46 protein-coding genes, 2 pseudogenes and 1 riboswitch (1 of these 49 running past the window's edge) are annotated in these 57,671 nt (G+C 47.2%); of the genes and pseudogenes, 31 read left to right on the top strand and 17 right to left on the bottom strand.

The window, feature by feature from the left end:
* Together KGF70_RS01020 and KGF70_RS01015 are read left to right on the top strand one after the other, a co-directional pair.
* On the top strand, positions 1–40 hold the final stretch of the coding sequence (locus KGF70_RS01020; RefSeq protein WP_122211696.1) for a methionine synthase. It extends 626 nt beyond the left edge of the window; only the last 40 of its 666 coding nucleotides appear in the window; its start codon lies beyond the left edge, outside the window; its stop codon occupies positions 38–40.
* Between the two features lie 278 nt (positions 41–318).
* On the top strand, positions 319–1,218 hold the full coding sequence (locus tag KGF70_RS01015) for an NAD(P)H-binding protein (protein WP_216768244.1): 900 nt from the start codon (positions 319–321) through the stop codon (positions 1,216–1,218).
* Between the two features lie 169 nt (positions 1,219–1,387).
* Here KGF70_RS01015 and KGF70_RS01010 read toward each other — a convergent pair whose 3' ends face one another.
* From KGF70_RS01010 to KGF70_RS01000, 3 genes are all read right to left on the bottom strand, one after another.
* Positions 1,388–2,671, bottom strand: coding sequence for an NCS2 family permease (locus KGF70_RS01010; protein ID WP_088770904.1), 1,284 nt, complete (start codon positions 2,669–2,671; stop codon positions 1,388–1,390).
* Between the two features lie 344 nt (positions 2,672–3,015).
* On the bottom strand, positions 3,016–4,359 hold the full coding sequence (locus KGF70_RS01005; protein ID WP_216768243.1) for a nucleobase:cation symporter-2 family protein: 1,344 nt from the start codon (positions 4,357–4,359) through the stop codon (positions 3,016–3,018).
* Between the two features lie 59 nt (positions 4,360–4,418).
* A riboswitch (purine riboswitch) is annotated at positions 4,419–4,517 on the bottom strand.
* A 107-nt stretch (positions 4,518–4,624) separates the two neighbouring features.
* Positions 4,625–6,208 carry a PucR family transcriptional regulator gene (locus KGF70_RS01000; protein ID WP_216768242.1) on the bottom strand — a complete coding sequence of 528 codons (1,584 nt, stop codon included), beginning with the start codon at positions 6,206–6,208 and terminating at the stop codon, positions 4,625–4,627.
* 1,178 nt (positions 6,209–7,386) lie between these two features.
* Here KGF70_RS01000 and pyrR point away from each other — a divergent pair.
* The 11 genes from pyrR (at position 7,387) to addA (ending at position 26,645) form a co-directional block, all read left to right on the top strand.
* Entirely contained in the window at positions 7,387–7,929 is a 543-nt protein-coding gene (gene pyrR / locus KGF70_RS00995) for a bifunctional pyr operon transcriptional regulator/uracil phosphoribosyltransferase PyrR (RefSeq protein WP_003639428.1), read from the top strand.
* Between the two features lie 145 nt (positions 7,930–8,074).
* Positions 8,075–9,010, top strand: a complete 936-nt coding sequence (locus tag KGF70_RS00990) for an aspartate carbamoyltransferase catalytic subunit (protein ID WP_105961429.1) — start codon at positions 8,075–8,077, stop codon at positions 9,008–9,010.
* A gap of 3 nt (positions 9,011–9,013) precedes the next feature.
* Entirely contained in the window at positions 9,014–10,306 is a 1,293-nt protein-coding gene (locus KGF70_RS00985; protein ID WP_216768236.1) for a dihydroorotase, read from the top strand.
* On the top strand, positions 10,303–11,397 hold the full coding sequence (locus KGF70_RS00980; RefSeq protein WP_050339665.1) for a carbamoyl phosphate synthase small subunit: 1,095 nt from the start codon (positions 10,303–10,305) through the stop codon (positions 11,395–11,397). Before KGF70_RS00985 ends, KGF70_RS00980 begins: the two co-directional genes overlap by 4 nt.
* Positions 11,390–14,566 carry a carbamoyl-phosphate synthase large subunit gene (gene carB, locus KGF70_RS00975; protein WP_216768234.1) on the top strand — a complete coding sequence of 1,059 codons (3,177 nt, stop codon included), beginning with the start codon at positions 11,390–11,392 and terminating at the stop codon, positions 14,564–14,566. Before KGF70_RS00980 ends, carB begins: the two co-directional genes overlap by 8 nt.
* A gap of 86 nt (positions 14,567–14,652) precedes the next feature.
* Positions 14,653–15,570 (top strand): dihydroorotate dehydrogenase, encoded by a 918-nt coding sequence (locus tag KGF70_RS00970; protein ID WP_050339663.1) that lies wholly within the window; start codon positions 14,653–14,655, stop codon positions 15,568–15,570.
* The gene (gene pyrF, locus KGF70_RS00965; RefSeq protein ID WP_050339662.1) at positions 15,567–16,280 is read left to right on the top strand and encodes an orotidine-5'-phosphate decarboxylase; all 714 of its coding nucleotides are present in this window, start codon (positions 15,567–15,569) and stop codon (positions 16,278–16,280) included. Before KGF70_RS00970 ends, pyrF begins: the two co-directional genes overlap by 4 nt.
* A 1-nt stretch (position 16,281) precedes the next feature.
* Entirely contained in the window at positions 16,282–16,920 is a 639-nt protein-coding gene (gene pyrE / locus KGF70_RS00960) for an orotate phosphoribosyltransferase (protein ID WP_216786384.1), read from the top strand.
* A 1,205-nt stretch (positions 16,921–18,125) separates the two neighbouring features.
* A complete protein-coding gene (locus KGF70_RS00955) occupies positions 18,126–19,082 on the top strand; it encodes a DMT family transporter (protein ID WP_216768226.1) in 957 nt (318 codons plus the stop codon).
* Positions 19,083–19,296: 214 nt separating this feature from the next.
* Entirely contained in the window at positions 19,297–22,896 is a 3,600-nt protein-coding gene (locus tag KGF70_RS00950; protein WP_216768225.1) for a PD-(D/E)XK nuclease family protein, read from the top strand.
* Positions 22,893–26,645, top strand: a complete 3,753-nt coding sequence (gene addA / locus KGF70_RS00945; RefSeq protein WP_216768224.1) for a helicase-exonuclease AddAB subunit AddA — start codon at positions 22,893–22,895, stop codon at positions 26,643–26,645. The genes KGF70_RS00950 and addA overlap by 4 nt, the downstream gene beginning before the upstream one ends.
* Positions 26,646–26,918: 273 nt before the next feature.
* Here the strand turns inward: addA and KGF70_RS00940 are convergent, their stop codons facing one another.
* Entirely contained in the window at positions 26,919–27,443 is a 525-nt protein-coding gene (locus KGF70_RS00940; RefSeq protein WP_216768223.1) for a GNAT family N-acetyltransferase, read from the bottom strand.
* 161 nt (positions 27,444–27,604) lie between these two features.
* On the opposite strand from KGF70_RS00940, the gene KGF70_RS00935 reads away from it, so the two are divergent.
* A complete protein-coding gene (locus KGF70_RS00935) occupies positions 27,605–28,252 on the top strand; it encodes an SDR family oxidoreductase (protein WP_050339647.1) in 648 nt (215 codons plus the stop codon).
* 91 nt (positions 28,253–28,343) lie between these two features.
* Here the strand turns inward: KGF70_RS00935 and KGF70_RS00930 are convergent, their stop codons facing one another.
* Complete coding sequence (locus tag KGF70_RS00930) at positions 28,344–29,237, bottom strand: LysR family transcriptional regulator (protein ID WP_216768222.1); 894 nt, start codon at positions 29,235–29,237, stop codon at positions 28,344–28,346.
* Between the two features lie 127 nt (positions 29,238–29,364).
* Here KGF70_RS00930 and KGF70_RS00925 point away from each other — a divergent pair, with 127 nt between their 5' ends.
* Positions 29,365–30,138, top strand: coding sequence for a sulfite exporter TauE/SafE family protein (locus tag KGF70_RS00925; RefSeq protein ID WP_216768221.1), 774 nt, complete (start codon positions 29,365–29,367; stop codon positions 30,136–30,138).
* Positions 30,139–30,434: 296 nt separating this feature from the next.
* Here KGF70_RS00925 and KGF70_RS17560 read toward each other — a convergent pair whose 3' ends face one another.
* The 3 genes from KGF70_RS17560 to KGF70_RS00915 form a co-directional block, all read right to left on the bottom strand.
* On the bottom strand, positions 30,435–30,566 hold the full coding sequence (locus KGF70_RS17560) for a hypothetical protein (protein ID WP_080390157.1): 132 nt from the start codon (positions 30,564–30,566) through the stop codon (positions 30,435–30,437).
* Between the two features lie 75 nt (positions 30,567–30,641).
* The gene (gene dapA, locus KGF70_RS00920) at positions 30,642–31,511 is read right to left on the bottom strand and encodes a 4-hydroxy-tetrahydrodipicolinate synthase (protein WP_216768220.1); all 870 of its coding nucleotides are present in this window, start codon (positions 31,509–31,511) and stop codon (positions 30,642–30,644) included.
* Between the two features lie 7 nt (positions 31,512–31,518).
* Positions 31,519–32,685, bottom strand: a complete 1,167-nt coding sequence (locus KGF70_RS00915) for an aminotransferase class I/II-fold pyridoxal phosphate-dependent enzyme (RefSeq protein WP_216768219.1) — start codon at positions 32,683–32,685, stop codon at positions 31,519–31,521.
* 99 nt (positions 32,686–32,784) lie between these two features.
* On the opposite strand from KGF70_RS00915, the gene KGF70_RS00910 reads away from it, so the two are divergent.
* On the top strand, positions 32,785–34,158 hold the full coding sequence (locus tag KGF70_RS00910; protein ID WP_216768218.1) for a PLP-dependent aminotransferase family protein: 1,374 nt from the start codon (positions 32,785–32,787) through the stop codon (positions 34,156–34,158).
* 267 nt (positions 34,159–34,425) lie between these two features.
* On the opposite strand, the gene zwf is transcribed toward KGF70_RS00910, so the two are convergent.
* Together zwf and KGF70_RS00900 are read right to left on the bottom strand one after the other, a co-directional pair.
* Positions 34,426–35,913, bottom strand: a complete 1,488-nt coding sequence (zwf, locus tag KGF70_RS00905; protein WP_216768217.1) for a glucose-6-phosphate dehydrogenase — start codon at positions 35,911–35,913, stop codon at positions 34,426–34,428.
* A gap of 123 nt (positions 35,914–36,036) precedes the next feature.
* Complete coding sequence (locus KGF70_RS00900) at positions 36,037–36,384, bottom strand: SdpI family protein (RefSeq protein WP_003639409.1); 348 nt, start codon at positions 36,382–36,384, stop codon at positions 36,037–36,039.
* 320 nt (positions 36,385–36,704) lie between these two features.
* Between KGF70_RS00900 and KGF70_RS00895 the strand changes: the two genes are divergently transcribed.
* A complete protein-coding gene (locus KGF70_RS00895; RefSeq protein WP_216768216.1) occupies positions 36,705–37,868 on the top strand; it encodes an MFS transporter in 1,164 nt (387 codons plus the stop codon).
* 126 nt (positions 37,869–37,994) lie between these two features.
* Positions 37,995–39,618 (top strand): annotated as a pseudogene (locus KGF70_RS00890) (cation:proton antiporter).
* A gap of 279 nt (positions 39,619–39,897) precedes the next feature.
* Here KGF70_RS00890 and nrdI read toward each other — a convergent pair.
* Both nrdI and KGF70_RS00880 read right to left on the bottom strand, forming a co-directional pair.
* Positions 39,898–40,383, bottom strand: a complete 486-nt coding sequence (gene nrdI, locus KGF70_RS00885) for a class Ib ribonucleoside-diphosphate reductase assembly flavoprotein NrdI (RefSeq protein WP_050339638.1) — start codon at positions 40,381–40,383, stop codon at positions 39,898–39,900.
* Between the two features lie 261 nt (positions 40,384–40,644).
* The gene (locus KGF70_RS00880; protein ID WP_101873069.1) at positions 40,645–42,015 is read right to left on the bottom strand and encodes a hemolysin family protein; all 1,371 of its coding nucleotides are present in this window, start codon (positions 42,013–42,015) and stop codon (positions 40,645–40,647) included.
* Positions 42,016–42,253: 238 nt separating this feature from the next.
* On the opposite strand from KGF70_RS00880, the gene KGF70_RS00875 reads away from it, so the two are divergent.
* From KGF70_RS00875 to KGF70_RS00855, 5 genes and pseudogenes are all read left to right on the top strand, one after another.
* The gene (locus KGF70_RS00875) at positions 42,254–42,595 is read left to right on the top strand and encodes a hypothetical protein (protein ID WP_050339634.1); all 342 of its coding nucleotides are present in this window, start codon (positions 42,254–42,256) and stop codon (positions 42,593–42,595) included.
* 28 nt (positions 42,596–42,623) lie between these two features.
* Positions 42,624–43,043 (top strand): Hsp20/alpha crystallin family protein, encoded by a 420-nt coding sequence (locus tag KGF70_RS00870; protein WP_088770921.1) that lies wholly within the window; start codon positions 42,624–42,626, stop codon positions 43,041–43,043.
* Between the two features lie 401 nt (positions 43,044–43,444).
* Positions 43,445–43,990 carry an Ltp family lipoprotein gene (locus tag KGF70_RS00865; protein ID WP_253954773.1) on the top strand — a complete coding sequence of 182 codons (546 nt, stop codon included), beginning with the start codon at positions 43,445–43,447 and terminating at the stop codon, positions 43,988–43,990.
* Positions 43,991–44,462: 472 nt separating this feature from the next.
* Entirely contained in the window at positions 44,463–44,744 is a 282-nt protein-coding gene (locus KGF70_RS00860; RefSeq protein ID WP_088770923.1) for a type II toxin-antitoxin system RelB/DinJ family antitoxin, read from the top strand.
* Positions 44,734–45,257, top strand: a pseudogene (locus KGF70_RS00855) (hypothetical protein). The gene KGF70_RS00860 and the pseudogene KGF70_RS00855 overlap by 11 nt, the downstream one beginning before the upstream one ends.
* A gap of 12 nt (positions 45,258–45,269) precedes the next feature.
* Here the strand turns inward: KGF70_RS00855 and KGF70_RS00850 are convergent.
* A complete protein-coding gene (locus tag KGF70_RS00850) occupies positions 45,270–45,653 on the bottom strand; it encodes a hypothetical protein (RefSeq protein ID WP_050339628.1) in 384 nt (127 codons plus the stop codon).
* A gap of 165 nt (positions 45,654–45,818) precedes the next feature.
* Between KGF70_RS00850 and KGF70_RS00845 the strand changes: the two genes are divergently transcribed.
* From KGF70_RS00845 to KGF70_RS00830, 4 genes are all read left to right on the top strand, one after another.
* Positions 45,819–46,343, top strand: a complete 525-nt coding sequence (locus KGF70_RS00845) for a DUF1836 domain-containing protein (protein ID WP_003639400.1) — start codon at positions 45,819–45,821, stop codon at positions 46,341–46,343.
* Between the two features lie 184 nt (positions 46,344–46,527).
* Positions 46,528–47,277, top strand: coding sequence for a LytTR family DNA-binding domain-containing protein (locus tag KGF70_RS00840; RefSeq protein ID WP_216768215.1), 750 nt, complete (start codon positions 46,528–46,530; stop codon positions 47,275–47,277).
* A 9-nt stretch (positions 47,278–47,286) separates the two neighbouring features.
* Positions 47,287–47,940 (top strand): HD domain-containing protein, encoded by a 654-nt coding sequence (locus tag KGF70_RS00835; RefSeq protein ID WP_105961447.1) that lies wholly within the window; start codon positions 47,287–47,289, stop codon positions 47,938–47,940.
* A gap of 385 nt (positions 47,941–48,325) precedes the next feature.
* On the top strand, positions 48,326–49,114 hold the full coding sequence (locus KGF70_RS00830) for a CPBP family intramembrane glutamic endopeptidase (protein ID WP_216768214.1): 789 nt from the start codon (positions 48,326–48,328) through the stop codon (positions 49,112–49,114).
* 180 nt (positions 49,115–49,294) lie between these two features.
* On the opposite strand, the gene KGF70_RS00825 is transcribed toward KGF70_RS00830, so the two are convergent.
* Positions 49,295–50,074: a hypothetical protein gene (locus tag KGF70_RS00825; protein ID WP_216768213.1), complete on the bottom strand. Its 780-nt coding sequence runs from the start codon at positions 50,072–50,074 to the stop codon at positions 49,295–49,297.
* 4 nt (positions 50,075–50,078) lie between these two features.
* A complete protein-coding gene (ybaK, locus tag KGF70_RS00820; RefSeq protein ID WP_216768212.1) occupies positions 50,079–50,582 on the bottom strand; it encodes a Cys-tRNA(Pro) deacylase in 504 nt (167 codons plus the stop codon).
* 123 nt (positions 50,583–50,705) lie between these two features.
* Here ybaK and KGF70_RS00815 point away from each other — a divergent pair, with 123 nt between their 5' ends.
* From KGF70_RS00815 to KGF70_RS00800, 4 genes are all read left to right on the top strand, one after another.
* On the top strand, positions 50,706–51,431 hold the full coding sequence (locus KGF70_RS00815; protein WP_021337648.1) for a GntR family transcriptional regulator: 726 nt from the start codon (positions 50,706–50,708) through the stop codon (positions 51,429–51,431).
* A gap of 248 nt (positions 51,432–51,679) precedes the next feature.
* Entirely contained in the window at positions 51,680–54,046 is a 2,367-nt protein-coding gene (locus tag KGF70_RS00810; RefSeq protein ID WP_101873075.1) for a phosphoketolase, read from the top strand.
* A gap of 422 nt (positions 54,047–54,468) precedes the next feature.
* Positions 54,469–55,617: a glycosyltransferase gene (locus KGF70_RS00805; RefSeq protein ID WP_216768245.1), complete on the top strand. Its 1,149-nt coding sequence runs from the start codon at positions 54,469–54,471 to the stop codon at positions 55,615–55,617.
* Positions 55,618–55,747: 130 nt separating this feature from the next.
* Complete coding sequence (locus tag KGF70_RS00800) at positions 55,748–55,948, top strand: DUF2929 family protein (RefSeq protein WP_050339617.1); 201 nt, start codon at positions 55,748–55,750, stop codon at positions 55,946–55,948.
* A 169-nt stretch (positions 55,949–56,117) separates the two neighbouring features.
* Here the strand turns inward: KGF70_RS00800 and KGF70_RS00795 are convergent, their stop codons facing one another.
* Positions 56,118–57,020, bottom strand: a complete 903-nt coding sequence (locus KGF70_RS00795) for an RluA family pseudouridine synthase (protein WP_216768211.1) — start codon at positions 57,018–57,020, stop codon at positions 56,118–56,120.
* Between the two features lie 94 nt (positions 57,021–57,114).
* Entirely contained in the window at positions 57,115–57,573 is a 459-nt protein-coding gene (locus KGF70_RS00790; RefSeq protein WP_050339609.1) for a universal stress protein, read from the bottom strand.
* Positions 57,574–57,671 lie beyond the last annotated feature (98 nt).

Raw genomic sequence — 57,671 nt, 5'->3', positions numbered from 1 at the left:
GAACTGGCACGTGGCCCAGGGGCACTATTATTCGGCGTAAGCGCTGGTAATGGGGTGCTTGAGCCGATTGGGAGTGAGACTGGTATTCAACGGTTGGTGAGTTGATCATAACTGCAGAATAATGATAATAGTGCGCGCGACTGAGGTATTTGCTTTTGGTCGCGCGCACGTTTTGATTATCACTGATTCTGGTTTGTCGTGTGAAGCCGATTGTTGGATAGGCACTGGCAGCCCCAGTGATTGACTGTGTTTTGGTGAACTTTTATAATCAGTAGGGAATTTAAAAACGATGAAGACGAGAGTAGAGGATTAGTACAGATGAAAATTGTTTTAACTGGCTCATTAGGTCGGATCAATCAAACTTTGGTGCCCAAGTTGGCACATGCTGGGCATGACGTGACGGTCATCAGTCATAATGCTAGCCGTAGCGGACTGATTAAGGTCTTTCGGGCGACCCCCGCAATCGGGAGTATTACGGACGAGGCCTTTTTAACGCAAACGTTTAAGGGCGCGGACGTGGTTTACTTGATGTTGACCGGCATCATGGCGAGTGAGGATATTTATGCCGCTGCGACCCAGCAAGCCGAAACTTACGCGGCGGCGATCAAGGCGGCTGGTGTTAAACGAGTCGTCAACTTGAGTAGTGTGGGGGCCGACTTGGGTCCTGAAGTCGGGTCGCTTTATATGTATCACTTAATTGAACAAACGCTGACAACTGCTTTGCCGGATGTGGACATCACGTTCATTCGCCCGACTGCGATGTATTACAATTTATTGAACAGCGTGCCAACCGTTCGCAAGAGTCATCGTATTTATACCAACGCCAGCCTAGAGGTCAAAAACGTTTGGGTGGCACCCGTCGATGTGACGACCGTTTTGATTCAAGCGCTGACAAAACCGACGACGGGGCAGACGATGACCTACGTGGCCAGCGATGAGCAGACTTACTTAGAAGTGGCGTCAGCACTTTCTAAGACGCTCAAAATGCCAGATTTGCGGGTCTCACAAGTACCAGATGAAGTGATGCAGGATCATCTGATTACGGCTGGTGCACCCGCAGCCTTTGCACGAGAATATGTCAAAACGGTGGCCTACCAACGCGATCACGATTTTTATGCGGATTACCGCGCCCATCAACCGCGTTTAGGTGAGGTCAAGATGGCGGATTTTGCGCAGGTGTTTGCTGAAGATTATCGGAATCGACAGGTCATTAAGTAACCATCGGGCTCAGAAGTTAACTGTGGTTGTCGTTTGGACAAGGACGATCTGACTTCATTTAGCTTGTCGCCAGTAAAATAATCGAAAAGCTGAGTGGTGAAATCGAAGACGATTTTCACCACTCAGCTTTTTAATTGACCATCATATTGATGATGATGACGCGCTCAACCTAGGCTACAAAGGCAAAATAGAGGATGAAGACGACCATCATCGTCCACATCAGCGCGTTAACCTCACGCCAACGACCTTTGACCGTCATCGTGATTGGATAGAAGATAAAACCGACTGCTAATCCTTCTGAAATACTGTAGGTCAACAGCATCATAATCATTGTGAAAAAGGCGGGGACGGCAATTTCAAACTTGGTCCAGTCGATGTATTGGACATTTGAAAGCATCAAAATACCAACGATAATTAGCGCAGACGCAGTAACGGCGGAAGTGATCACCGTTAAGACGGGTGAGAAGAAGGCCGCAATCGCGAAGAGAACAGCGACGAAGACTGACGACAAGCCGGTCCGAGCACCAACGGCCACGCCAGAAGTCGATTCTACGTAAGCGGTCGTTGGGGAAGTCCCAAAGATTGAGCCCAGCGTTGTTGCTAAGGCGCCACTAAATAGGGCTTTACCAACACCTTTGACTTCACCAGATTCTTTATCGACCATGCCGGCTTCAGTTGCGACACCGACGAGGGTACCCGACGTATCGAAGAGGCCAATAATGAAGAAGGTCAGTATGACGATAATCATTTGAAACGAGTTAATGTCACCGATATGTGTGATAGCCTGGCCAAATAATGGTTGCACGCTTGGAACGCCACTGACGATTCCAGATGGCAGTGGGATAATCCCAAAAATCATCCCAACCGCGGCAGTAATAAACATACCCCAGAAAATACCACCGGTCACATTAGCGGTCACTAGCATGATGCCCACGATGATCCCAAAAATAGCGAGTAAGACGGTGGGATTGTGCAAGTTACCTAGTGCAACGGCGTTTGACTTGTCCGCTACAATGATGCCAGAAGTCTGGAGCCCAGAAAAGGCAATGAATAATCCAATCCCGGCCGAAACGGCATACTTTAGTGCGCTTGGAATTAAATTAATTAATTTATCGCGCAACTTTGAGAGGGTTAATAGGATAAATAAAATCCCAGCAACGAAGACACCGGCCAGCGCCGTTTGCCACGGAATATGCCATTCTTGGACGACTGTGTATGTGAAGAAGGCGTTTAACCCCATCCCAGGTGCGAGGGCAACGGGGAAGTTGGCGACTAGTCCCATTAACAGACAGCCACCGATCGCCGCCAGAACAGTCGCTGTAAAGACTGCAGTTTTATCCATCCCTGCGCTACCCAATAGTTCGGGATTTACAGCTAAAATGTAGGACATTGCTAGAAAGGTGGTTAGACCACCAATCAACTCACGTCTGACAGAAGTGCGGTTTTCCCGCAGATGAAATATATGTTCTAGAATAATGACCCACTCCTAAAATTAATAAAAAACTAACAATTCAACAATTGTCTAGTATAACATACTGCTTTTTCAGGGAACAGGGGGAGTTGATTTAGTCGTGGGTGGTCCAACACCAGCGTGAGTAGATTAGCAAACGAACATTTGGCTAATCGTACTGAAATCATCGACATGACTCAGGTCGCCTGGTTAGTATGCCGCCACCTTCAAGCGCACGCAAAAACGCCGTAAGAATCGGGAAATCCTTACGGCGTTGATTTTATTTATAATGTTTATTCTTTTTGAACATGGTCGTCTTAGTTATGTTAACGCTGAGTGACCGACAATTAGGAGTGTTGTTCGGCTTCGTTCAGGCCGACCGATTCGTCGTCGACTTTATTTTCAGCGGCGTGCCGATTAAAGAGCAAGTTCAAACCAACTGCGGCTAAACTACCGACGACCACACCGTTACTTAACATGATCTGTAGCGCGTTTGGTAAGAATTGGAAGATGTTGGTTTCAACCGTGACACCTAAACCAAGGCCAATCGAAACGGCAGCGACCAACAAGTTGTTGTTATTGCGAAAATCAACTTGGGCTAACATCCGAATCCCTTGAATCCCAACGATCCCGAACATGACGACCATTGCACCACCCAGAACGGGGTCGGGGATGATGGTTGCAAGTGCCCCAATTTTCGGCAACAGTCCTAGGATGACTAAGAATGCTGCTGAGAAGTAGATTGGGTTACGCGTTTTGACCCCAGATAATTGCACGACACCAACGTTTTCGGAGAATGTTGAATAGGGGAAGGTGTTGAAGAGCCCACCGAGGATCACGGCGATACCTTCTGCCCGGTAACCTCGTTTTAAATCTTCACCTTCGATTTTACGGCCAGTAATGTCACCTAGTGCGAAGAAAACACCGGTCGATTCGACCATGGTCGTTAATGAGACCAGAATCATCGTCAAAATTGAGGACCATTCAAAGTGCGGTGCGCCAAAGTAGAAGAGCGTTGGGAGATGGAACCAACTGGCTTCAGCGACTGGTTTGAGGGAGACCATTCCCATGGCACCCGCAATCAGCGTGCCGGCGAGAATCCCAATTAAGATCGAGACGGATTTCATGAACCCCCGGGCAAAGACGCTAATCAGTAAAATAATCGCAATCGTCAAAAAGCCAATACCCAGTGCCTGCAAATTACCAAAGTTTTTGGCGGATGCATCGCCACCACCGAGGTTTTCAAAGGCGACCGGAATCAATGTGAATCCGATGATCGTAATCAGCGAACCAGTAACGACCGGTGGAAACAGGTTTTTAATCTTAGAGAATAGTCCGGCAATCAGAAAAATAAAAATACCGGCCCCAATAATCGAACCATACATCGTCCCCAGTCCGTAAGTCTTCCCAATTTGAATCAATGGGTTGACGGCTTGAACCGCACAGCCTAAAACAACTGGCAATCCAATCCCAGTAAGGGGCGTTCGCTTGAGTTGCAGGAAGGTGGCAATCCCACACATGAAAATGTCGATTGAGACTAAGTAAGTCAATTGTTCTTGGCTAAAATGTAACGCTGCCCCAATCAATAGTGGGACCAGCACGTCACCTGAATACATGGCTAATAAGTGCTGAAATCCTAAAACCGCCGCCTTAATATTGGTAATCTTAGGTGATACGGATACTTCCTTCAAATCAATCTTCCTCTCTCGATTAAGCTGATTTGCCTATAAAAAAAGTCACCCCGGCAAACGGGATGACCTCGTTTGCTTATAGTCCAACCTTTACGGGGTTGGGTAGAAACTCGTCAACCATATTATGACATTATATAGGCAATTACCACTTATTTGAATGAAGCCCATTCTAGCACAGATGAAAACCGAATACAAATGTACCCGAATATATTAATGTTCGTGAAAACGTCATTTTCAATAAATTTAAAAATGTAAACGTTCACTTTTATGACTGTTGATTATGCCAGAGGAGTACGGCCATCTCAAGGGTTTGGGTCTGTTCTGGATCGTCTAAGTTCAGCGTCAACATTTTTTCAATTTTTTTGAGTCGATAGATAACTGTGTTACGGTGAATATCCAAATGCCCGGCAACTTCCGCAATATTTTGATGATAGTAGAAGTAGCCATATAACGTGTTCAATAAATTTAATTGTTCGTTGGCACTAACGCCGCCGACTAGGCCACCTAAGACGCGTTCCACGAATGAGCGGGCTTCGTTTTGCGGAATCAACGAGATCAATTCCTTCACGTATTTAGGCCGATAAATCGTGACAGCGTGCGGACTATTTTTACTGAGGGCGAGAGCCTCGGCTGCTTCGTTGTAAATCGTGGCCAGTTCGGTCAGTGGGAGCGTTGAATAGCTGTAGCCTGCAATCAAGCGACTTTGTTTGTCGAGCTTCGGCTGAATGAACTCGACCAGCGCCGTTAAAAAGTGTTGGGCGTTTTGTTCATCGTTGATTAATAAGACAAGTTGCTGCTTTAATGAAAAAACGATGACGGAAGCTTGGTATTCTTTAATAAACCACAGCGTTAACTGCTGCACCTGTTCCAACAAATGGTTGCTCAGTAAGGGTTGGTGGTTAGTGGTGACGAGAATAGCCGCACAGTGGAATTTAGTTTGTGGGTCGATCTGCTGAGCTTTCAGGGTCTTGTTGATCAGGTCGTTGGAGATACCGCCGTCCATCACGTTTAAGTAGAAGCCACTTAAGTTACGAAAGGCGGATTCATTTAACATGTCAACGCGACTATTGACGAAGCTCAGCGTATTAAGCGCCACTTGGGTCAGCATTTGGTCCGTCGAGTTGGCGGGGTCTAAGTCTAAGATGCCGACAAAGGCCTTATTTTCTTTATAAGCCGAAAAGAGTGGCATAATGGTCAAATCATTAGTTTGATAGGGGATTGTGACCCGCGTGTTCAAGTTGAAATAATCAATATCGGTCTGATTGCGTAAGAAGTCCGTCAAGGTACTGCGCGTCATTGGCAAATCCTGAGACGCACTGACGACCCGGAAATGGCTGTCCATCAAAAAGATGGGGTGGTGAATCAACTCACGACACTTGTTTAAGACCGTTGTATCGGTTGGGTCTTTGAGCAATAAGTCAGCTAGCGTCTGGTTGGCAGTTACGATGCGACTCAGTTCATCTGTTTGTGATTTTAAAATGATACTGAGCATTTTACGCATGGTTTCAGAGATCAGTTCATCGCCGGGTGTGATGATGATGGGAACCGCCAATTCATCCGCTAATTCAATCACGGCCTTGGGTAGATGGTCGACGTAGCGGTGATCCTTGAATCCGAGTCCTGCACAATTAGCATCATGCATCGCTTGAATCAATGTTGACGGGGCCGTCGCTGATTGTGTAAACGGGTAGCCGTTGGTAATCAAAAACTGGCCGCTCGTCAAATAGTTGGCGATATCTGGTGACTCAATCATTCCGATATTACTAATTTCACGTTTGAGACCGCGTTCACCCGCAATGACCCGCATCGCATGCATGGATGGTGTTTGTAAAAGTGTTTGTAAACGCATAAAAAGTCCCCCTAAAATTAGTTATCTTTAACAAGTAGTATACCGATAATTTGGCAGTTTGACTATAATTAAATGAAAATAAGATTAAAAATAAATTAATCAGTCGATTAGTGATAGGGGTCATGCATTCTGCGAGAGGTTAATTTGCGTTGAGGATGATTGAAACGTCAAGTTCAAAGGCAGCCAGCTGAGGACCGCTGGAAACAAAGCGAGCTAATTAGTTTCCTGTTCGTCAGCCGATGCGCGCCCTAGTCCGACTTCCGGGGCTGGCTGACAACGCTGGAACAGGGCGGACATCGATTTGAACTCACGCAGAAAATCACTGCGCAATTTCAAATACGAGTCTTCTTCTAGCCCGGGAAATTCACCCGGACAAGAAGAATTTCGCCCTTGAGCATTGTCAGCCAGCCCCTACAGTCGGGAAGCCGCTCGAATGGCGGATGAACGGCCACCTATTTAGGTACAATTGATCGTTGAATATTAGGTGGTTGGTCATTTAAGCAAACTTTTGAATCTATATTGATGAAGTTTTATGATGCTTATTTACTGGTAAGGTCGTCTGAAGATCACTACTTAATTCAGATTTACGATGAAATGATAAAATAGCCATTTGTGGTGAATCTAAGGCTTTAGCAACAATGTTGAGGAGAGAAAGTCCTGTCAATGTTTAGTGATGCCGACTAAAAATACGGGTAGGCAACTTGGATATTACCGAAAACAAGTCTGACCGTTGAATATCAAAATAATTGTCTATCAAAAACCAACGAGCAGTTCATCAAAAGTTGGGTCCAGGAATGTCTGCCTTTCGAATACCTGGAAGCCGGCGTAGGACGAGCTTATCACGGCATGTTTACGTTAATTCGTCTTGTTTCCAGCGTTCCTCAGCTGGTTGGTTTTGAACTTCTACAACACGCATCATCGCGGCCTTTTCACATAGACTTAATGAAAGTAGCCCAAATTGATTGGATAATTAACCGAACTTCATGGATTGCCCCTTGACAGTGGTAGTGGAGTTCGTTACACTTATTTCAATCAAACAAGCACCTTTAACTTAGTCCTGTGAGGCTAACAAGGGGAACGGTCATGTTAGGGTCTCCCACGCTTTTCGCAGGAAAACGGGGTGACCCTTTTTTCATCCCGTACCAAGGTGAAATTACAGAAATGGAGCTGACAAACTAATGGCACGAGAAGTCGTTGATGCAATGACCATGCGCCGTGCGCTGACGCGGATCACTTATGAAATTATTGAGCAGAACAAGGGTGTTGGTAACCTGGTATTCATCGGGATCAAGACTCGTGGGATTTTCTTGGCCCAACGGTTAGCCCAACGATTAAAACAGTTGGAAGGCGTTGACGTGCCAGTTGGTTCGTTAGATATTACGTTATATCGTGATGATCACCATGCCGTTGACGTGGCCGGACAAGCCAAGCTGAACGGTGCGGATATTCCGGTCGATATCAATGGCAAACACGTCATTTTAGTTGACGATGTGTTGTTTACAGGTCGGACAGTGCGGGCGGCGCTCGATGCGTTGATGGACCATGGACGTCCCGCTAAGATTTCTTTAGCCGTGTTAGTTGACCGTGGACATCGTGAATTACCGATTCGGCCTGACTTTATTGGTAAGAACATTCCAACCGCATTAGATGAACAGGTCAGTGTGGCCCTCGAAGAACACGATGGTCATGATGGAATTAGTATTGAAAAATTAGAAGAATGATTTAATTGAATATAACCATTTAATTGTTTCCAGAGAGGAACGAAACGGTTCGGTCATGCGTGACCACTTAATCGGAGTCTAGCCTCTTTGCAAACATTTTTGCGGAAGCTAGACTTTTTTTGCACACAAAGGAGACGGCAAAGCCATGAAAACGAGTCAAAACTTAGTCAGTGTCGAACAATTTAGTAATGAAGATGTGATGGCCTACCTGAAGTTGGCTCAGGCCTTTAAGAACGGGAAAACGATTGAATTAGCACGACCAACATTTGCCATGAATTTATTTTTTGAAAACAGTACTCGGACCCATACTAGCTTTGAAATGGCGGAACGACGCTTGGGCATTCAAGTGATTCCGTTTGACCCCAAGACCAGTTCGGTGACGAAGGGTGAAAGTCTACTTGATACGCTTAAAACGATTCAGGCGATTGGCGTAAATTTGGCCGTGATTCGGCACCCACGCGACCGCTACTATCAACCATTGCTTGACGCGGGACTCAGCTTGAGTTTGATCAACGCCGGTGATGGCAGCGGCCAACATCCGTCACAATCGCTGTTGGACATGCTGACGATTTTTGAAGAATTTGGCCATTTCGACGGCTTAAAGATTGCCATCGTCGGTGATTTAGCCCACTCACGGGTCGCACGTTCGAACATGGAATTGTTAACGCAGCTGGGCGCCAAAGTTTACTTCGGTGGGCCGCGTGAATGGTACGGCGCAGATTTTGCCCAATACGGGGAATATCAGGAGATGGATCAGCTGGTCACGGAGATGGACGTCATGATGTTACTGCGGGTGCAACATGAACGACTGACTCAGGAAAATAACCAGGCGTTTGACGCCTCCGCCTACCATCAGGCGTACGGGTTAACTAATGAACGGGCAGCGCGGATGCCGCAACACGCGATCATTATGCATCCGGCCCCCGTCAATCGCGGCGTCGAATTAGCGAGCGATTTAGTCGAAGCACCACAATCACGGATTTTCCAGCAGATGACCAATGGCGTCTATATTCGAATGGCGATGATTGCGACGGTGCTCGCGCATCAAGGCTTATTGTCAGCGACTCAAGTGGAGGCTTAACTCATGACGACATTAATTAAAAATGCGCAGATTTGGCAAGAGGATCGATTACAGACGAACGATATTTTGATTGCAGATGGCCGAATCAAAGCCATTGGACAACAGCTGCACGACCAATTTGGACCAGCCGACCACGTGATTTGTGCCGACCAACATTTCGTCAGTCCTGGGCTAGTGGACGTTCACGTGCATTTACGCGACCCTGGTCAAACTGAAAAAGAAACGATTGCGACGGGCACTTTAGCGGCGGCCCACGGCGGTTTCACAACGGTGGGGGCCATGCCGAATGTTGACCCCGTTCCAGATACGCCAGAACGAGTGGCAACCATGGTCCAACGTAATCAACAAGAAGCCCACGTTCACGTCGCTCAGTACGCTAGCATTACGACGGGACGGACGAGTGAACAGCTCGTTGATTTTGCGGGCGTCAAGGCAGCCGGCGCCTTTGCGGTCAGCAATGACGGTTCTGGCGTTCAAACGGCGGGGACGATGTTTGCCGCTATGCAAGGCGCTGCGCAAGCGGGATTGCCCTTAGCAGCACACGTTGAAGATGACTCGCTGTATCAACATGGCGTGATGAACGCTGGCCCAGTCGCGGAGCGTTTAGGCTTACCGGGCATCAACAACGTTTCGGAAGCCGCACAAGTCGCACGTGACGTGATGTTGGCAGAAGCTAGTGGCGTTCACTATCATGTGTGCCACGTTTCGACGGCCGAGAGTTTGCGGGTCATCCGGGCGGCCAAGCAAGCCGGCATCAATGTGACTTGCGAAGTTTCGCCGCATCACTTACTACTCAGCGATACTGACATTACGATGGATAATCCAATGCTGAAAATGAACCCACCGCTGCGGTCACCTCAGGATCGTGCCGCCTTAGTCGCGGGACTGCTGGATGGCACCATCGACATCATTGCGACCGACCATGCGCCGCATACGGACGCTGAAAAGACCGGGAGTATGAAAACGGCCGCGTTTGGGATTACGGGAATCGAAACGGCCTTTGCGACCATGTACACGGCTTTTGTGAAGACTCGGCTCCTCACACTCGGTCGGTTGATCGAGCTGATGAGCACGCGACCAGCTGAATTGTTTGGTTTGAAGGATGCTGGCAAGCTCGTCGTTGGCGCACCGGCGGACCTGACAATCATTGATTTGGACCACGAATACAAAATTGACGCGACCAGCATGTTATCGAAGGGGCACAACTCACCGTTTATCGGATGGCCAGTCTATGGCAACGTCTTAATGACATTAGTCGACGGTCAGATGGCCTATGGAAAGGAACAACAAGCATGAAACGATATCTAGTACTTGAAGATGGCACGATTTACCCCGGAACGGGTTTCGGTGCGACCACCGCAACAGTCGGTGAATTGGTCTTTAACACTGGGATGAGCGGTTATCAAGAATCGATTACCGACCAGTCTTACAATGGCGAAATTTTGATGTTTACTTACCCATTGATCGGTAATTACGGCATCAATCGCGATGATCATGAATCCATCAAACCAACGTGTAAAGGAGTCGTCGTTCACGAAGTTGCCCGCCGCGCTAGCAATTGGCGTAACGAACTTTCATTAGACGACTACCTGAAGCAAAATGATATTCCTGGCATCATGGATATTGATACGCGGGCGGTGACGAAGCATATTCGCACGAAGGGGGCCATGAAAGCGACCATCGTGGATAATGTCCTACCAGATACCGTTGAACGGCTCAAGGTCACGGAGCTCAATCGGGCGGTCGTCGCTCAGAGTTCCACCACCAATGCTTATCCGAACCCAGCGACGGGTCCCAACGTGGTCGTTGTGGACTTTGGTTTGAAACATTCGATTTTACGCGAACTGGCCAAACGTCAATGTAACTTGACAGTGTTGCCATACAACACGACCGCTAGCGAAATCATGGCTTTGAATCCGGATGGCGTGATGTTGACGAATGGCCCTGGTGACCCGAAAGACGTGCCGGAAGCCCTCGTGATGATTCGTGAAGTTGAGAAGCACGTGCCACTCTTCGGAATTTGTCTCGGCCACCAACTCTTTGCACTCGCGAATGGCGCCGATACGTTTAAGATGAAGTTTGGTCACCGCGGTTTTAACCATCCTGTTCGCGAGATTGCGACGGGCCGGATCGACTTTACCTCGCAAAATCACGGGTATGCCGTCGACCGCGAGTCTTTAGCGAAAACGGACTTGATGATCACCCATGAAGAAATTAATGATGGCACCGTCGAAGGCCTCCGTCATCGGGATTACGCCGCGTTTTCCGTGCAATATCATCCCGACGCTGCGCCTGGTCCACACGATGCTGACCACATTTTTGATGAATTTATTGATTTGATGGCCGCTAATCAAGCAGCCCGGAAAGGAAGCCAATTCAATGCCTAAACGGACGGATATTCATAAAATCATGGTGATTGGTTCAGGGCCAATCATTATTGGACAAGCTGCGGAATTCGATTACTCCGGGACTCAAGCTTGTCTGGCGCTCAAGGAACTGGATTATGAAGTGGTGCTCGTCAACTCTAATCCGGCGACCATCATGACCGATAAAGAAATCGCGGACCAAGTGTACTTGGAACCCATCACGTTGGAATTTGTGTCACAGATTTTGCGCAAAGAACGCCCGGACGCCATTTTGCCAACACTTGGTGGTCAACAAGGGTTGAACATGGCGATGGAATTATCGCAATCCGGCATTTTGGATGAACTGAAAATCGAATTGCTGGGGACGAAGTTGAGTGCGATCGATCAAGCCGAGGACCGGGAGCAATTCAAAGATTTGATGGCTGAATTACACGAACCCGTACCCGCTTCAGGCATCGCCCGGACAATTGACGAAGCCTTAGCGTTTGCGGACGAATCCGGTTATCCTGTCATTGTCCGGCCAGCCTTTACCATGGGTGGGACTGGTGGTGGAATCGCTGAAAATCCGCAACAGTTACACGACATTGCCGAGAACGGCCTAGCCTTATCACCAGTCACCCAAGTGCTAATCGAACAAAGCATTGCCGGTTATAAAGAAATCGAATTTGAAGTGATGCGTGACGCCGCCGATAACGCGATGGTCGTCTGCAACATGGAAAACTTTGACCCCGTCGGCATTCATACGGGGGATTCAATCGTGTACGCGCCGGTGCAAACCTTAGCCGACCGCGAAGTTCAGATGTTACGGGATGCGGCCTTAAAGATTATCCGGGCACTAAAAATCGAAGGTGGCTGTAATGTTCAGCTGGCTTTGGATCCGGAAAGTTATCAATATTATATTATTGAAGTTAATCCACGGGTCAGCCGCTCGTCAGCGCTCGCTTCAAAGGCGACCGGTTATCCGATTGCCAAGATGGCCGCTAAAATTGCGGTGGGACTGCATTTGGATGAAATCAAGAATCCGGTTACCGGGACGACCTATGCTGAGTTTGAACCGGCGTTGGATTACGTCGTCTGCAAAATTCCGCGCTGGCCATTTGATAAGTTCACGCATGCTGACCGACGTTTAGGGACTCAGATGAAGGCGACCGGTGAAGTCATGGCAATCGGCCGTAACATTGAAGAAGCCACTTTGAAGGCGGTTCGTTCACTTGAAATCGGCGTGCATCACGTCACGGAGCCAGCACTGGCAACGGTCGATGACGATGTCTTGAGTGACAAGTTGATTCATGCTCAAGATGACCGGTTATTCTATCTCACCGAAGCGATTCGGCGCGGTTATCCGATTGAAGAACTGGCGGAGCTGACGAAAATCAACGTCTTCTTCTTAGACAAATTGTTACACATCATCGAAATCGAACGGGAACTCCAAGCGCATGTTGATGACTTAGACGTTTTGACGGTTGCGAAGCGTAACGGCTTTGCGGACCAAACTGTCGCTGATTACTGGCACGAAACCATCGACCAGGTTCGTCAATTCCGACTAGACCATGATTTAGCCCCCGTTTACAAGATGGTCGATACCTGTGCGGGTGAATTTGCTTCAGAGACGCCGTACTACTATGGCACATACGAAACGGAAAATGAAAGCGTCGTGACGACTAAGCCATCCGTCCTCGTGCTCGGTTCGGGTCCGATTCGGATCGGTCAAGGGGTCGAATTCGATTATGCCACGGTCCATTCCGTTAAAGCGATTCAAAAGGCCGGCTATGAAGCAATCATCATGAACAGTAACCCTGAGACAGTTTCCACTGATTTCTCGGTATCTGACAAGTTGTACTTCGAACCGTTAACGATTGAAGACGTCTTAAACGTTGTCGAATTGGAAAAACCAGTCGGGGTCATCGTTCAGTTTGGTGGTCAAACGGCCATTAATCTGGCGCAACCATTGGCAGACCATGGCATCAAGATTCTGGGGACGAGTGTGGCGGATGTCAACCGGGCTGAAGACCGTGATGAGTTTGATAAGGTCATCAAGGCCTTGGAAATCCCACAACCAGCTGGTGATACCGCTAGTGATGAAGCGACTGCCTTGGCGATTGCTGACAAATTAGGCTATCCAGTCTTAGTGCGGCCAAGCTATGTGCTCGGTGGTCGGGCGATGGAGATCGTCAAGAAGCGGGCGGACTTAGATTATTACATGCATAATGCCGTTAAAGTCTCACATGACCATCCCGTTTTAGTGGATAGCTACTTGGTCGGTAAAGAATGTGAAGTTGATGCGATTTGTGACGGTGAGACCGTTTTGATTCCAGGTATCATGGAACATATCGAACGCGCTGGGGTCCATTCCGGTGATTCGATGGCCGTTTATCCGCCACAGTCACTGTCAGCAGCGGTTCAAGCCCAAATTGTGGATTATACTGAAAAACTAGCGATTGCGCTCAACTGTGTCGGCATGATGAACATCCAATTTGTCATTCATGAAGAACAAGTTTACGTGATTGAAGTTAATCCACGGGCAAGTCGGACCGTACCATTCTTAAGTAAGGTCACCAACATTCCGATGGCTCAAGTGGCCACCCGTGCGATTCTCGGTCAATCCTTAATGGACCAAGGCTATCAAACTGGGTTAGTCACACCTGGTAAGTTGGTCCACGTTAAGGCGCCGGTCTTCTCATTCTCCAAGTTGAACCGTGTCGACAGTTTACTCGGCCCAGAAATGAAGTCAACGGGTGAAGTCATGGGCAGTGATGTCACGATGGCCAAAGCCCTCTACAAAGCGTTTGAGGCGGCCAAACTGCACGTTCCAAGTCACGGCAACGTCTTATTCACGGTTCGTGATGATGACAAACCCGAAACAGTGGCACTTGCCCGGCGTTTCCACGCGCTCGGCTATCAATTGTTGGCGACGCATGGGACCGCCAGCGCATTGACTGAACAAGGATTACCGGTCACCGTAGTCGATAAAATCGATAGCGGCGAGCACGATTTATTGCATCGGATGGAAGCCGGCGAAGTGCAAGTCGTCATCAATACGGTCTCAGATGAAGAACAGGCAGAAAATGATGGGACGCTGATTCGGAATACGTCAATCATGCATGGTATTCCGCTATTCACGGCACTAGATACGGTGGCTGCCATCCTACAAGTGCGCGAATCACAATCATTTGTGACCCAAGCGTTATAACATCATTGGGCATTAGGACGCGTGTGATAGTTAGTGTTGCGTTCGATATGAAATCGCATGATCCATTTATATAGGAGGAAAATTTGATGGGACGATTAACAGTAGATTTAGCCGGGGTGACCCTGAAGAACCCAGTCATGCCAGCAAGTGGGACGGCCGCTTACGGTCAAACGATGGCCCAACAATTAGATTTGGCCGCGCTGGGTGGTCTGGTCATCAAATCCACGACCGCGGCACCCAAAGCTGGTAATCCGCGGCCAACGACGGCACCGACCACGGCCGGTTGGTTGAATGCGATCGGGTTAAAAAATCCTGGTATCGATAACGTACTCGCAGAGAAACTCCCGTGGCTTGCCAGCCACTATCCTGAGTTACCAATCATTGGGAGTGTTGCTGGTGCAAGCTTCGATGAATACGTTACTGTTGCCCAGAAGATGGCCTCAGCTGAAAATGTTAAATTACTTGAAATCAATATTTCATGTCCCAACGTTGAACACGGCGGCTTGGCGTTTGGAACCGACCCAGACACGGTCACGGCCTTAACGAAGGCCATCGTCGATGTCGTTGATAAGCCAGTCTTCATGAAGCTGACGCCAAATGTGACCGACATTGTCCCAATTGCCAAAGCTGCCGAGGCGGGCGGTGCGGCCGGCTTGACGATGATTAATACGCTGACTGGGATGGGCATTGATCTGAAGACCCGCCGACCAATCTTGGCACACGGTACCGGTGGCTTGTCGGGTAAGGCGATTCATCCATTAGCTGTGCGGATGATTCACGAGGTTCGCCAACAGACGACCTTGCCAATTATCGGCGTTGGTGGCGTCTTCACGCCAGAAGATGTCCTTGAATTCTACCTGGCTGGTGCAAATGCGGTTCAAGTTGGCGCGGCGACATACGGTCAGCCAACCGCTTGTACCGACATTATCGCTGGCTTACCTGCAGCGATGGATAAGTATGGCATCACGAGTCTACAAGCGCTGATCAAGGAGGTGCAGGGATGAGTCGACCAGTGATTATCGCCCTGGACTTTCCCACGGCTACTAAAGCGTTGGCGTTTTTAGACCAATTTCCAGCAAACTTGCATGTGACGGTCAAAATCGGGATGGAGCTGTTCTACGCGGCGGGTCCGGAGATCGTAAAGGCTGTGCAACAACGTGGTCACGCGGTATTTCTTGACTTGAAGCTCCATGATATTCCTAATACGGTGGAATCGGCAATGCGGGTACTCGGTCAATTAGGGGTGACCTATACGACCGTGCACGCCGCGGGTGGTCACGTGATGTTAGCGGCTGCCAAACGGGGCTTGGTAGCTGGTGCGACGGCCGCGGGTTTACCAGCCCCTAAATTACTAGCGATTACACAGTTGACCTCGACGAATCAGGACATCCTTAATCAGGACCAACAAATTGCTGGGACGGTGCGTGCAAGCGTCGTGCACTACGCTCAGCTCGCACAACAGAGCGGTTGCGATGGCGTCATTTGCTCAGCGCAAGAGGTGCAGGCGATTCATGAGGCGGTTGGCACTGATTTTCTGGGGATTACGCCCGGAATTCGGCCAGCCCAGGCCCAAGCGGATGATCAGCAACGGGTGATGACCCCCGCGGCGGCCGCTAAAGCTGGAAGCAACGGCCTAGTTATTGGCCGCCCGATTACTCAAGCAACTGATCCGGTCAAAGCCTATCAAGACATTATGTCAGAATGGAGTAACTAATATGAGTGAAATTGCAGCAACCATCGCGACCGATTTATTAGCCATCCAAGCCGTCACGTTACGGCCGAATGCACCGTTTACTTGGGCGAGTGGGATCAAAAGCCCAATTTATACGGATAATCGGTTAACGATTTCATATCCAGAAGTTCGGCAGCACATTGCAAACGGCATTGCGGCCATCATCAAGCGTGACTATCCAGAGACAGAGGTCATCGCAGGTGTTGCCACGGCTGGAATTCCGCACGCGGCGTGGGTCGCAGCTGAACTGCACTTACCACTGATTTACGTGCGGTCCAAGCCTAAGGACCATGGGGCTGGACGCCAAATCGAAGGTGTCTTGAAGCCTGGTGAAAAAGTGGTCATGTTAGACGATTTGATTTCAACTGGTGGCAGTGTCTTACAAGCGGCTGAGGCAGTCCAAGCAGCCGGTGGCCTGATTCAAGCAGTCGGCTCAATCTTTAGCTACGGTTTAGATGCCGCGACGCGTAACTTTGCCGCTGCCAAACTACCGCTGTTCAGTCTGTCAAATTATTCAGAACTAATCAAAGTTGCCCGCGACGCGGATTACATCAATGATGACGAGTTAGCTTCACTCCACGCTTGGCGTCAAGATCCCGAACATTGGAATGCACAAGCGTAAGTTGGTCGACTGATCTTAATACTGATTAACCATTTAAGTGTGCCACCAGGTGGCCTGCTTAAATGGTTTTTTAGACCACCAGACCGGGGCTGAGGGAAAATGCTGTCATTGATTGGGTGGTAAAGTTTAAAATAGATTGAATGACGGATGACTGGCAGTAAGTTGCATCCAAATTACTCAGTCTGGTCACCCCAGGTCAACGTATAACGCACGTTGTGTTCGTTGTTATTTCGCATGAATCATGATTAAAATGTGCTATTTTTTAGGTTCAAGTGCAGCCAGCTTAAGCCCGCTGGGAACAGTGCGAGTTAGCGTAAACTTGCAGTGGAAGGCGCGTCTTATACCGGCTTCCAGGCATTTCTGACAACGCTGGAACGTGGTGGACACAGATTTAAGCCGACAAACCACGTCTTAAATACTGGCCTTTCACTAACCAATCACAAAACGCTTGCTAAGTGAAATTTCACCACTGAGCATTGTCAGAAATGCCTTCCAGCCTGGATCCTATTCGAAAGGCAGACATGTGCGGACTCAACTTTTGATGAGCTGGTCGTTGAGTCTTAACAAACGGTTATCTTGAAAGTCAACTGTAAGACTGGTCTCCGATAATTTTTCAGCCATCTCGCTCATGTTTAATTCTGCAACCCACCAGCAATACTGAACGATTTCAGAGTTCTTATTGGCTGTTGATTTGGTAGGGTTTTGAATACCAAATAGCTAATAATTCTCTCGTTTAACTGTATGACTCACTTGTCGGAAAAGTATTGAATAATTGTCAGACAATTTTCTCAGTATTTAAACACCGAAACGATTCTCGATGCAATACTATTTTTATTTGAAGGACCAGTCACCAAACATCCAGTGATCAATTGCACCCAGATAGGTGGCTGTTCATCCGCCATTCGAACGGCTTCCCGACTGGAGGGGCTGGCGGACAATGCTCAAGGGCGAAATTCTTCTTGTCCGGGTGGGGTTCCCGGGCTAGAAGAAGACTCGTATTTGAAATTGCGCAGTGGGTTTCTGCGTGAGTTCAAATCGATGTCCGCCCTGTTCCAGCGTTGTCAGCCAGCCCCGGAGGTCGGAGTAGGACGAACCCTCGGCTGACGAACAGGAATCCACCAACTGGCACATTTTAATCATAATTCATGACAATTCAACTCGCACAAGACGTGTTAAAACATAAGTGAGAATAGAGGAAATAGCATATGTTAGCAATTTTAATTGGGTTAGCCATTGGTGTCGGCTTGCCGATGCAGACGAGTATTAATTCACGACTGCGCAGCTCAGTTGGGTCGCCATTCATGGCCTCACTGATTTCTTTTGCAGTCGGGACCGTGTTTTTGGGCGTGATTACCTTAATTGATGTCCATACGTTGGGATTTTCACCAGCGTTATTCACGAGTCAGCCCCTGTGGATCTGGTTTGGGGGACTATTTGGAATTATTTATTTGACGGGTAATATTTTACTTTTCCCGAAGTTAGGCAGTGTCCAAACGGTGATTATGCCGGTGCTTGGCCAAATTGTAGCGGGACTCTTAATCGATAATTTTGGCTGGTTTGATTCAGCTACCCGTGCATTGACGCCTATTCGGGTGCTGGGTGCGCTGCTCGTCTTAGTCGGGGTCATCATTACTGTGGCGGTCAAAGGGTGGCTCGATAATCGCCATAACCGCATTGCTGAGTCCGCGGAACAACAATTAGCAACTCAGCAGACAGCGCTCTGGTTGTGGCGGCTCTTAGGCGTCTTTGCTGGGATGTTAAGTGCGGCCCAAACTGCAGTCAACGGGCATCTCGGTAAAGTGTTAGGGTCGACCGTCCACGCGGCGTTTATCTCGTTTTTGGTCGGAACTATCGGACTGATTATCATCGTTGCAATCTTGCATCCTGGCTTAAAATTACAGACACCGGCCGGTCAATCGAATCCGTGGTGGATGTGGATTGGTGGCATGATTGGCTCGTTATACGTGCTGGGAAACGTCTACTTGGCACCAGCGGTTGGAACCGGATTAGCGGTCGTTATCGTGTTAGTTGGTCTGATGGCTGGAAGTTTGTTGATCGACCAATTTGGCTGGTTTGCTTCCAAACGTAACCCGGTTACTGGCGCGCAACTCTTAGGATTACTAGTGATGATTTTGGGCGTGGCGCTGATTCGATTGTTCTAAAGCTACCGTCTCGATATCCATTGGGCCGCGTACGTCTAATAGGGCGTTTATTAAAATTAAAATGGTGCTCATTCTCCAGTCAGAATGAGCGCCAATTTTTATTTTCAGCGTCTTAAAAAATCGATGCGTGAAAGCTTTTTTTCGGTGCAAAACTATGCGATAATAAGATTACTTCAATGAGAACGTTTGTTCAGGTTTAGAGGGGGAATTCAAGGTGAGTTTACAATTCGTGTTGGGGCCGGCCAAGCTGGATCACCGGTCGAAGATGGTTGAACAGTTAGTCGCGAAGTTACGTGCCCAACCCAATGATCAGTATTTCTACTTAGTACCCAATCATATTAAATTCGATACAGAAGTGGACGTGTTGAACCGGCTTGCAGAAGCCGATGGCCAAACTGGTTTGTACGCGCAAAGCCAAGTCCAGGTCTTTTCATTCACGCGTTTGGCGTGGTATTTAATGAAAAACGAGGCGGCTTATCAAGTTCCTCGGCTTTCGGCGGCGGGCATCAATATGTTACTGCATCGCATTTTGCAGCAACACGCCGATGAGCTGCGGTTATTTGGTGGTGAAATCTCACAAACTGGATTTGTGACGCAACTGGCCAGTGAAATTAATGAACTGCAATTAGCCAACTTGCAGCCTGAAGATGTAGCCCAACTGGCTGCCAATGCCCAGGCTGGCGACTTACAAGCGAAAATGCACGACCTCGCAATCGTTTATGCTGATTTTGTCACAGCGACTGCGGATAAATACTTAAAACCAGCCGATGTTTTGGTTCAACTGAATGCTTACCTACGTCATCAGGACTTACATGGCACGCACGTTTACGTTGAACTGGCGGGCTTTGCACAATTACCCGCTCAGGAACAGGGAATCATCACAATCATGCTGGAGCAGGGCGCGGACGTGACTATTAGTTTGGTGTTGGGCCACAAAGTCGTTGACCAGGCGCCGGATAATGGCACGCTCTTTTATCAATCAGGTCGACTCTATTATCGACTCTATCAGTATGCCCGAATTCGCCAAATTCCGGTTGGACAGGACATTCAAGCGACTGAGCAACGAGTGACAGCCGGATTGGCGGCCTTAGACGACTTTTGGCGTGGAACCCCTCAGGCCGCAACTGGCCAAGAAGCACCTAATCCCAACGTCCATCTCTTCAGAACAGATAGTCGGCAAACTGAACTGGCACAAGTTGGTCGTATGATTCGTGATATGGTCGCTCAGAAACATGTGAATCCGGCCGATGATTATCATTACCGTGATTTCTTGATTATGACGCGGCATCTAAACTCATATAAGACGATGCTTGCACCGACTTTTCATCAACTCGAAATTCCATACTTCGTTGACTTAGAACGATCCATGGCTGATCACCCATTGGTCGAATTGGTCAATGCGTTATTTGACATGGATGAACAGCAGTATCAATACCGCGATGTGATGCGGGTCCTCAAGACCGAATTACTGATTCCACAAATCGACGGGCAACCGATGGACCGTGAAGCCTATCGTCAAGCGGTCGATTTAACTGAAAACTTCATTTTGAAGAGTGGGTATCATGGTCAACAGTGGTTACAAGCCGAAGATTGGCAGTATTTCCAACTTACGGAAGGCGATATTGGGATTGAAACCGACCAAAACATCGAAATTTCGCGGCAAATCAATTTAATTCATCACTTTGTGGCGACGATTTTCCCACCTTTCTTCAAAAAAATGCAGCAAGCGCCCGATGGCAAGACAGCCGTCACCGTACTTGTTAATTTTTTGACGGCTCACGGTGTCACACAACAGCTTCTAGCGTGGCGTGACCAGGCTTTGGACCGCCAAGATGTTCAGGCCGCAGCAGAGCCAGAACAGACGTGGCAGACGTTTTGTGACATGCTTGATGAATATGTGACGATTTTGGGGTCTGAACCGTTTGAAATTACGGACTTCTTAGCCCTGTTGCAAGCCGGGTTTGAGGGTGCTAGCTACTCACAGATTCCGTCGACCTTGGACCAAGTCTTAATTTCTGAAAGTGGAATCGTTCAAAGCCAGGATCACCGAGTCGTCTTCATGATTGGTGCGACTGATTTAGTCATGCCCGACCGCATTATGAGTAACAACTTATTGAGCGATGTCGATAAAGATAATTTGCAACCAAGCCTAGCTACTTTAGATGGTGACCACTATCTGAATGATTCAGCCGTCGTTCAATTGGGCGATGAAAGTTGCTTGAATTACCTGGCTTTTTTGAGTGCGCGTCAGCACTTGTTCTTTAGTGCACCGTTTAAAGACGATCAGGAAACAGATCTAAATTGGTCGACCTATGTTCGGCGGATTCAACAACAGTTTAATCTCAAGGAACACTCGTATCTGGGAACGCCTGACCCGACTACTCCCGACGTTAAGCCGTTTGTCGGCACCAAACGTCGGACGCTCAGCCATGTGATCCAAGTCTATCGGGATGTGCTGACGACCAATACTGACCGCAATCGCGTTGGTGAACCATTACGACCAGCGCCAGTCTGGGTCTGGCTGCGTCAACAACTGACCCGGGATCCACAATTTGGGTCGTTAGCGCGGCAATTGATGGCGGGACTCAGTTATCGTAACCAACCCGTCACTTTGACGGCCGCAAGTGTTGAGGCGCTCTATGGTCATCAAATTTATACCTCCATTTCCAAACTAGAAGAATTTTATCGCAACCAGTATGCCTACTTCTTAAAGTACGGGTTGAAATTGCGCGAACGGGACGTCTTCGAACTATCCGCGGCTAGTACTGGTGAGTTCTTCCACGCGGTATTGGATGGCTTGATTAAGGCGCTTCGGACGGATCAGATTCCGTTGGCCCAGGCCAGTGATCAGCAGTTGGGTCACTATTTGGAAACGGTGACTCGCGAGATTCTCGACCAACCCCAATTTACGATTTTAACGAGTTCTAATCGCATGGCGTATCTCCAACGGCAGTTGATCAGCACGGTGCGCCAAATTGCGTTTGCCATTCGTAACCAGAGTAAGTTGTCGGCGGCCGAACCGCGTCAAACCGAAGTGCTCTTCGGAAATGTTGGTAAGGAGCACGGCTTAAAAGCCTTAGATTTCCAAATTGATGCGACTCACAGTGTCCACGTCCGGGGGAAAATCGACCGGTTAGATCAGATTCAAGTGGCCAATCAAAGCTATCTGGGAATCGTGGATTACAAATCATCCACGCACAAGTTTGATTTCCAAGAAGCATACTATGGCTTAGCGATGCAAATGTTAACGTACTTGGATGCGGTCTTGCATAATGAATCTGAATTAGTCGGTTCTGACCAGGAAGCTGTTAAATTGGCGGGTGCGCTCTACATGCATATTCAGAACCCGACCTTGAAACCTAAAGAAATTCAAGGGGGATTTGAAGCTGCACTTTTGAAGAAAAACAAGTACAAGGGGATCTTATTGGACGATCCGCAACTGTTGGAACATTTGGATAGTGAGGTTCAGGAACAATCGGGAACCTCGAAAGTGTATCCATTTTCGCGACGAAAGGACGGCTCCTACAGTGGCGGTCGGGCGGCATCACTGGTCACTAACGAGCAATTGGAACGGCTACTAGCCCATAATAGTCAGCTGATTGTCGCCGCAGCTGAAGCCATTTTCGCGGGGCAAGTGCAACTGAACCCAATCCGGCTCAACGATAAGACAACGGCCTTACAATATTCGCCATACCTGGCTATCATGCAGTTTGATGCGATGTTGGCGGAAAATGCTTATCGCGATTTACCACCGCTGTCCGCAAAACAAGTACTTGATTTATTGAAAGACGAGAAAGGTGGCAGTTTATCATGAGTGGCGCAACCCAGTACACCGCAAGCCAACAAGCGGTGATCAAGCAACAAGGCAATAATTTACTTGTCTCAGCCTCAGCTGGTTCGGGTAAGACGACGGTTTTAATCGAGCGTATTATGCGTAAAATTTTAGCCGGAACTAATATCGACCAATTGCTAGTGGTCACGTTCACGAATTTGGCTGCTAAGCATATGAAACAAAAGTTGGAATCGCAAATCAACAAGCGGATTTCGACGTTGATGGCTGAAAATTCTAGTGAAACAACGGCGTCACCAGTAATCCGGCAATTACGGCAACAGTTGAATTTGCTAGGGGTTGCCAATATTAGCACGCTGGATGCGTTCTGTTTACGCATCATTCAACGCTACTATTACGTGATTGATTTAGATCCCGTGTTCCGATTGTTAACGGATAACACGGAAGGACTCTTGATTCGAGACCAGGTCTGGGATGCAGTCCGTGAACAGTTGTATAAAAAAGACGGGGCAAAGTTTGATTTATTGACCGCGAACTTTTCAAACGACCGCAGTGATGATGGGCTTAGTCGATTGATTTTTCGACTATTTGACTTTGCACAGTCGACGCCAAAACCGCAAAAATGGTTAGACGGTCTGACGAAGCCCTATCAGATTGACGATGGCCCGTTGACGAGTAGCACATTTTATCAGCAACAACTATTACCACTACTGGAAGATAATGTTGATGACATGTTACAAAAATTAACGCAAGCGCAGAAAATCGTCACTGACTTTGACTTAGAACCGAAGTCGTTGGATGTCTTGCAAAGCGTGGCAACCACATTAACGACCTTGCGCGACCAATTGGCGACGGCGAGTTGGAACGAGTTGCGAGCGCAAATCAACGAATTCAAAGTTGGTCGACTTAAAAAGACCTATAAAGATGACCCGGACAAGACAGCCCATGCCAAAGCAATGGGCATGCTAATCGATGGAATTAAGAAGCAGATGGCAACGCTCAGTGAACGGTACTTCGCTGCTGAAGAGCAACAAGTTTTAGATATCATGGTCGGTGCCAAAGCCATTGTGAAAGAACTGGTGAAGGCGACGAGTCAGTTCGGGACGGCATTTGTTGCTGAAAAACGACGTCGGCACGTCTTGGATTTCTCTGACTTGGAACATCTGACCTTACAGATTCTCACGAGTGATAATGAGAGCGGTCAAGCCGCTTTAAATCAATTACGAGCTCAGTTTGATGAAGTCATGGTTGACGAATATCAAGATATTAATAGTTTGCAAGAATCTATTTTGCAACTGTTGTCGCGTGATGAACCAGGCAATATGTTCATGGTGGGCGACGTCAAACAGTCAATTTACCAATTCCGCTTGGCGGATCCGCTTCTGTTCTTACACAAATATCATGATTTTGCCGATAATCCAGCCCATGGCGATCGTATCGTGCTAGCCGAAAACTTCCGGTCAGTGGCCAATGTTGACCATTTGACCAACCTCATTTTTAGTCAGTTGATGGATGCACCGGTCGGACAAATCGACTACGACGAGGATGCTTACCTGAAATACGGGCCGAAAGATTATCCGACCGATATGCCGCAGACGACGAATCTGCTGTTGTACCAGACTGAAACGGATGCCCCTGCGGAACTAACTCAAGAAGACGAGACTAACTTTTCAATCGATGATCCTTCCGTGGGCAGTATCACGATGGTTGCACAAAAAATTCTGGCGTTGAAGGCACAGGATAAGCCAATTTATGACCGGGGTGAGGGGACTTATCGACCGTTTCGTTATAGTGACGTCGCCTTACTAGTTCCAACCCGTAATCATAATTTGACAATTATTGATGTCTTCAAGCGCTACCACATCCCAGTCGTCGTTAACGATGTGCAGAACTATTTTCAAACGACTGAGATTCGCATCATGATGTCGTTACTCAGTATTATTGACAATCCATATCAAGATATTCCGTTGGTCGCCGTGTTGCGGTCACCAATCGTCGGTCTTGATGAAAATCAGCTCGTTTATTTGCGGATTCAAAATAAAACGAGTGACTATTTCCAAGCCGTTCAGGACTTTTATCACCAGTACCCGAGCGGCCCCGCGACTGAATATGGGGATCAAGTCTTTGCTAAAATCGAAACGTTTTTGAAGCAACTCGGTGATTTTCGGGACTTGGCTCGCCGCAACCAAATCGTGACGCTGATTTGGCAGATTTATGAGCAAACTGGTTTCTTGGATTATGTGGGCGGCATGCCAGCTGGTAAACAGCGACAAGCTAATTTACACGCATTATATGAACGGGCGTACAGCTATGAACAGGGGAGTTTCAAGGGCCTGTTCCAATTCGTTCGTTTTATTCGCCGGATGCAAGAAAAGGATCAGGATTTAGCGTCAGCGGTGGCAGAGACGGATGCCGAAGCTGTTAGTGTCATGACGATTCATGGGAGTAAAGGGTTGGAATATCCCGTTATTTTTGTCATGGATATGGACAAGCAATTCAACCAGACCGACACACGGTCCAGTGCGTTATTGGACCGACAAGCCGGAATCGGGATCACTTATCTAGATCCTGAGACACGAGTCAAATACCCGACGTTGCCGCAAATTGTGACGAAGCAAGTTGTGAGCCAAAAGATGCGTGCCGAAGAAATGCGTAAATTATACGTGGCCATCACGCGGGCGCAACAACAGCTCTATTTGGTGGGAACCATCAAGGATATTGATACTGCAACCGAAAAATGGCGACAGGCGTTTACTAGTGACGGCCGCGTGCTCAGTGCACAAGCCCGCGTTGCCACCACCAATCAACTCGACTGGGTGGGGATGACCCTGATTCGTCACCCTGCGATGCGCGACTATTGGGGCGACGAGTGGCCGAGCTATGAATTGACAGGAGATCCCACCAAGTTTGCCATCGAATTGGGTGATGCGACCACGATTGCGGCTGATGATACGACCACAACGGCCGATGAACAATTAGATGCCGTTCAGTTAGTCGAGCAACAAGTCAGCATTGATGTCGATCATGCAACGCGCGAGCAACTCGCTGCGCTGCTGAATTTCCATTATCCACATCAGGCATCAACGACGACCACGGCCTATCAGTCGGTATCGGAAGTCAAACGAATCTTCGAAGATCCTGACACGCCGTTGATGAACGCAAATCCAACGGTCAGTCGGCAACGCGTTCGGCCGACCTCGCGCTATGTGACGGGCTCACTAGACTTACCGCAATTCCTACAGACCACACAGGCGCCAACCAGTGCGGAAGTTGGGAGTGCGACCCACTTGGTCATGGAACAATTAGACGTGACGAACCCCGTCGACGAAGCAGCCGTTCAGGCAACGATTGACGATTTGGTGGCGAAACGAGTACTGACAAGTCCCGTCGCTGACCGAATCGCCGTTGAGACGGTGGTCGCATTCTATCAGAGCGACCTCGGTGAACAGATCCTCGCACATCCTGATAAGGTCCACCGTGAAGTGCCATTTTCGTTGCTGATTCCGGCACGTCAAATTTTCGATGTTGATGATCAAGAGGATAGCAAGGTCTTGATTCATGGGATTATTGACGGCTATTTGGAGACTAACGACGGCTTGATTTTGTTTGATTATAAGACGGACCATGTCAAACAACCGGCTGACCTCAAACAACGCTATGCGGGTCAGGTCAAGTTGTATGCCGAAGCGCTGAATTCAATGTATCGTGACACAAAAGTCATTCAACGCTATTTGTATTCGTTGCCACAGCATGTTTTTGTCCCGGTAGATTAGTCCGCAAATCAAGGCAGGTCAATGCAAATTGGTTGACTGCTTTAGTAGTTATTTAGGACGCTACCAATGAACGGCGGTTGCTTTTGAGTCTGAATCGCGCTTGCTGGTTGGATGGTAATTAGCGACCGTGAACTAAAATTTAAAGCTAAAATGAAAATTCGTAAGCTTCAAAAAAGCTGGTGGACATCCGAGATTTCCTGAATGTCCACCAGCTTTAGTTTAGGAATCAGCTGAAAATTAAGAAATTTATTTTTGGAATCCAGGGTGCGGTCGCTATGGTAACAGAATCTGATAAGCATTCCGCGCCTCATCTGGTTGATGATCAATGTAAATCACGCCGCGGTAGTCAAAGCCAGCTTTGGTGATAACGTGTTGCATCCGCTTGTTTGACAGGTGGGTGTCGATGCGGATTTGGCGAAATCCGAGTTGATAGCTGATGGTCATTAAATTACTGAAATAAAAATCGGCTAAATGCTGGCCATGGTAGCCATTTGCGATGGCGATGCGATGAATTGAAGTGTAACGATGATGAGTCGTTTCTTTCCAGGAGCCATCGCTGATCTGAGCATAGTTGGGGTCCGGTGTGGTCAGTAGCGTCGCAGTTCCGGCAATTTGGCCGTCGACGATCAAGACCCATGCGAGTTTGGCATCAATATCCGCTTGAAGGTCCACTGATTGGGGATAGCCATCTTGCCACTGAGGAATCTGGTCAGCGGCTAGGGCCGCTTTGGCTTGTTCAATAATCGCCATCATGGCTGATAAATCTGCACTGGTGGCTTGACGAATGTATTTTGACATAAGAATCACTACTCTCGTTTAGATGCACACATTATAAGCCAATTCATTAACCTGGACAAATCAGGAACACAATAATTCTTTTTTGACGGGGTAAGTTTTATAATAGAACTTATATAATGAACTGATGTCAGTGAATTGATAATGATGATAGGAGTGACTCGATGAAAGTCTTTGTAATTGGTGCCCATGGTCAGATTGGTAAAAAAATCGTCTCAAAATTGGTGGCTCAAGGCGATCAAGTCTACGCCGGTATTCGACAACCTGAACAGGCGGAAGCCTTTGAAGATGCGGGTGCTGAACCCGTCCAGTTCAATTTGATGGCTCAGCCTGAAGACTTAGCCTTGGCTTTCAAAGGGATGGACGCCATCGTCTTTTCGGCTGGTTCTGGTGGTCAGACTGGTTACGATATGACGCTGATGATTGATTTGGACGGTGCCGTCAAGTCGATGGAAGCGGCCGAAATTGCCGGCGTTAAACGTTACGTCATTATTAGCGCCGAGTTTACCCCAGACCGCAGTCGGTGGCCACGTGCATTACAACCTTACTATGTCGCAAAGTATTATGCCGACGAATGGTTGAAGACGCGCACTCAGCTGGACTATACGATCCTGCAACCAGGAACGTTGTTGAACGACGCTGGAACTGGTCAAGTAACGGTCAATCCGGAAGTGGGCGGCGAAATTACTCGTGATGACGTTGCGACCTTCACCGTGCAAGCCTTGCGGACACCCGCAACGATTGGTCAAACGATTGCATTAATCAACGGAACGACGCCAATTGAAACCGCAGTGCAACAAGCCGCTAAGTAATATCATGATAACTAAGAAAACTCACGGTCATGCGACGATGGATTTTGTCGGATAATCGTGAGTTTTTGATTCTCGCAACGTCACCTCAAAACTAAACCGACCAGTCCACCGATTGAAAGGCCGCAATCAAGTTAGAGCGAAGCGCGGCCTGGGTCGGACTGAATTGCATTTCGCGGCGATATGCGACCCCGACATTAAACGTTGGTACCTCGCTATCAGCTAAGGTGATGCGGGTCAAGCCTATCGGTAGTGCGACGGAATTACTGAGTAGGGCGATTCCCATGTGGTTACGAATCATATTCAAAATACTACCGATTTCGTTAGATTCGAAGACCACGTTAGGTCGAATATGATGCTGCCGACATAATTGGCGAAATGCTTGGCGGTGGACAAAATTGTCCTTCAAGGCGACAAATTGCCGTTCTCGTAAGTCTTTAAAGTGCACAGTTGCCGCTTGAACCAAAGGGTCGTCCGTCGCGACAATAATACTAAACGCTTGCGTATCAAAGGTCGTCAGTTGAATCGCTGGGACATCGAAAACATTGAGATAGGCTAAGACGGCCAGGTCTAATTGTCCGTTTTGGAGGCTTTTCAAGGCTGCTAGCGATCCTTGACTGACGGGCTGAATTTGGTTGAAAAGCGTGGTCGGAAGTTGACTGGCGACGCGCGGAAAATAATTAATTTCGATAATCGGCGGCATCCCAATCACCAGCTGGTCGGTGGTGGTATGGGCGACTTCTTGACGCATGAGTTGGGTCTCAGCCAGTATTTTTTTGGCATGCTGTTGAACTTGCTGCCCCGTCGTGGTGAGTTGTACCGGCAAGTGCGGATTGGCGCGAATCAGTAACTGAGTGCCTAATTCACGTTCTAGTCGTTGAATTGCCGCAGTAATTGTCGGCTGACTAACGTGAAAACGGGTGGCGACTTGTGAAAAACTTTTGAGCTCAGTGAGCGCGAGATAATATTGCAATTCTTTAATATTCATTGATAATCCTTTATATAACAATATTTTGATAACTAGTATTATGAATGGCTATTATAACATGTTTATTTGACTATGCTAAACGTTGTGACTATGGTAGGACTATTAAGAGAGAAGGGAACGTTGCAAAATGTTCGCGTATGGCACATTGATTATTATTTTAATTGTTGTTGGCATCGTTGCCGGAATCGTTAGTACTGCCGCTGGCTTGGCGTCGCTGGTCTCATACCCGGTGCTGTTGGCTTTGGGCCTGCCACCGGTAACGGCCAATGTGACTAATACGGTTGGCTTAGTTTTTACGAGTTTTGGCGCCGTACCAGCGTCGCGGCGTGAATTACGTGGGCACGGCCGCGAGCTCAAAGTTTTATTACCACTGACGTTGATTGGCAGTATCGTCGGCGCCATTTTGTTATTTGTGATTCCCGCCGCGACTTTTGCCAAAGTGGTGCCGTTTTTCATTTTAGTCGCCGCCGTGTTGGTCTTGATTCCACGGCATATTCATGTTAAGCAGCCGGGAGCAGTCGTCGTTACGCCCAAATGGGTCACGGCATTGGCCTGGCTCGGGATTTTCCTAGTGGGGACGTACACCGGTTACTTCGGTGCGGCTGGTGGTGTTCTGATGTTGTCGATTTTATCGTTTATTAGTGATACGCCATTTGCGGTGTATAATGCGCAGAAAAATCTGGCGTTGGGACTTGCTAACATCGTGTCGGCCGTTGTTTATGGCTTGCAGACGCCAATTAAGTGGCACTATGTCATACCTTTGGGAATCGGCTTTTTGATTGGTGGTAGTCTTGGACCACACATTGTTCGACATGTGCCTGCTCAGTTGCTCAAAATTGTGATTGACATCGGTGCGCTGGGATTAGCGGCTAGCTTGTTCAAGTCGGCGTATGGACTGTAAAGTAGTCTTGCGGTAAGTGTGGCCGACGCCAATCCATACTTGGACTAGCAATACCTAGAAATACAGGTCGGCAACACAGCGAGCAAACAAAATCGTCGTTGTTAGCATTCCTCTTGAATGTCGACAACGACGATCTTTGTAACAGCGCAAGAATTCAGCCTCCAGATCTGGTACACGTTTCATGCACACTCAGCCACCCACTGCACTTAATGCACAACACAAAAAATCGCGATCATCTTGAGCAACGTCTCAAAATGATCGCGATTTTTGATTGGTCAACCCGACCACCACTAATATTAGTCATGATGGCGTGACCGTGTGCCGAGAAAATAGGCGCCCACGGCTAGCAAAATCAAGAAACCGATGATGCCAAAGGAGCCACCCATCCACATGAATGGCATGCCACCTGTAAAAGCCCAACTACACATATTTGGTCACCACTTTTCAATATTGATTCTAAGCTCAGTATACGCCAGATGCACGTGATAACCAATCGTTTTGCATTAAGCTAGGCAGTTGAGTAGTTGACGTTGCTCACTGGTCGATAGCGGTAGGATTGGCAAGCGCGGTGTGCCTACTCGATGGTGTTGTGCGTTCAGGGCGGCCTTGACCGGTGCTGGTGAGGGCTGATTAAAGAGGACGGTCATTTTTGGAATCAGTCGGCGCTGGATTTGGGCCGCTTCCGCAACTTCGCCTGTCGTTAAATGAGTGCGCATTGCTGCCATTTCGGACCCAAATAGGTGACTGGCGACGGAAACGACCCCTTGTCCGCCGTAGACCAATGCCGTCAAGGTCTGTGCGTCCTCGCCGGTGTACACGAGAAAGTCGCGGGGCGCGTCTTCGATGATGGCTGCCAATTCCTCGTCAGTGCCGCATTGCTTGACTGCGACAATATTCGGATTTTGCGCTAACGTCAGAATCGTTGAAACGTTCATTTTCACCCCGACACGGCCAGGAATATTGTAGATCATGACTGGGAGTCCGCCCTGTTCCGCAATCGCGGTAAAGTGGGCGAGCATCCCAGCTTGATTCGGTTTGTTGTATGGTGGCACGACGACTAGCGCGGCGTCGATGCCGATAATTTGGCTGACGATATGGGTGAATTTGATGGTCTCAGCGGTATTGTTGCTACCAGTGTTGGCAATAATTGGTACGCGGCCGTGGACAAAACGGGCGGTCCGTGTATATAAGTCGCGTTTTTCGGCAATGCTTAACGTGGGGCCTTCGCCAGTCGTACCGCCGACGACTAGACCCTCAGTCCCGTTTGCCAGCAAATATTCGATGAGTTGTTCAAGTTGCTGATAATCAATGTGGTGCTGTTCATCGAATGGTGTGACCATCGCGGTGATGATGTGGGCGCTTGATAAATTCATGTGATAATTACTCCTGACTAGCGGTTTGGACCCGCCATAATGCAAGTTGATTCATACTTTCACGGAGGACTGATTGGCTGGCGGCGTAGCTGATGCGAAACCAACCTTCGCCACTGGCCCCGAATGCGGAACCGGGAACGACGGCGACATGGGCCTCGTGAGCGAGCCGGGTCGCAAAGTCCCAACTTGAGCCTTCAAAATCAGTTGGCAACTGCACGAAGATGTAGAAGGCGCCGGTCGGATAAATATAATTGAGGCCAATCTCACTGAGTCGCTTGACCATATAATCACGCCGCTCCTGATAAACGGACCGCATTGCCGGGCCATCATCCAAGCCATTGGTCAACGCTTCAATTCCAGCGGCCTGACTAATTGAACTGGTCGAGGTCACGAGGTATTGGTGGGTCTTCTTCATCTCGGCAATCAGGTCGTGCGGGGCTAAAATAAAGCCCAGTCGCCAGCCGGTCATCGCGTGTGATTTTGAGAGCCCGTTGATGGTGATCGTTTTGCTTGGATACAAGGTGGCAAAGGCGGTGTGCGCTTGCTCGTAAGTCAGTTCGCTGTAAATCTCATCACTGATGACATAGATGCCAGCCGCGGCAATCACCTTTTGGAGCGCTTGCAGTTCCGCACGGGTGTAGGTCACGCCAGTTGGGTTAGTTGGGTAATTTAAAATCAACGCTTTGACGTGGTCGAGGACGTGCTCATCCAGTGCCGTTTGCAGCGCGGTCGGTGTTAATTTATAGCCGGTCGTGGTGGTATCGATGGGAACTAACTGTGCGTTGGCCATGGACACGACCGGTTCATAACTCGTATATGCTGGCGTCGGGAGCAGGACCGTATCACCGGGATTCAGAATCGTTAGTAACGCCGTGGCAACCGCTTCTGTTGCACCGACCGTGGCAATGATTTCTTCTGGGTCATAATTTAATTGATATTTTTGATTAAAATAAGTACTGGCCGCGTGCTGCAGGGCGGCGAAACCCATCAATGGTGAGTAGTGGGTCCAATCATCACGAATGGCCTCAATGGCCGCTTTTTTGATGTGTGCGGGTGTCGGTAAGTCGGGCTCGCCAACGGTTAATTTGAGAATGTCAGGAATCGTACTGATGGCTTCGTCAAAGCGGCGGATGCCAGAGACTTGAATTTGCTGGATACGGATATTCGTTTGCATATTGAGACCTTCCTCTCCTGGTGATTACCGTCTATAATAGGGGATAATTGTCATCTGAAAAATAGACAATTTTGACAAAAATGAAAGGACAGTTGTCAAATGCCACTAAATCGCTCTGAACGAACACCAATGTACCTGCAACTTTACCGGCAATTACGTGCTGATTATGATGACACGCGAGCCAATCAGCCACTCTGGTCGATTCGTAAAATGGCCCAAAATCTCGGTGTGTCGAAAACGACCGTCGCGCAAGCCTATGATCAGCTGGTCGCGGAAGGAATCGTCTATAGCGTTCCCGGCAGCGGCTATTATTATCGTGACCAGGCGGATTGGTCACCGGACCAACCAAGTGCGGATCAAATTGTGGCCCCTAAGACACCAGTCCCGGTTAAATACGATTTTCGTTACGGCGTGACCCAACTGTTGTCCCCAAGCTGGAATGCGTGGAAACGGGCGGTGCGCTTAGCCCTTCGACAAACGGAACAGCAGCCGACCGCTATTTATCCGGATGCCCAGGGCTTGCCAGCATTGCGGGCGGCACTGGTGCGGTTTCTTAAAACGACGCGGGGCGTACACGCCACCCCGGAGCAAATTGTGATTACCAATGGCGCCAAAGCGGGACTCGGAATTTTGCTGAGTATTTTACCGCGCGCCACACTCGGTATCGAAAATCCGGGTTACCGGGGATTATCGGACTTAGCTGCCAGCTATGGCCACACGGCGGTGAATATCCCGGTAACTGCCGACGGGCTGGATCTTGCGACGGTCCAACGGCTGGATCCACAAGTCGTCTATACGACTCCTGGGCATCAATTTCCGTTGGGTGTCATCCTGCCGATTGAGCAACGGTTGGCGTTGTTAAAGTGGGCAGGGGCTGACCACCTGATTATTGAGGACGATTATGACAGTGAATATCGTTATCGTGCGCATCCATTGCCGGCGCTCCAGTCATTAGCGGCGGCCAACCAAGTCGCATACCTGGGCACATTTTCGCGCGGCATTGACCCGACGTTGCGGATGGGATACCTGGTCTTACCACCACGGCTGGTCTCGGTCTATCACCAACACTATCAGTATCAGGCAGAAATGGTGGCGGGCTTGTTGCAGCAGGCGATGGTCAATTACTTTGATGATGGCGTCTACTATCGGCATCTGAGTCGTAATCGTAGTACGAATCGGCAAAAATATCGCTGCTTGTGTGATCAGCTCAAACGAAGCAAACAGATTTGGCCCATCATGACGGGGGCAGGGGTTCATTTGGTCGTTCAGATTCCAGGTATCGACCAGGCGACTTTACTCACAGCTTTGGAACAACAGCAAGTGCGCATCTATCCACTCAATTCCAATTGGATGGCCATGCCCTCAGCCGACTATTACTTGTTAGGCTTTGCCGGGCTGACATTAGCGGATTTAAAGGTCGGTGTTCAGCGACTGATGCAAGTCTGTGAACGGCTGAGTGCGACGGGAGCGTAATCCTAGTTTAGCTTAGTCATTGTCTGGGCAGGGGCGATGAGTAGTTGGTTTGGCAATCATGCAAACGAGCGGGTCTGCACCGACTAATGAGCCGCAAGTCAACTGATGCCTATGTTGGACCTTAATCGCTGTTAATCAAGCAAAACGGTGGGGGCTACCTAACAAGCAAATCAAGGCCCGTAGTCGCACATTTCGTACAAAAAAAGGTTGGCATCACTCACGCGAGTCATGCCAACCTTTATTTGTTCAGTAATTTAAATTAATACTTTAGTTCCGGTAAACCCAACGATGACCGTCTTTGTGCAAGAGTTCATCGGCGGCGTCTGGGCCCATTGTCCCAGGCCGGTAGTTAGGAAAGTCCGGTTGATGTTCGTCCCAATACTTCTGAATGACATCGACGAATTTCCACGAATCAGCAACTTCTTGCCAATGGGTGAAGTTCGTGGCGTCACCATTCAAGGCATCATGTAGGAGCCGTTCGTAAGCTTCTGGACTGCCCGCGGTCGCTTCAGCGTCGTGGGAATAGTTCAGCTTGACCGGTGTCGTTGCGAAGCCTTGGCCGACTGCCTTGGCATTCATCCGTAATTCGAACCCTTCCGTTGGTTCAACGTTGATGGTGAGAATATTTGGATCAAGACGGGTTGACGCATCATCATTTTCAAGCACATCTTCGTGGTTGAAAATGTTAACGACTGGTCGCTTGAAGACCACGTCGATCCGCGTGAACTTGTCTGCCAAACGCTTACCAGTCCGAACGTAGAACGGTACGCCTGACCAGCGATAGTTGTCGATCATGATTTTACCGGCAACGAAACTGTCGGTGTTGGAATCTGGTGAAATCTTATCTTCATCACGATAAGCCTTAACGCCGTCATCACCGGCACCATATTGCCCACGAACAAAGTTAGTTGCCACTTCTTCAGGCTTCAATGGCCGTAAGCTCCGCAGTGCCTTGACTTTTTCGACATCGATGTCTTTTTCAGTGAATTCGACGGGTTGATCCATCGTTAATAGACTGAGAATTTGTAAGATGTGGTTTTGGACCATGTCACGTAAGGCCCCACTATTGTCATAGTAGACGGCCCGTTCTTCGACACCGAGTTTTTCACTCAAAGTGATTTGCACGTTGTCGATGTAGCGGTTGTTCCATAGTGATTCCCAAATATTGTTACCAAACCGAATAGCCGTGATATTCTGAATCATTTCCTTACCAAGGTAGTGGTCGATCCGGTAAATCTGGTCTTCATTGAAGGTCGCCGTTAAGTGATCATTCAATTCTTTAGCACTTGCGTAGTCATGACCGAATGGCTTTTCAATGATCACCCGGTTGAACCCGTTGTCCGTTAAGATATTTTCAGAACGCAAGTGTTGCGCGATCGTCCCGAAGAAATTGGGGGCCATCGCTAAGTAGAAAATCCGGTTGCTCTGTAAACCATACTGGGCGTCCAACTTTTCTGATAACTTTTTCAGGGTCATGTAGTGTTGCGCATCAGTCACGTCATGTGATTGATAGTAGAAATGGCTGGCAAATTGGTCGACGTCTTTTTGGTCAGCGTCTAAATCAGCCAGTGAGTCACTAATGACTTCGTGATAATGTTCATCAGTCCATGGACGACGTGCCGTGCCAATCACGGCGAAGTGGTCCTGGAGATAACCTTTTTGATATAGCTTAAATAACGACGGATATAATTTCCGTTGGGCAAGGTCACCAGTTCCACCGAAGATGGTGAATAAGGCAATTTTTTCTTTACTCATCAATTTCACTTCTTTACTTAGAGTATTTTAAACTGAAACATGCTTGTCAATTGTTATTTAGGATAAACTACCAGTATCAATATTAAGCAATTAATCGAAATGGTCAATTATAAAGCACTGGAATTACGATTGCGACTGTTTAGGAAACTGTAATTTCAGTTCGTGTTCGGTGGCCATGTTTTGAACAATTAGGCCAACTGCCAAGGCAATGGCCTGAAACTTGAAGCTTTGTAATAGGGCAATCTGGAATAAGCCGCCAGCCAGAGCGCCAATTAATAAAATGGAGAAAATTTCGATACCAACCATTGAATAAAAGCGCTGTGCAAACCGCCACGTCTTCTCGTTTTGGATGGCGCGTCGTGACATATAGCCCGCCAGTGAGCGCATTTTTGGCATGCGGACGCGTTGATAAATCCAAAGCAGCAGAATTACGAAGAATCCTAACGCTAACCCAAAGCTATTATTCGCCATGTTGTCACCTCAATTGTTTGTGAGTTACACTTGTTGGCAGTGTTTATTATATTATAGCAATCATTAGGGGTATGAGTCGACAATCAGGTTCAAAAACCGGACATTTCAATTTTAATTTTTTTGATAAGTCCGAGTTATTATCGCAAAATGTGTCTTGGTTCGGCCTGCTGAACAATCCAGCGGTGTCCTGACTTATATCGGAAAACTGAATGGAGGGACTGCTGAGGCTGATGGGTGGTAAACCCGGCCGAGTAGCGTATACTAGCTAGGGATAGTTTTGACAATGAGTTAACTAAATTATTTAGAACTGAGGTGAGCGGATGCAAAAAGAAGTTCGGTTGCGGTGGCTCTTTTTGGCTAACTTGCTGAACAACGCGGGGGCGGCCTTCATGTGGCCACTCACAACCATCTATATGCATAATTATTTGAAACAGAGCCTGACTTTTTCAGGCATTGTGCTATTTTTGATGTCGATGGCGATGATTGCCGGCAACTATTTAGGTGGACACTTGTTTGACCATTGGCGGCCATATTTTACGGCCTTACTGGGTGGCGGGATTTCAACCGTCATGCTGGCAACGCTGATATTCTGGCATAGTTTATGGCCATACGCGATCGGTTTAATTATCGTCGGCTTTGGTGACGGTATCAGTATGACGGTCGTGAATGCGTATGCGGCCACGGTGACGACGAGGTCTAATCGGTACGTCTTCAATATGTTGTACCTCGCCCTCAACGTCGGCGTCGTTATTGGGACGTTACTCGTCGGCTACTTGCTAGACTTAGGCATTAGCGTGGTCTTCATCGTGACGACGATTTGTTATCTGGGATTGATGGCGATAACGATCAGTACCTTCAACGTGACACCGGCGCACCGGACAGCGACGGCAACAACCAAGGCTGCGGATACGACTCCCAGTAATCATCGTCAATTGATCTGGATGATCTGCCTGATGATTTTTACGATTTATCTCAGTTATGCGCTGTGGGAGAGTATTTTGTCCGTACACATGACCAACTTAGGAATTCCGTTCAGGCGCTATAGTGAAGTCTGGACGATCAATGGCTTGCTGATTATCGTCAGTCAACCAATCGTGTCGCTATTTAACGAGCGGTTCAAAATTGGCACCCAGATTGGCTTTGGAATTACCTTATTTGCGTTGTCGTTCTTAGGACTCGTTTTTGCGCGCCAATATGTTGATTTTATTATTATCATGGTCGTCTTGACGATTGGTGAAGTGATTGGATTGCCAATCGCACCAGCGTGGGTCGACGACATGGCGGCGGATGATCAACGCGGCAAGTGTCAGGGCCGCTATAACATGGCATTATCGCTGGGCCGGGCCGTGGGACCACTGTTCGGTGGGATGATGGTGGCCCAATTCTCATACTCGTTGCTATTTATCACGGTGACGGTTTTGATGCTCGGAAGCTTGGCATTAGTGTTATGGCGCGCACGCCGTGAACATTTATTAAACGGTTAGGTTGTGCAATTAAAATGCAAATCAGCTTTCAGGGCCAGTCACTCTGGAAGCTTTTTTACTTCGATGACCAGACAGATAAGGCTATGCAAGGGCATCTAAGTTAATTATTGAAAATGGGGTGAGTACGTGAACTTAATGATTTCGACCTTTATTTTAGTCATCGCAGCTGTTGTGAGTATCTTTATTTCCCGGGTAATACCACAAATCTCGGTCAACTATCTTAGCCTGTTAGTGGGAATGGTCCTGTTTTGTGTGCCCATCTTAGGGAACCACATTGAAAAATTCAATTCTGAGATTTTCATCGGCCTAATTGTTGCACCGTTACTATTTTTCGAAGGTCAAGCAACGCGCTTGAATGTCGTCGGGCAGGAATTCAAACACATTATTCAAACAACGGTGGTTTTAGTTATTCTGGCGATGATTGTTGCGGGCTTTAGTTATTCTGGCGATGATTGTTGCGGGCTTTAGTTTAGCCGCACTGGGCGTCGTTAGTTTGCCATTAGCTTTTATTCTCGCGGCAATCAGTACACCGACGGATGCGACGGCAATGGAATCCGTGACGAATGGTCTAGAAATGCCGACCACTGAGGGCACCTTCTTGAAAATGGAGTCGCTATTCAACGATGCTTCCGGCATTATTTTATTGAACATGGCTGTCTTATGGTATGCCAACGGTTATATCAATTACGGCCAAACGATGATGGATTTTATGATTTCAGCGGGCGGTGGCGTGCTGTTCGGGTTTGTTAGTGCCTGGATTCTGGTGCTGTCACGCCAGGTGTGGCTTCGGTCCTCGTACAATGCCTTGAATGCGTCATTGTTAATTTATATTATTACGCCTTTTATTTTGTATTATGCTGCCGAAGCCCTGCACGTGTCTGGAATTATTGCCGTGGTCGTTGCGGGGTTGGTACACAATGCGGAAGCCCAGCGGAGTCGACTACTCAATTCGCAGCAAGTACATTTTGCCTTCGACTTAGTCAGCATGATTACCGAAATATTCAACAGCATGGTATTCGTGGTGCTGGGCTTTATGTTTATTCAAATTTTGGTGAACGACCACTTTGGACATGGCTCCTTGAACTTTTTGATGATTGGGGTTGTCCTGTATCTCAGCACGGTCTTGGTCCGGTATGTTTACGGCCGGTTACGGTTAAATTTCAAAAATCGCCCAGCTTGGATTTTTTCCCTAGGTGGTGTACACGGGGCGGTGACCTTGGCGTTGGCTTACACCTTAGCGGATACGGCAGTTGGGCGAACAGACTTTAATCTAGTACTGATGACGGCTAGCACCTTGATTATTCTGAGCATGGTGGTCCCAACGATTATCTTTCGTTGGCTCTTAAAACCCGCCGTAACGGATGATGAGGCAGCCAATGAAATAGATAAAATTCGTGTTGAAATGGTGCATCAGGCCATTGATACGGTCCAAAAAATGTACTTGCCGGCGAACGTGAAACAGTCCGTTATTTTTGATTTGATGACGCAAAAGCAGCGGACGCGAACGCGTGATTTTACGCGTGCCTGGTTCGATGTCGTCCGCCATCCTGAATTTACGGGGGCGGAAAAAGAACTGGAAATGCGCGCATTTATGAACGCCTTAGCACGGGAACGCGACTATTTGGACATGATTTCGCAGCGCGAAGTTAAGTATCAAAAATACGTGTTCAAATTATACAACGAAACACTATTAGCTGAATCACTGATCATCGGGCCAACGATTTTTGATAAGGATAAGCCCAACGAGTAGGGCATAGGCCGATTGTGCTAGTTAATGCGTCACGGATCCTGATTTAAAAGTGCCGATAATGTGGCTTATTATTCGTTCGCCGATGATCGTCCAGTCGGGAACCCGTGGGAATGGCGAGTGAACGAGACCTATTCTGGCGCAATTGGCTATCGAGCATTAGGTAATTTGAGCTTCATGTCATTGGTAAATCAACATCAATGCCATATAAGTCGTCGCACAAACAAAAAAGGTCCTAGCAATCGCATTAGACGTGCGGTTGCTAGGACCTTTTTGAAATCGTTAGAGTGGTTGGTTATCGCGGTAAGCGGCTAAGCGTTCCTTGATGACATTGTAGATGCGTTCGGTATCGACCGAAGTACCACGAAGTTCATAGTCGGCGATGAAATCGGTATCAAGTTGTTCAGCATAGCGCCGAGCAGTCAGGCAATACTGTTCGTTGAAGTTCCGGTTACCAGAGCCAACAACGCCTAAGCAGTAGCGTGAATTTTGGTCATAGTTCAAATATTCACCGAGAACGTTGGTCATTAATTCTTTGACCCCGTTGTCAATGCCGTTACCACCGTCGAGGTAAGTTGGGACGAAGGCAAAGTAGGGTTCAGTCTCAATCTCGAACTCAGATTGTTCGGTAATTTCCTTTAAATTAACTAATGGATTGCTATCATCAGCGGCATGCTGGGTCTTGGCGTAGTCTTGCATACCGGTGACAAATGAGCGGGTGTTTCCTTCGATGGAAATATAAATAATATTAATCGTTGATTCACTCACAGTCGTTCCTCATTTCTGTTTTTACATTAGTCTTAGTTTACGCTGGGCACTAGTTAATTGCAAACGACGCGGGTTCCGAATCGCCTAAGTTTAGGCGGATAAATGGCGGCTTAAGGGAAATTTAAAGTTTATTAAATGAGAAAGTCGTGGGTCCACCAATAGCGCCCTGAAATTTACGTGAGTAGGCCAGACCTGCAACCCGTCTCGATAGTCATTGATGTCACAAAAAAACCACCCAGCAACGTGGCTGAGTGGTTCTATCTAGTTAGCTTGTTCTTGGTCATCATTGTCATCAGGAGTGGCTGGGGTCGTTGGTGAACTGACCTCAAACCAGTTGATGTAGGCATTTTCAAAATCAAGCGCTTTGAAATTGAAGTTGCCGATTTGAATGGTATCACCAGCTTGAATTTTCGGGAAGTTGTCCAGAATGTAACCCGTCAATGTAACGACATCTGAATCCTCAAATTCTTGTAAGTCGGTCTTGAAGTACCGTTCAAAATCATAAATCGTCATTTTTCCGCTAATGCGGTAAGTGCCATTGGCTTGCTTTTCGATGTATTCGTTCGACACATTATCGATTTCATCATTGACCGTTCCGAATAATTCTTCATAAATATCTTTATCGGTCACGATACCACTGGTCCCACCATACTCATCGACAACCACCACGATCGGGGTTTGCTTATCGATCATTTTCTGGAGGATCGCTTGAATCGGTGTCGTTTCTGGAATCGTAATGATGTTTCGTAATAACTTGTTGACGCGAATATCATCGTCGACTTCACCTTGGCGAATCAAATCGTAGTTGTAGACGTAACCTAAAATCTTATCCTTATCGTTGTTGGCAACGACGGGTAGGCGACTGAAGCGTTTCTGTAAATAAACGCGAATCGCTTGCTTGACGGTGTCATTGATATCGATGACGACCAGTTGCGTCCGGTCGATCATGATGTCTTTGGCAATTTTGTCGTTGAACTCAAATGCCCGTTCCATGTAAAGATAATCGTTACGTTCCAACTCACCGCCAGTCACGGCGTTACGTGATAAGTTCAGGATTTCAGCTTGCGAATAGACGTCGTTGTCTTCGTTCGCCACTGGAATCCCTAACATTTTGACCACGCCAGCCGATGAAACGTTGAGTAACCACACGAATGGGTAGAAGACTACGTGGAACCACCGTAATGGCGTCGTAATGACCGCCATCACTTTCAACGGCATATCGATCGCGATATTTTTCGGTACGATTTCGGTCAAGACGACTTCCAAGTAAGTCAATAGGAAGACCCCAACTACGATACTGATTCCCCGGAGGACAGTCGTTGAAACGGAGAGGTTGAAGATTGATAAGAAATCGAGAACAAAGTGTTCAGTGGTTTGTTCACCAATCCAACCTAAGATGATTCCGGCTAATGAGACCCCGACTTGAGTTGTTGAGAGGTACTCGTTCAGATTACGAACCATGTGAAGTGAAGTTGCAATCCGTTTTGACGGTTTATCACGCTTTTTTTGTTCTTCTTCGAGGGCGCTGGGTCGGGTCTGAACGAGTGCAAACTCACAGGCCACAAAGAACGCCGCAACGAAGAATGTAATGACAATAATGACTAAATTAACAATTATCTGGCCACTGTCCAAAGAAACATTCCTCATTTCATAATATTAGTTACTTTGATTATAACGCGAAGTAGCTTATATTATAAGGCTTATCCCCGTTTTTGTCAGCCCTTGAGATAGTGATGCAATTGGTAAGTCAAGTTTGAAAAGGGAAAAGTCAGGCCGAATATCGGCGAATTTACTGGAAATGAGAAAGATAGTTAACGTTTTCAAAAATTGGTGCTAAACTAAAGGTATATCAAGTAAAGGGAGATCTTCAATGATGCCAGTAGAAACGAAAACTAAGATTCATGAGGATTCGAAGAAATTGGTTTATCAAGATAGTGATGTCAACAAAGCGATGGATTTAATTCGTGACCATGGTTACGTGACCCGTGCTGATTTTAGTCAAATGGCCGATGCCGATTGGGCCCAAGGTTTTGGGAAAAAGATTGAAGCCGCTTTCTTAAAGGTCGACGGCGAAGACCCATATATCTACTTCGAACAATTTGACTTCAAGGGTGGCGACATTGATTCAATTATTTTCGATATGGATCAAGTCGGCACACGTGACCATGCCTTAGATTTACTTGCTGAAGCCATTCACCAACAGGCTTACTAAACTTTGATTTGAGACGGAGGTTATTCATATGCGCCAGCAATTATTAGGTCATCACTTAGATGATTTGCTTTACCCAGCAAGATTATTAAAACGTGCCCACCGTGAGGCAGAGAACGTTTTGAATGCCCATGTCGGCATGAAGACTGACGTGGTCGAACACGATGATGATTACACCGTAACAGCCGAATTACCCGGTTTTGATAAGCAGGCGATTACGGTGAACTATGCTGACGAATGGTTAACGATTCGTGCGCATCGCTCACAGGATGATCGTAACGATGATGGGCGGATGTTGCATCGTGAACGAATGGATGCAGACTTCACCCGGAAGTTCCATCTTGCCGATGTGGTGCGTGATCAAATTCAAGCCCACTACCAAGCAGGACTACTGACGGTGACGCTACCGAAAAAGGTGGCCGATTCGGCGGGCAAGATTGAAGTTCAATAAGAATATCAGTTCATGTTGTGCCTTGATGGTGTAACATTCAGTTTAATGATTAAACGTGAACTAGCTTTGGAAATGAATTAATTTCTGAAGCTAGTTTTTTTGCACTCACGGTTCAGCTAAACCACTGGCACAAGGGCGGTCGAGGCTAAGTCCAAATTCATCATTAATATAATACGGATTTTAGGAAGCAGTTAACTACGGTGTTAGGTGACAAACGTCAAAATGACAGAGCATACACATCTTTGTTTCTTAAGCAGGAAGTGGCACAATCAGACGCTGGAGGATGCGATCTCTTCATAAATTAAGGTATTCAGTCCTCAGCTTTACGGTTATCTCAGACTTCTGTAGAATTCTCTATTATTGAAACTATTAGTTAGGTGAATTGAATAAGGGGGATAATTTTGAAAAAGAAGGTAATTTATGGGGCGGTCATTGCATTGGTACTAATTGTGGGGATTAGTTTGAGCAGTGGCAAGGTCAATGAAAAGCTGAGTCAAGCGACGACTATCCAGCAGGAACGGACGACAGAATCTGAGAAGGCGGAAGCAGAAGACGAATCAGAAACGACAGAGACAAAAGAATCAGAAGCAGAAGAATCGGCCAAACCAGCAGCTTCAACTAAGTCGGAAAGTAAGGTGCCAATGGAACATCAGGCGGCTTTGAAGAAGGCTCAGAGTTATGCGCGTCACATGGACATGTCGGAAGCTGGCGTGCACGAACAACTAGCTTCCTCCTATGGCGAGAATTTTACACCCGAAGCAGTTACTTATGCGATGGAACATCTCGAAGGTATCGATTGGGAAGCCAATGCACTGGCAAAGGCCAAAAGTTACCAGAAGGACATGGCTATGTCGACTGAATCGATTCGGGAACAATTGACTTCTGATTATGGTGAACAGTTCACAAGCGAACAGGCGGACTACGCGATTCAGCATCTCCCATCGTAAGCCAATACAAGGGACTGCATTGAATGATGGTCGAATGAATAGTCTTAGTATTAGTTATCATTTAGCACTGAGAATGGTTAGGACGCGTCCTTGGGCTATAGCTTTCTGTTTGTCAGCCAATAATCTGCATATTAAAATGTTGAAAAAGTTTATATGGCACGACGCAAACTTTAATTAACATTTGGTGGAAAAAACAAATTGCATGCCGTAAAACACTTTGTTTATGATGAAAGTGACTGAGAATGAAAGGCTATATAAGCCTGTTTAGGCCGTTTTGAATCAATCTTATATTAAATTCGGCAGTGGAGACAGCTGTAGAATGTGTATACGGATGTTTCGAGAACCATCTTAGGGGGTTCTATTAACGAAAGAGCAACAAACCTAAGATCACAGTTTTGAGGGACTTAAATGATTGAGAAGGTACTCAAAAGGTAGTATAGTGGTAGAAACTAATGAAAGGGGACGAGACAATATGGCAGTTAAGGAAAAGAAACGGGTGCAAGTTAAGATTGATAAGGATTTGGCCGATAATACTGAGGCAGTTTTAAGTGAGTTGGGTCTTAACCCAACTACAGCGATTAACATGTTTTACAAGCGGATTGTTGCTAATGGTGCTTTGCCTTTTGATGTGTCTTTAAGTGAAGAAGAAAAAGCGAGTTTACGCTTTTTAAAAGTGACCGAAGATACGCCAGTAATCACATTTAAAGACGCTAAAGAAGTCGCCGATTGGCTCAATGATCCCGATGAGGACTAATGACTTAATCAGTCTATACGTTAGCTTTGTAGAAACCAACGGCGGCAAGTCTCGGCCAGTATTAATCCGTAAGGTATCAGAGCAAACGGTCGAAGCTTATAAAATTACCAGTAAGTATCAAAATAAATCATTTTATATCAGACAACAATACTATCCAATTAAAGATTGGAAAGTGGCTGGATTGAAGAAGCCGTCATGGGTTGATCTTGGTAATCTTTATCGTTTTCCCAACGCTGATATCAGCTTTCAAGAAATTGGTCATTTGAGTAAGCTAGATCAGAATAAAATTTCAGATTTTGTACTGGACCTGAAAGCTAAAAGAAAGGGCAAGGGTCAAAATATTATTCAACAGGGATCAAGTATGAAGGACTCAAAAAAGTAAATCAGAATTCACACAAAAGAAACTAAAAGTTGTTAAAGAATGTTTCAGATGAACACCGAGAAGTTAAATCCAGAAATGATCTGGAAAATAAAACGGACGAGCAATCACTGGTTGCTCGTCCGTTTTATTGAGTACTGGTTCAATTAATCAGTAGTTTCAGAATCAGATGGTTTATCCGCGTTGTCTTCACTATCTTCATCCGCCTGTTTGTTGGCAGCCGAGATACTCATTTGAATCGTCTTCGGCCGGTCCTTGATAATCACGATGGTCCCGTGACCGAGAAAGTTTTTGGGCCCGTCATAAGCCATTTCGTATTCATTGTTGAATGAGCCGGATTTTTGAAGTGTCATGAAGAAGATTTTGTCGTCTTCATAGTCGTCACTAAACATGACGGCCATCGTACTATCGATTAGTAACTTTTCTTTGCGCATCGCTTTGAGCCGGTCCCAGAGACCTGCAATCACAGCTTGTGGAATCAATGCTTTGACGTCATCACCGACGCGCAGTTTTTTGGTCATTTCATACATACCAGATAACCTACTTTTCATTTGTATTTTGATTAACTCATACAATGGTAACATATTCCGAAATTAATGTGATTTACAATGTCATCTAGTTTACAAGACTAGTTAATCTAGGTATAATAGAAATAACTTAAACGGACATCAATCAGCAATTGAGGAGGGATTTTGATGGCAGCTAATGAGACGTACGCCGACTGGCAACAACGGATGAGTAAGGTCATCCTACCAAAATGGACCGAACTTCCGAATTTTGACCTCTACATGGACCAGGTCCTACTGTTGATCAACGAAACGTTGCAACCACTGGGGGCTGATCCGGTGACGGCCGCGATGATCAACAATTATGTCAAACACAAGGTGATTTTGTCGCCCGTTAAGAAAAAGTATCAAATTATGCAATTGGCGGATATCATCGTGATTAGTTTACTCAAACCAAGTTATCCGCTTGATAAAATTCGGCAGGGGATTGATCAAGTAACGGCAACTGGTTATCCAAAGCGCGCTTACGATAACTTCATTACGGCGTTGACGAATCAACTGCACCATCCCGATGATCCCATTACGATCTCAGACCAAGATCTGAGTCACAGTTTGACGACCGCCGCAGCACAACTGATCGTCAACAAATTGCGGACAGACGAGTTACTACGCTTGAATCAAGCCCAAATTAAACCGCAACAAATTGAAAAGTAGCATCTAACGTGGGTGAGCTGATTTCACAGTTTTATTTAGCTGACCGACGTTTTTTTAGTTGCTGGAATGACGGGGCTTTAGTATGATAAAGGCTGATTGTAAACAATTTAAATGGGCGTAGAGCAGATTTTAGTATTGGGTGGTTAGTTTGTTAATCTGCTTTACATTGGGAAGAGTGGTTGATATGAAGGTTTTTATCAGTGACGATCAGGAACAGCAACGTCTCTGGTTAAACGACATCATTACGAAACAGCTAGATGCATTGCATTTTAATTATGAGTTCGTTTCGGCTTGGCAGCCAGCTGATGTGTTGGCAGCGGTCAAAAATGGTGGCGGACCAAATCTTTATTTTTTAGATATTGTGTTACAGCGTGAAATTAATGGGATTCAGCTTGCTTCAAAAATTCGCGACTATGATCCAGATGGCTTTGTCGTGTATGTCACGATTCGAGATGACATGATGCCAGAGACGTTGAGCGCGATGACGACGCCGACCGGATTCATTTCAAAGGCGAACATGTTCGATGAAACCAAATTTGTGCCCCAAGTCCAACAAGTCTTGGAAGTGGTCAAGAAGCGGTTGGTTACGCTTGAACGGTCGGCAGAACCGACTTTAACTTTAAGAAGTGGCGCGTTATTATTGACCTTGAAACTCAAAGATATCGTTTATTGTGAGAAGGTCCATGGTCTGCGGACGACCCGCATCGTGACGACCTCACAATCTTATGTCGTACATAAGAATTTGAATACGATTAAGCAGCAGTTGACGGCGATGCGATTCTTCAACGAGTTTCAAAGCTATGCCTTAAATCTTGAACACGTGATTACGGTGGACTTTAACAAGGGTGTCATTAGTATGGACAATCGAGACCACTTAACCTTTAGCCGTGGGACGATCAAGAAATTAAAGGCGTACTATCAAACACAAGAATAGGGTGAGTGGATGATAACCGAAACACAATTAACGGCCATTCGAACCTACGCACGACAAAAGTTGGCGCAGGATCACAGTGGCCACGGCAGCGACCATCTCGAACGGGTCAACCGCTTAGCACGGCGCTTGGCTCAAGCTGAACAGGCCAACTTGAATTTGACCCTAGCTGCGGCCTGGCTCCATGACGTGATCGATGATAAGTTGATGGCTGATTCTGAACAGGCCCACCACGACTTAGCTGACCAGTTGAGTGAACTTGGCGTTTCGACTGCTGATCAAACGGCGATTTTTGATATTATCGACCACATGTCATTTAGCAAGTCATTAAATGGCGCGCAAAAATTGTCGTTGGAAGGTCAAATCGTGCAAGATGCAGACCGATTAGACGCGATTGGTGCGATTGGTATCGCGAGGGCTTTGTATTACTCGGGCCACGTCGGTGAGAAAATTTATGACCCGGCGATTGCCCCGCGCGAGCACCTGACTAAGGAACAGTATCGACAACAACCAGGAACGGCCATCAATCATTTTTATGAGAAGTTGTTCAAGCTGGCTGACATGATGAATACTCCGGCGGCTAAGGCGTTAGCCAAGCGGCGGACCGACGTCATGCGAGCGTTTGTCGACCAATTCAAGGCGGAATGGACCGCGGATGACGAATAAGTGGCGCGAGCCAGTTAGCATGCGCTGATTCCGTTGAACTGAATATTGAAGTCAAAACGGCCAGGGAACAGCAACCTTGGTCGTTTTTGTGTGGTCTGAGGTTGGTGGTGCAATGGTTAATCAGGACATCGTTAATTTCATCAAATGAGTTTGCTTTATGAACGTTAATCAGGCATTTGCGGACGTTAATAAAAATAATTCCTATTGATCTGCATTATTCGGTAGAATGGAATTAACGCAAGTGATTGCCACTGTTGACCGCTAAAGTGTTCAAGACGCGGCGTAATGATAGCGCAATCAATTAAAAATTGACTGGGACTCATCTGGTGGCAGCACTAATGCTGGGCCAGTGAGTCCAACCGGTCGAAGTTTTGGAGGGCGTTAAATGGGGAAAATATTCAAAATACAAGGCTTGCCAGTCGCGATTTTTAAGTTAGTGATTATCTACCTATTGATTCAATTGACTGATATTCCAATGACCGTCGTGGAATTTAGTCGGAATCGGAGCGGAGATGTTGGCTTTCAGACTGGTTTATTTGTGGCGGCGCTGATCATCAGCTTGATCACGGTCGGTGCGGCCTGGTACATTTATCGCGGTGGTCGGCCGATTCAGCGGCAGCAATGGTCATTGAAGCGTCATTGGTTGGCAATCTTGGTTGGTCTGTTAGTGTTTTTGATTGTTAATGTGGGGATTGGATTGCTGATACCTATCACTGAGAACCAGGCAACGATTGAAGGCCTCTTGAAACGCGCCCCGTTGCCACTGTGGCTACTTACGATGGGAATTGTCGGTCCCATCATGGAAGAATTGACATTTCGGGGCGTCCTAATGGATTATTTCTTTCAACCTCGGGCTGGATGGCTGGCCATTCTAGTTAGTGGCACGTTATTTGGATTAATTCATCAGACGAAGACTGTCTATGAATGGTTGGTCTATGCCGGCATGGGTTGGGTCCTGGCGACAGCGTACTGGTTGACCAAGACGATCTTCGTGCCAATTATGATTCACATTCTGAATAATTGTGGGTCGCTATTTCAACTGACAACGAACGTGTCTAATATTCAAGTTTTCTGGGGAGCGGTCATCGGATTGGTGATTGTTGTGAGTGTCTGGAGCTTTTGGCGTTGGCGAGTGAGTCAACAGGCGCGTAACATTGGTGAATCGATTAAATAAATGCCGTGGTTACTCGGCGGGCCTGACTGCAAAAACTAGGGACTGACCACCTGAGTATGGTGCCTGCGCCACGGCGATTTGGCAGTTGGCAAAAATCAATAAATGGCGAAAATTAAAACGGGGTTCCTTGCAAGCATTTCAAAAGCTGCAAGGAACCCCGTTTTAGATATGAAATGAGACTTAAGCCCGGTTACTGAGCAAACGAGTCACTGCCATGACAATCAGTGAAAGTAGGAGCGAGTAGCTCAGAATCATGGCGACTAGTAACCCCCAGGTGACCAACTGGTGTAACCACCCCGTGATGCCAATGAGCGTCAAAATACTGGTGATCACAATAATCAGTCCGACCGTACTATACAGACCAATCGCGCTGTTTTGATAATCCGCCGGGCTCAGGTCGAAGCCCCCGATGACGATTGTCAGTGTCAAAAACAACAGTAGTAGGGCTTGCCACCAACTGACCGGCGTCGTGGTGAGCGCATGTAGACTAGCCGCCCACTGAGGTTGTTCGGGCGTATCAGCGAGTAAAAAGACAGCGCGGAATAGCCCGGGTGCAAGTAGGCGGTCCAATCCGAGCAACGCCGCGGTACAACCAAAGATGGGTGCGACGCCAATGAACAGGTTACCGATGACCTGATAGAGGCTGTGCCGATTCCAAGTGTGATTGACGTAGCCTAACGCCATTGCTTCATCGGAATCGTCGACTTGGTGCAGGCGTGGCAACTTCAGTAGGCGCACCGAGTGGATGCCGTGCCGAAAGATCAGGGCGACAATCAGATGGCTGAGCTCGTGAATGATGATGCCGAGAAAGACACAGTAGACCTGACTATTGATGCCGTAGTGGTTGACTAAGTTGGCTTTGGTCTGGCGATTGACTAGTGTGAGCAGCCAAGCAAACACCCCGGGGACGCCAATCAAAATCAGTAGCGCCAGGCCGTTATTTTTAAATAAGTTTTCCACAAGGTCACTCCGTTATTGCGCCAAAGGTCCCATGGACGAGTTTGCGTAAATCGTCAGCGTCAATTTCAATCGAACGACCGATCTTACCTGATGAAACCAAAATCTTGCCTTGTTGCTTGGCGACTTCATCGATGTAAATCGGGAACTTTTTAGTCTCCCAGATGCCGACAGGGGTATTCGCGCCGTGTTGGTAACCAGTCGTGCGTTCCAAATCCTTGAGCGGAATCATGCCGACCTTCTTGTTGCCGGATAACTTGGTGAGTTTCTTGTAGCTGAGATGCTCATCCAAGGGGAGCACGCCAACGACCGGGCCAGTCTTGTTACCAGTCAACGCCAGCGTTTTGTAAATATGATGTTCATCGACACCGAGATGGTCGACTTGTAATTGTTGGACGTCGCCTTCAGTTTCGGTTGGAAACTCGTATTGTTGATAACTAATGTTGGCTTTATCCAGAATTTTTTCAACCAGCGTCTTACCTAATTGGTCTTTTTTCTTCTTTTTAGACATACTATTTACCTCACATTTATTAAAAATACGGTCCAATTTATAAAATGGACCGGAACAATTCACCCAAAGCCAATTAATTCTGCTATACTTGAGTTACGAAATAAGCTCAAAGGAGGGATTAACGTGGCTGACTTAGTCTATCAACAAGTCATTACTGATTTGAATAAACGCATCATGGCGAATGAATTTGTTGATAAAAAGCTACCGGATGAACGTAGTCTTAGCGAACAGTACCAAGTAAGTCGGAGCTCAATCAAACGGGCCTTAAATGTGCTAGCGAATAAGGGCCTGATTTTCAAGAAGCGTGGCTCGGGAACGTTCATTAATCCATTATATCTTAAAAATCAATCTTCATTTAAATACGAAGGGACAAATTTAGGAATTACGGATAGTTTGAACACTGAAGGTGCTAAGCCTAGTATTCAATTATTAGACTTTCGGGTCATTCCTGCAAGTCAAGAGTTGCAACAGGACCTATTTTTAACCGCAGATGAGTTTGTTTATGAAATTAAGCGCTTACGTTTGCTGGATGACCAACCATTCATGATCGAGAGTGGCTATATTCCAATCAAACTCGTGCCGCAGTTAAACCGGCAAGTCGTCAGTGGCTCGATTTTTAACTATGTTCAGGAGACGTTGCACGCTGCGGTCACCAAGTCGTTCTTGTCGATTGCGGCGGATGCGTCGAATGCCAACGACCAAGAATTATTGCACCTCAAACCAAACGAACCAGTCGGATTGATGAGTGGGATTTTCTTCTTGGATGATGGGACGCCATTTGAAGTGTCCAACATGCGTCTGCATTATCAGTATATGAAGTACACGACGTTCGTTTCGACGAATAATTAATTAGCGGCCGGGACAATTTGAGGCACATTTAGGCCGTATAAGGGATCAAGTTCAAAAAAATTTACGAATTAAAAAATGAGGCGTCCCAAGGGATACGCCTCATTTTTTGCGGATTTTTTAAAAATTGGACCGCTCCAATTAACAAAAAGGTTGATTTTTAAAAATAACTTGGTAGAATAGAACTTGTAAACGATAACAGCTAAACAGCTAACGTTCAAGCAAAAAGCAAATTAAGGAGTGTTTTGAAAATGTCTACAGATTACTCATCACCAGCATATTTGCAAAAAGTTGATAAGTACTGGCGTGCTGCCAACTATTTATCAGTTGGTCAACTTTATTTAAAAGATAATCCTTTATTACAACGGCCATTAAAGGCTAGTGACGTTAAGGTTCACCCAATCGGTCACTGGGGCACGATTGCCGGCCAAAACTTCATCTATGCGCATCTGAACCGGGTCATCAACAAGTACGGTTTGAAGATGTTCTACGTTGAAGGTCCAGGTCATGGTGGCCAAGTGATGGTCTCCAACTCATACCTTGATGGGACTTACACGGATATTTATCCTGAAATTACGCAGGATGTTGAAGGAATGCAAAAACTCTTCAAGCAATTCTCATTCCCAGGTGGCGTGGCTTCCCATGCTGCTCCTGAAACACCAGGCTCAATCCACGAAGGTGGCGAACTTGGTTACTCAATTTCACACGGTGTTGGGGCAATCCTTGACAACCCTGATGAAATCGCCGCAGTTGTTGTTGGTGATGGGGAATCCGAAACCGGCCCATTAGCAACTTCATGGCAATCAACGAAGTTCATCAACCCAATCAACGATGGGGCAGTGTTACCAATCTTGAACCTTAACGGCTTTAAGATTTCTAACCCAACGATCTTTGGTCGGACTTCTGATGAAAAGATCAAGCAATACTTCGAAAGCATGAACTGGGAACCAATCTTTGTTGAAGGTGACGATCCTGAAAAGGTTCACCCAGCTTTAGCTAAGGCCATGGATGAAGCCGTTGAAAAGATCAAAGCCATTCAAAAGAACGCTCGTGAAAACGATGACGCTACTTTACCAGTATGGCCAATGATCGTCTTCCGCGCACCTAAGGGCTGGACTGGTCCTAAGTCATGGGATGGTGACAAGATCGAAGGTTCATTCCGAGCTCACCAAATTCCAATTCCTGTTGACCAAACCGACATGGAACATGCCGATGCGTTAGTTGACTGGTTGGAATCATATCAACCAAAGGAACTCTTCAATGAAGATGGTTCTTTGAAGGATGATATCAAAGAAATTATCCCAACTGGCGATGCACGGATGGCCGCTAACCCAATCACTAATGGTGGGGTTGATCCAAAGGCCTTGAACTTACCTAACTTCCGTGATTACGCCGTTGATACGTCTAAGCATGGTGCCAACGTTAAGCAAGATATGATCGTTTGGTCAGACTACTTGCGTGATGTTATCAAGAAGAACCCAGATAACTTCCGGTTATTTGGCCCTGATGAAACCATGTCAAACCGGTTATATGGTGTCTTTGAAACCACTAACCGTCAATGGATGGAAGATATTCACCCAGATAGTGACCAATACGAAGCACCTGCTGGCCGGGTCTTGGATGCTCAGTTATCTGAACACCAAGCTGAAGGTTGGTTAGAAGGTTACGTCTTAACTGGTCGTCATGGCTTGTTTGCAAGTTACGAAGCCTTCTTACGGGTTGTCGACTCAATGTTGACGCAACACTTCAAGTGGTTACGTAAGGCCAACGAACTTGACTGGCGGAAGAAGTACCCGTCACTCAACATTATCGCGGCTTCAACTGTGTTCCAACAAGATCATAATGGGTACACCCACCAAGATCCAGGTGCTTTGACTCATTTGGCTGAAAAGAAGCCTGAATATATCCGCGAATATTTACCAGCCGACGCCAACTCCTTGTTAGCTGTTGGGGACGTCATCTTCCGTAGCCAAGAAAAGATCAACTACGTGGTTACGTCGAAGCACCCACGTCAACAATGGTTCAGCATTGAAGAAGCTAAGCAATTAGTTGACAACGGGCTTGGTATCATTGACTGGGCAAGTACGGACCAAGGTAGCGAACCAGATATCGTGTTTGCTGCTGCCGGAACGGAACCAACGCTTGAAACGTTGGCTGCAATCCAATTGCTCCACGAAAGCTTCCCAGAAATGAAGATTCGTTTCGTGAACGTGGTCGACATCTTGAAGTTACGTAGCCCTGAAAAGGACCCTCGTGGCTTGTCAGACGCTGAATTTGACCATTACTTCACTAAGGACAAACCAGTTGTCTTCGCCTTCCATGGTTACGAAGACATGGTTCGTGACATCTTCTTTGATCGTCACAACCACAACTTACACGTGCATGGCTACCGTGAAAATGGTGACATTACGACACCATTCGATGTCCGGGTCATGAACCAAATGGACCGTTTCGACTTAGCAAAATCTGCAATTGCGGCGCAACCAGCAATGGAAAACACCGGTGCAGCCTTTGTTCAAGACATGGATAACATGCTTGCAAAACACAACGCATACATCCGTGACGCCGGAACCGACTTGCCAGAAGTTAACGATTGGCAATGGAAAGGTTTGAAATAACCTAGTCATTTAAGATAACTGAACCGCCGTGATACCGGCTTGTGCCTCCGGTATCACGGCGGTTTTTTGCGTTGAAACGGAATCACGAAGTTTATAGCGGTAGTAAGACTGACGCTGACTCATTGCTTGGCTGCCGATGCGCGTTTTATTCTGATATCCGGAGATGACTGACGACAATGAAAACTAATAATTTGCTGTGTAAACCATCAGCTGTCGAAAGTGTTCAGAGCATATTCTAATTACTTTTTAATTAAACCTGTTATAATAAGCTAACCAAACTAATATTAGCTGGCATGTCAAAGGAATATTAATGAAGAATTGAGTGTGACCAATTAATTCCTCAACGTCGCTAATTCCGGTTCCATGAACCAAGCATAAGTGGAAAGGAGCGGTTAGTCATTTGGGACTAGCCAACGATGCGGATGAAAATCTTACTTACAGTCGAAAATTTAGTGATGGATGGTGTCAAACGTGCGACGACCGTCCTTGGAAATGCATTGACGTCACAAGCAGATGTGACCTTTTATTCTTTAGCGCAACCACGGTCTTTTTATGAACTCGCCGCGCCACTGATTACCGCTCGGCGGCCGGCTAGTGCCACGGTGTTAAATTACTTTGGCGCGGCCCCGCTACAAGTCTACGAGGCCCAAATCACGGACTTGGTTGCGACCTTAGAAGATGGCCACTATGATGCGGTCATTTTACCAGGCGGGCTCTTAACGAGCTTTGCACCGGCAATCAAGCGGGCGCTGCCGCGGGTCAACGTGATTGCGTGGATGCATAACAACGTTGATATTTATTTGAATCAATATTACGCGCAGATGCGCGATGAATTAGTTGCCGGCTTACTGGCAGCTGATACGGTGGTCACCTTGACCGATTCTGATTGGGAAGGTTACTCACGGTTTAATTCACATACGGTCAAGATCTACAATCCACCGACCATGCAACCTAAGGGTCACCAAGCCGACCTTAATCAGCATGTGATTGCGTATACCGGACGGATCGATTTACAACATAAAGGGTTAGACTACCTGCTAGCGGTGGCGCGCGCGCTCCCGGATGACTGGCAAATCGCCGTTGCGGGTTCTGGGCCAGATGACCAACTAGCGACCTTCCAACGGTTGATGGACGAGTTGAACGTTCGTGAACGCATCATTTATCGCGGGGCTTTAAAGGATACTCAGTTACGGCAACACTACGAGAAGGCCAGTGTGTTCATGATGACCTCGCGTTGGGAAGGAATGCCCCTAGTGATGGGTGAGGCCATGGCAATGGGGCTACCAATCGTCTCAATGTGGAATACCGGTTCGGCAGAGTACTTACAAGCAGGCCAGCATGGCGTCTTGACGCCAGCCCGCGATGTGAACGGTTTTGTGAAGGGGTTGTTGCCGTTATTGCATGATTTAGAAACCCGGCAAGACTATGCTGAACGTGCCCGCCGCCGCAGTCATGACTTTACCCTAAGTAAAATCGTGCGCCAGTGGCTAGCATTGCTCAACCGGCAATACGTCCCGCAATCGACACTGGATATGGATTGGGACCTGCAACGGGGTGTTGGTGAAAACTAGTGATAGTTTTGACTGATTAATCAATTAGATGGAATTAATTGAAATCATAACGGATTTGCAAAGCGCCACGGGCTCTGATACACTCGAACTAATCGTCAGGACAACCTGGCAAGATGTGGAGGAGCAGCTGATGAAGACGACGTGGCTGGCTAGTTTACTAGTCACAATCTTTTGGGGCGCAGTATTAGGCCTGGTCGTAACCTATCTAGGTGGTGCGATGGTCGAAGCACTCACGGCGACCCCGTTGACGCGGGAACCACTCAAAGGGATGGCAGTCGGTGTGTTGTTGGCCGTCATGAGTGGGTTGTTGGTGAGAACGACGCATCGATGAGCGTTTTTAACCACTGTATCGACCATGGAATGAGCAAGATGAAACTAGCAGCATAAAAAAAGATTCACCTTCTGATTGTGGTGAATCTTTTTTTGACTTCAGTTATATTTGTATGAAGATTGTCAGCCAAACTAGCCACAGTAATTTGACTGAGCCCGAATCCAAGTAGTTAATAACGGTCAATCAAACATGGCTGCTCAAATAATTCAGGCAATGGTGCTGGTACTAGCACCCGCGTGGTACTAAATGGCAGTTGCAAATCCAGTAATTGTGCGTGCAGCATCAAACGGGGCGCTAACTCAGCCTGTGAATCATAAAGTGGGTCCCCAATAATGGGGTGGCCGCTAGCAGCCAGGTGCACTCGTAGCTGATGGGTACGGCCTGTATGCAAGGTCAGTTTAACTAAACTCTGATGGGCGGTTGTTGCACATACTTCGTAGTCGGTGAGTGCTGGCTGGGCATCGGCCGTGTTGACCCAGCGTTTGCGTTTGTCGGTAGCATCATGACCGATGGGGGCCGTGAATTGACCAGTTGTTGTGGCAAGATGACCACGAACCCAAGCATAATACGTCCGTCGAATTTGTTTTTCACTGATGAGCCGGTCCAGGATTGGAACCACGACGGGATTCAAGGCGACTAGCATTGCGCCAGAGGTCATTTGATCTAATCGGTGAACCATGTATGGTGCTTGCTCAGCGGGCTGCAGTGTGGCGGCTAGGTCGTTTAAAACCGAGCCGGTCTCACCAGGCTGATTCGGATGCGACTTGATGCCCGCGGCTTTATTGACGACCAATAAATCAGTTGACTGATATAAGATATCGACAGGGTTAGTCGCAACGGCCAGATAGTTAGACGTTGGCGTCCGGAAGTCGCTGGGAATAAACGTCAACGTGAGCTGGTCCCCAGTTTGCACGATTTTGGCAATTGTGGTGGGCTGACCATTGAGTTGAATGCGGCGGGTTTGCCGTAGTTGGCCCTGAATACGCTTAGGAATGAGCCACGACCGCAGACAGGTACGGATCGTTTGTTGATTTAAAGTTGGCGGAATGCTGAGATCATAAGTCCACGTCAAAGGTCGTCTACTCCTGTTCTTTAAAAGTGATTGGCGTCGGGAAAATTAGTGGCAAATAAAAAGTCTGGAGCGCATCCAGACTTTTTATATTGCTTTATTCTTCGGTGTCCGTTGGTTTAACGATTAAAACGTCGCAGATCGCGTTCCGGCTAACGTAAGTCGTTACCGACCCAACCATTAACCGTTCAACCGCAGAAAGCCCTGTCGAACCAATCATGATCAATTCATTGTGATGGTCAGCTGGAAATTCGCGTGCGATAACCGTCTTCGGATTACCAAAACGAACGTGGATGTCAACGTCCGTCACACCAGCGTCAATCGTCTGTTGCTTGAGTTCTTCCAAACGTTTTTGAACGTCTTCAGATAGCTTGTAGATGACGTCACCACTGACCGCACCGCCGTACGTATCACTGAATTGGTTAACTTCCAACACATTTAAAATGTCGAGATGCGTCTTGTTACGCTTAGCGACTTCGATGCCCCGACGAAGAACTTCATCGGTAGCCTTGGAGCCATCAACTGGTACCAAGATATTTTGATATTGTTGTAACATAATGGTTACCCCCGTTTGATATGGCTAGTTAATAACTACATTTTATCATTAAATTTGATACATGTAAGCAATTTAAATCGATTGATTAATGACTCGAT

This window comes from Lactiplantibacillus sp. 7.2.4, from assembly GCF_018991185.1.
In the GTDB taxonomy this organism is placed as follows: Bacteria; Bacillota; Bacilli; order Lactobacillales; family Lactobacillaceae; genus Lactiplantibacillus; species Lactiplantibacillus pentosus.
The sequence above is the reverse complement of the archived record's forward strand: the minus strand, read 5'-3'. Positions and strand labels throughout refer to the sequence as shown.

Bases quoted from the DNA above. Each gene is read 5' to 3' on its own strand.
- KGF70_RS00830 (WP_216768214.1), top strand. From the start codon at position 48,326: ATGGGGAAAATATTCAAAATACAAGGCTTGCCAGTCGCGATTTTTAAG.
- addA (WP_216768224.1), top strand. From the start codon at position 22,893: ATGAGTGGCGCAACCCAGTACACCGCAAGCCAACAAGCGGTGATCAAG.
- KGF70_RS00980 (WP_050339665.1), top strand. From the start codon at position 10,303: ATGAAACGATATCTAGTACTTGAAGATGGCACGATTTACCCCGGAACG.
- KGF70_RS00955 (WP_216768226.1), top strand. From the start codon at position 18,126: ATGTTAGCAATTTTAATTGGGTTAGCCATTGGTGTCGGCTTGCCGATG.
- pyrE (WP_216786384.1), top strand. From the start codon at position 16,282: ATGAGTGAAATTGCAGCAACCATCGCGACCGATTTATTAGCCATCCAA.
- dapA (WP_216768220.1), bottom strand. From the start codon at position 31,511: ATGAATTTATCAAGCGCCCACATCATCACCGCGATGGTCACACCATTC.
- KGF70_RS00930 (WP_216768222.1), bottom strand. From the start codon at position 29,237: ATGAATATTAAAGAATTGCAATATTATCTCGCGCTCACTGAGCTCAAA.
- KGF70_RS00925 (WP_216768221.1), top strand. From the start codon at position 29,365: ATGTTCGCGTATGGCACATTGATTATTATTTTAATTGTTGTTGGCATC.
- KGF70_RS00895 (WP_216768216.1), top strand. From the start codon at position 36,705: ATGCAAAAAGAAGTTCGGTTGCGGTGGCTCTTTTTGGCTAACTTGCTG.
- KGF70_RS00940 (WP_216768223.1), bottom strand. From the start codon at position 27,443: ATGTCAAAATACATTCGTCAAGCCACCAGTGCAGATTTATCAGCCATG.
- KGF70_RS01000 (WP_216768242.1), bottom strand. From the start codon at position 6,208: ATGCGTTTACAAACACTTTTACAAACACCATCCATGCATGCGATGCGG.
- KGF70_RS00910 (WP_216768218.1), top strand. From the start codon at position 32,785: ATGCCACTAAATCGCTCTGAACGAACACCAATGTACCTGCAACTTTAC.
- pyrF (WP_050339662.1), top strand. From the start codon at position 15,567: ATGAGTCGACCAGTGATTATCGCCCTGGACTTTCCCACGGCTACTAAA.
- KGF70_RS01015 (WP_216768244.1), top strand. From the start codon at position 319: ATGAAAATTGTTTTAACTGGCTCATTAGGTCGGATCAATCAAACTTTG.
- KGF70_RS00990 (WP_105961429.1), top strand. From the start codon at position 8,075: ATGAAAACGAGTCAAAACTTAGTCAGTGTCGAACAATTTAGTAATGAA.
- KGF70_RS00935 (WP_050339647.1), top strand. From the start codon at position 27,605: ATGAAAGTCTTTGTAATTGGTGCCCATGGTCAGATTGGTAAAAAAATC.
- KGF70_RS00845 (WP_003639400.1), top strand. From the start codon at position 45,819: ATGGCAGCTAATGAGACGTACGCCGACTGGCAACAACGGATGAGTAAG.
- KGF70_RS17560 (WP_080390157.1), bottom strand. From the start codon at position 30,566: ATGTGTAGTTGGGCTTTTACAGGTGGCATGCCATTCATGTGGATGGGT.
- KGF70_RS00985 (WP_216768236.1), top strand. From the start codon at position 9,014: ATGACGACATTAATTAAAAATGCGCAGATTTGGCAAGAGGATCGATTA.
- KGF70_RS00970 (WP_050339663.1), top strand. From the start codon at position 14,653: ATGGGACGATTAACAGTAGATTTAGCCGGGGTGACCCTGAAGAACCCA.
- KGF70_RS00805 (WP_216768245.1), top strand. From the start codon at position 54,469: ATGAAAATCTTACTTACAGTCGAAAATTTAGTGATGGATGGTGTCAAA.
- ybaK (WP_216768212.1), bottom strand. From the start codon at position 50,582: ATGTCTAAAAAGAAGAAAAAAGACCAATTAGGTAAGACGCTGGTTGAA.
- KGF70_RS00875 (WP_050339634.1), top strand. From the start codon at position 42,254: ATGATGCCAGTAGAAACGAAAACTAAGATTCATGAGGATTCGAAGAAA.
- KGF70_RS00840 (WP_216768215.1), top strand. From the start codon at position 46,528: ATGAAGGTTTTTATCAGTGACGATCAGGAACAGCAACGTCTCTGGTTA.
- pyrR (WP_003639428.1), top strand. From the start codon at position 7,387: ATGGCACGAGAAGTCGTTGATGCAATGACCATGCGCCGTGCGCTGACG.
- KGF70_RS00870 (WP_088770921.1), top strand. From the start codon at position 42,624: ATGCGCCAGCAATTATTAGGTCATCACTTAGATGATTTGCTTTACCCA.
- KGF70_RS00800 (WP_050339617.1), top strand. From the start codon at position 55,748: ATGAAGACGACGTGGCTGGCTAGTTTACTAGTCACAATCTTTTGGGGC.
- zwf (WP_216768217.1), bottom strand. From the start codon at position 35,913: ATGAGTAAAGAAAAAATTGCCTTATTCACCATCTTCGGTGGAACTGGT.
- carB (WP_216768234.1), top strand. From the start codon at position 11,390: ATGCCTAAACGGACGGATATTCATAAAATCATGGTGATTGGTTCAGGG.
- KGF70_RS00835 (WP_105961447.1), top strand. From the start codon at position 47,287: ATGATAACCGAAACACAATTAACGGCCATTCGAACCTACGCACGACAA.
- KGF70_RS00900 (WP_003639409.1), bottom strand. From the start codon at position 36,384: ATGGCGAATAATAGCTTTGGGTTAGCGTTAGGATTCTTCGTAATTCTG.
- KGF70_RS00860 (WP_088770923.1), top strand. From the start codon at position 44,463: ATGGCAGTTAAGGAAAAGAAACGGGTGCAAGTTAAGATTGATAAGGAT.
- KGF70_RS00850 (WP_050339628.1), bottom strand. From the start codon at position 45,653: ATGTATGAAATGACCAAAAAACTGCGCGTCGGTGATGACGTCAAAGCA.
- KGF70_RS00810 (WP_101873075.1), top strand. From the start codon at position 51,680: ATGTCTACAGATTACTCATCACCAGCATATTTGCAAAAAGTTGATAAG.
- KGF70_RS00790 (WP_050339609.1), bottom strand. From the start codon at position 57,573: ATGTTACAACAATATCAAAATATCTTGGTACCAGTTGATGGCTCCAAG.
- KGF70_RS00915 (WP_216768219.1), bottom strand. From the start codon at position 32,685: ATGCAAACGAATATCCGTATCCAGCAAATTCAAGTCTCTGGCATCCGC.